At 60.5% G+C, this 55833-nt stretch carries 60 protein-coding genes (1 of these 60 running past the window's edge); 7 read left to right on the forward strand and 53 right to left on the reverse strand.

Annotated elements, in window-relative coordinates:
- Window positions 1-143 precede the first annotated feature (143 nt).
- Window positions 144-851, reverse strand: a complete 708-nt coding sequence (locus G3O01_RS27520) for a transposase (RefSeq protein WP_205809788.1) — start codon at window positions 849-851, stop codon at window positions 144-146.
- A 187-nt stretch (window positions 852-1038) separates the two neighbouring features.
- On the opposite strand from G3O01_RS27520, the gene G3O01_RS27525 reads away from it, so the two are divergent.
- Window positions 1039-1761, forward strand: a complete 723-nt coding sequence (locus G3O01_RS27525) for an OmpW family outer membrane protein (RefSeq protein WP_205809789.1) — start codon at window positions 1039-1041, stop codon at window positions 1759-1761.
- 361 nt (window positions 1762-2122) lie between these two features.
- Window positions 2123-2506, forward strand: coding sequence for a DUF883 family protein (locus G3O01_RS27530; protein ID WP_205809790.1), 384 nt, complete (start codon window positions 2123-2125; stop codon window positions 2504-2506).
- Between the two features lie 97 nt (window positions 2507-2603).
- On the opposite strand, the gene G3O01_RS27535 is transcribed toward G3O01_RS27530, so the two are convergent.
- The 7 genes from G3O01_RS27535 to pilM all read right to left on the reverse strand — a co-directional run bounded on the left by G3O01_RS27535 (window position 2604) and on the right by pilM (window position 9719).
- Window positions 2604-3818, reverse strand: coding sequence for a deoxyguanosinetriphosphate triphosphohydrolase (locus tag G3O01_RS27535; protein WP_205809791.1), 1215 nt, complete (start codon window positions 3816-3818; stop codon window positions 2604-2606).
- A gap of 54 nt (window positions 3819-3872) precedes the next feature.
- The gene (gene aroB, locus G3O01_RS27540; RefSeq protein WP_205809792.1) at window positions 3873-4964 is read right to left on the reverse strand and encodes a 3-dehydroquinate synthase; all 1092 of its coding nucleotides are present in this window, start codon (window positions 4962-4964) and stop codon (window positions 3873-3875) included.
- Between the two features lie 7 nt (window positions 4965-4971).
- The gene (gene aroK, locus G3O01_RS27545) at window positions 4972-5523 is read right to left on the reverse strand and encodes a shikimate kinase AroK (protein ID WP_205809793.1); all 552 of its coding nucleotides are present in this window, start codon (window positions 5521-5523) and stop codon (window positions 4972-4974) included.
- 137 nt (window positions 5524-5660) lie between these two features.
- Complete coding sequence (gene pilQ / locus G3O01_RS27550; protein WP_205809794.1) at window positions 5661-7244, reverse strand: type IV pilus secretin PilQ; 1584 nt, start codon at window positions 7242-7244, stop codon at window positions 5661-5663.
- The gene (gene pilO / locus G3O01_RS27555) at window positions 7241-8155 is read right to left on the reverse strand and encodes a type 4a pilus biogenesis protein PilO (RefSeq protein ID WP_205809795.1); all 915 of its coding nucleotides are present in this window, start codon (window positions 8153-8155) and stop codon (window positions 7241-7243) included. Before pilO ends, pilQ begins: the two co-directional genes overlap by 4 nt.
- Complete coding sequence (locus G3O01_RS27560) at window positions 8152-8763, reverse strand: fimbrial assembly protein (protein ID WP_205809796.1); 612 nt, start codon at window positions 8761-8763, stop codon at window positions 8152-8154. Before G3O01_RS27560 ends, pilO begins: the two co-directional genes overlap by 4 nt.
- Window positions 8760-9719: a pilus assembly protein PilM gene (gene pilM / locus G3O01_RS27565; protein ID WP_205809797.1), complete on the reverse strand. Its 960-nt coding sequence runs from the start codon at window positions 9717-9719 to the stop codon at window positions 8760-8762. The genes G3O01_RS27560 and pilM overlap by 4 nt, the downstream gene beginning before the upstream one ends.
- A gap of 254 nt (window positions 9720-9973) precedes the next feature.
- Between pilM and G3O01_RS27570 the strand changes: the two genes are divergently transcribed.
- Entirely contained in the window at window positions 9974-12364 is a 2391-nt protein-coding gene (locus G3O01_RS27570; RefSeq protein WP_205809798.1) for a penicillin-binding protein 1A, read from the forward strand.
- A 117-nt stretch (window positions 12365-12481) separates the two neighbouring features.
- Here G3O01_RS27570 and cyaY read toward each other — a convergent pair whose 3' ends face one another.
- Complete coding sequence (gene cyaY / locus G3O01_RS27575) at window positions 12482-12799, reverse strand: iron donor protein CyaY (RefSeq protein WP_205809799.1); 318 nt, start codon at window positions 12797-12799, stop codon at window positions 12482-12484.
- Window positions 12800-12834: 35 nt separating this feature from the next.
- Between cyaY and G3O01_RS27580 the strand changes: the two genes are divergently transcribed.
- Complete coding sequence (locus G3O01_RS27580; RefSeq protein ID WP_205809800.1) at window positions 12835-13149, forward strand: lipoprotein; 315 nt, start codon at window positions 12835-12837, stop codon at window positions 13147-13149.
- A gap of 9 nt (window positions 13150-13158) precedes the next feature.
- Window positions 13159-14421 (forward strand): diaminopimelate decarboxylase, encoded by a 1263-nt coding sequence (gene lysA / locus G3O01_RS27585; protein WP_205809801.1) that lies wholly within the window; start codon window positions 13159-13161, stop codon window positions 14419-14421.
- Between the two features lie 79 nt (window positions 14422-14500).
- Here the strand turns inward: lysA and msrQ are convergent, their stop codons facing one another.
- The 5 genes from msrQ to G3O01_RS27610 all read right to left on the reverse strand — a co-directional run bounded on the left by msrQ (window position 14501) and on the right by G3O01_RS27610 (window position 20644).
- Window positions 14501-15196: a protein-methionine-sulfoxide reductase heme-binding subunit MsrQ gene (msrQ, locus tag G3O01_RS27590; protein ID WP_205809802.1), complete on the reverse strand. Its 696-nt coding sequence runs from the start codon at window positions 15194-15196 to the stop codon at window positions 14501-14503.
- An 11-nt stretch (window positions 15197-15207) separates the two neighbouring features.
- The gene (gene msrP, locus G3O01_RS27595; RefSeq protein ID WP_205809803.1) at window positions 15208-16203 is read right to left on the reverse strand and encodes a protein-methionine-sulfoxide reductase catalytic subunit MsrP; all 996 of its coding nucleotides are present in this window, start codon (window positions 16201-16203) and stop codon (window positions 15208-15210) included.
- Between the two features lie 188 nt (window positions 16204-16391).
- On the reverse strand, window positions 16392-17609 hold the full coding sequence (gene ccsB / locus G3O01_RS27600; protein WP_205809804.1) for a c-type cytochrome biogenesis protein CcsB: 1218 nt from the start codon (window positions 17607-17609) through the stop codon (window positions 16392-16394).
- A gap of 4 nt (window positions 17610-17613) precedes the next feature.
- Window positions 17614-19848 (reverse strand): cytochrome c biogenesis protein ResB, encoded by a 2235-nt coding sequence (locus G3O01_RS27605; RefSeq protein WP_205809805.1) that lies wholly within the window; start codon window positions 19846-19848, stop codon window positions 17614-17616.
- Between the two features lie 142 nt (window positions 19849-19990).
- The gene (locus G3O01_RS27610; protein WP_205809806.1) at window positions 19991-20644 is read right to left on the reverse strand and encodes a c-type cytochrome; all 654 of its coding nucleotides are present in this window, start codon (window positions 20642-20644) and stop codon (window positions 19991-19993) included.
- Window positions 20645-20910: 266 nt separating this feature from the next.
- On the opposite strand from G3O01_RS27610, the gene yihA reads away from it, so the two are divergent.
- Both yihA and hemB read left to right on the forward strand, forming a co-directional pair.
- The gene (gene yihA, locus G3O01_RS27615) at window positions 20911-21561 is read left to right on the forward strand and encodes a ribosome biogenesis GTP-binding protein YihA/YsxC (RefSeq protein ID WP_205809807.1); all 651 of its coding nucleotides are present in this window, start codon (window positions 20911-20913) and stop codon (window positions 21559-21561) included.
- Between the two features lie 250 nt (window positions 21562-21811).
- The gene (hemB, locus tag G3O01_RS27620) at window positions 21812-22810 is read left to right on the forward strand and encodes a porphobilinogen synthase (protein ID WP_205809808.1); all 999 of its coding nucleotides are present in this window, start codon (window positions 21812-21814) and stop codon (window positions 22808-22810) included.
- A gap of 131 nt (window positions 22811-22941) precedes the next feature.
- Here hemB and dsbD read toward each other — a convergent pair whose 3' ends face one another.
- The 39 genes from dsbD to rplL form a co-directional block, all read right to left on the reverse strand.
- Complete coding sequence (gene dsbD, locus G3O01_RS27625) at window positions 22942-24798, reverse strand: protein-disulfide reductase DsbD (RefSeq protein ID WP_205809809.1); 1857 nt, start codon at window positions 24796-24798, stop codon at window positions 22942-22944.
- The gene (gene cutA, locus G3O01_RS27630) at window positions 24791-25123 is read right to left on the reverse strand and encodes a divalent-cation tolerance protein CutA (RefSeq protein ID WP_346779224.1); all 333 of its coding nucleotides are present in this window, start codon (window positions 25121-25123) and stop codon (window positions 24791-24793) included. The genes dsbD and cutA overlap by 8 nt, the downstream gene beginning before the upstream one ends.
- A 149-nt stretch (window positions 25124-25272) precedes the next feature.
- On the reverse strand, window positions 25273-25668 hold the full coding sequence (rplQ, locus tag G3O01_RS27635; RefSeq protein ID WP_007730705.1) for a 50S ribosomal protein L17: 396 nt from the start codon (window positions 25666-25668) through the stop codon (window positions 25273-25275).
- Window positions 25669-25807: 139 nt separating this feature from the next.
- On the reverse strand, window positions 25808-26785 hold the full coding sequence (gene rpoA / locus G3O01_RS27640; protein WP_007730697.1) for a DNA-directed RNA polymerase subunit alpha: 978 nt from the start codon (window positions 26783-26785) through the stop codon (window positions 25808-25810).
- A 124-nt stretch (window positions 26786-26909) separates the two neighbouring features.
- Complete coding sequence (rpsD, locus tag G3O01_RS27645) at window positions 26910-27533, reverse strand: 30S ribosomal protein S4 (protein WP_205809810.1); 624 nt, start codon at window positions 27531-27533, stop codon at window positions 26910-26912.
- A 146-nt stretch (window positions 27534-27679) separates the two neighbouring features.
- Window positions 27680-28084, reverse strand: coding sequence for a 30S ribosomal protein S11 (rpsK, locus tag G3O01_RS27650; protein WP_006052224.1), 405 nt, complete (start codon window positions 28082-28084; stop codon window positions 27680-27682).
- 28 nt (window positions 28085-28112) lie between these two features.
- The gene (gene rpsM / locus G3O01_RS27655) at window positions 28113-28478 is read right to left on the reverse strand and encodes a 30S ribosomal protein S13 (RefSeq protein WP_013589830.1); all 366 of its coding nucleotides are present in this window, start codon (window positions 28476-28478) and stop codon (window positions 28113-28115) included.
- Window positions 28479-28519: 41 nt separating this feature from the next.
- The gene (rpmJ, locus tag G3O01_RS27660; RefSeq protein WP_004199844.1) at window positions 28520-28636 is read right to left on the reverse strand and encodes a 50S ribosomal protein L36; all 117 of its coding nucleotides are present in this window, start codon (window positions 28634-28636) and stop codon (window positions 28520-28522) included.
- Window positions 28637-28656: 20 nt separating this feature from the next.
- On the reverse strand, window positions 28657-28875 hold the full coding sequence (infA, locus tag G3O01_RS27665; protein ID WP_004521905.1) for a translation initiation factor IF-1: 219 nt from the start codon (window positions 28873-28875) through the stop codon (window positions 28657-28659).
- 8 nt (window positions 28876-28883) lie between these two features.
- Window positions 28884-30230, reverse strand: a complete 1347-nt coding sequence (gene secY, locus G3O01_RS27670) for a preprotein translocase subunit SecY (protein WP_012402182.1) — start codon at window positions 30228-30230, stop codon at window positions 28884-28886.
- A 46-nt stretch (window positions 30231-30276) separates the two neighbouring features.
- Window positions 30277-30711: a 50S ribosomal protein L15 gene (gene rplO / locus G3O01_RS27675; RefSeq protein WP_109478341.1), complete on the reverse strand. Its 435-nt coding sequence runs from the start codon at window positions 30709-30711 to the stop codon at window positions 30277-30279.
- Between the two features lie 30 nt (window positions 30712-30741).
- On the reverse strand, window positions 30742-30924 hold the full coding sequence (gene rpmD / locus G3O01_RS27680) for a 50S ribosomal protein L30 (RefSeq protein ID WP_004202755.1): 183 nt from the start codon (window positions 30922-30924) through the stop codon (window positions 30742-30744).
- 10 nt (window positions 30925-30934) lie between these two features.
- Window positions 30935-31453 (reverse strand): 30S ribosomal protein S5, encoded by a 519-nt coding sequence (gene rpsE, locus G3O01_RS27685; RefSeq protein WP_007730604.1) that lies wholly within the window; start codon window positions 31451-31453, stop codon window positions 30935-30937.
- Window positions 31454-31467: 14 nt separating this feature from the next.
- On the reverse strand, window positions 31468-31833 hold the full coding sequence (gene rplR / locus G3O01_RS27690) for a 50S ribosomal protein L18 (RefSeq protein ID WP_008923336.1): 366 nt from the start codon (window positions 31831-31833) through the stop codon (window positions 31468-31470).
- 12 nt (window positions 31834-31845) lie between these two features.
- Window positions 31846-32376 (reverse strand): 50S ribosomal protein L6, encoded by a 531-nt coding sequence (rplF, locus tag G3O01_RS27695; protein WP_109478342.1) that lies wholly within the window; start codon window positions 32374-32376, stop codon window positions 31846-31848.
- A gap of 19 nt (window positions 32377-32395) precedes the next feature.
- Window positions 32396-32791, reverse strand: coding sequence for a 30S ribosomal protein S8 (gene rpsH, locus G3O01_RS27700; protein ID WP_007730595.1), 396 nt, complete (start codon window positions 32789-32791; stop codon window positions 32396-32398).
- Window positions 32792-32805: 14 nt separating this feature from the next.
- A complete protein-coding gene (gene rpsN, locus G3O01_RS27705; RefSeq protein ID WP_109478343.1) occupies window positions 32806-33111 on the reverse strand; it encodes a 30S ribosomal protein S14 in 306 nt (101 codons plus the stop codon).
- A gap of 7 nt (window positions 33112-33118) precedes the next feature.
- Window positions 33119-33658 (reverse strand): 50S ribosomal protein L5, encoded by a 540-nt coding sequence (gene rplE / locus G3O01_RS27710; RefSeq protein WP_006052214.1) that lies wholly within the window; start codon window positions 33656-33658, stop codon window positions 33119-33121.
- Between the two features lie 16 nt (window positions 33659-33674).
- Window positions 33675-33980, reverse strand: a complete 306-nt coding sequence (rplX, locus tag G3O01_RS27715; RefSeq protein ID WP_109478345.1) for a 50S ribosomal protein L24 — start codon at window positions 33978-33980, stop codon at window positions 33675-33677.
- 9 nt (window positions 33981-33989) lie between these two features.
- The gene (rplN, locus tag G3O01_RS27720; RefSeq protein WP_007730565.1) at window positions 33990-34358 is read right to left on the reverse strand and encodes a 50S ribosomal protein L14; all 369 of its coding nucleotides are present in this window, start codon (window positions 34356-34358) and stop codon (window positions 33990-33992) included.
- A gap of 293 nt (window positions 34359-34651) precedes the next feature.
- Window positions 34652-34924, reverse strand: a complete 273-nt coding sequence (rpsQ, locus tag G3O01_RS27725) for a 30S ribosomal protein S17 (RefSeq protein WP_007730563.1) — start codon at window positions 34922-34924, stop codon at window positions 34652-34654.
- Window positions 34921-35115, reverse strand: coding sequence for a 50S ribosomal protein L29 (rpmC, locus tag G3O01_RS27730; protein WP_007180130.1), 195 nt, complete (start codon window positions 35113-35115; stop codon window positions 34921-34923). The genes rpsQ and rpmC overlap by 4 nt, the downstream gene beginning before the upstream one ends.
- 10 nt (window positions 35116-35125) lie before the next feature.
- Complete coding sequence (gene rplP, locus G3O01_RS27735; protein WP_007730545.1) at window positions 35126-35542, reverse strand: 50S ribosomal protein L16; 417 nt, start codon at window positions 35540-35542, stop codon at window positions 35126-35128.
- A 2-nt stretch (window positions 35543-35544) separates the two neighbouring features.
- Window positions 35545-36339 (reverse strand): 30S ribosomal protein S3, encoded by a 795-nt coding sequence (gene rpsC / locus G3O01_RS27740; RefSeq protein ID WP_012402193.1) that lies wholly within the window; start codon window positions 36337-36339, stop codon window positions 35545-35547.
- Between the two features lie 11 nt (window positions 36340-36350).
- Complete coding sequence (rplV, locus tag G3O01_RS27745) at window positions 36351-36680, reverse strand: 50S ribosomal protein L22 (RefSeq protein WP_004199272.1); 330 nt, start codon at window positions 36678-36680, stop codon at window positions 36351-36353.
- A gap of 12 nt (window positions 36681-36692) precedes the next feature.
- A complete protein-coding gene (gene rpsS / locus G3O01_RS27750; protein WP_006998484.1) occupies window positions 36693-36968 on the reverse strand; it encodes a 30S ribosomal protein S19 in 276 nt (91 codons plus the stop codon).
- A gap of 10 nt (window positions 36969-36978) precedes the next feature.
- A complete protein-coding gene (gene rplB, locus G3O01_RS27755; RefSeq protein ID WP_205809811.1) occupies window positions 36979-37806 on the reverse strand; it encodes a 50S ribosomal protein L2 in 828 nt (275 codons plus the stop codon).
- Window positions 37807-37808: 2 nt separating this feature from the next.
- Window positions 37809-38123, reverse strand: a complete 315-nt coding sequence (rplW, locus tag G3O01_RS27760; RefSeq protein ID WP_007730525.1) for a 50S ribosomal protein L23 — start codon at window positions 38121-38123, stop codon at window positions 37809-37811.
- Window positions 38120-38740 carry a 50S ribosomal protein L4 gene (rplD, locus tag G3O01_RS27765; RefSeq protein ID WP_007730523.1) on the reverse strand — a complete coding sequence of 207 codons (621 nt, stop codon included), beginning with the start codon at window positions 38738-38740 and terminating at the stop codon, window positions 38120-38122. The genes rplW and rplD overlap by 4 nt, the downstream gene beginning before the upstream one ends.
- Window positions 38740-39399 (reverse strand): 50S ribosomal protein L3, encoded by a 660-nt coding sequence (gene rplC, locus G3O01_RS27770; protein ID WP_205809812.1) that lies wholly within the window; start codon window positions 39397-39399, stop codon window positions 38740-38742. The genes rplD and rplC overlap by 1 nt, the downstream gene beginning before the upstream one ends.
- Window positions 39400-39587: 188 nt before the next feature.
- Window positions 39588-39899: a 30S ribosomal protein S10 gene (gene rpsJ / locus G3O01_RS27775; protein ID WP_006998489.1), complete on the reverse strand. Its 312-nt coding sequence runs from the start codon at window positions 39897-39899 to the stop codon at window positions 39588-39590.
- 126 nt (window positions 39900-40025) lie between these two features.
- A complete protein-coding gene (gene tuf, locus G3O01_RS27780) occupies window positions 40026-41216 on the reverse strand; it encodes an elongation factor Tu (protein WP_028371383.1) in 1191 nt (396 codons plus the stop codon).
- A gap of 49 nt (window positions 41217-41265) precedes the next feature.
- Window positions 41266-43368 (reverse strand): elongation factor G, encoded by a 2103-nt coding sequence (fusA, locus tag G3O01_RS27785; RefSeq protein WP_205809813.1) that lies wholly within the window; start codon window positions 43366-43368, stop codon window positions 41266-41268.
- Window positions 43369-43496: 128 nt separating this feature from the next.
- Window positions 43497-43967: a 30S ribosomal protein S7 gene (gene rpsG / locus G3O01_RS27790; protein ID WP_006053291.1), complete on the reverse strand. Its 471-nt coding sequence runs from the start codon at window positions 43965-43967 to the stop codon at window positions 43497-43499.
- 185 nt (window positions 43968-44152) lie between these two features.
- A complete protein-coding gene (gene rpsL / locus G3O01_RS27795) occupies window positions 44153-44533 on the reverse strand; it encodes a 30S ribosomal protein S12 (RefSeq protein ID WP_006053290.1) in 381 nt (126 codons plus the stop codon).
- A 220-nt stretch (window positions 44534-44753) separates the two neighbouring features.
- Window positions 44754-46601 (reverse strand): DNA helicase RecQ, encoded by a 1848-nt coding sequence (gene recQ / locus G3O01_RS27800; protein ID WP_205809814.1) that lies wholly within the window; start codon window positions 46599-46601, stop codon window positions 44754-44756.
- A gap of 220 nt (window positions 46602-46821) precedes the next feature.
- On the reverse strand, window positions 46822-51063 hold the full coding sequence (rpoC, locus tag G3O01_RS27805) for a DNA-directed RNA polymerase subunit beta' (protein WP_205809815.1): 4242 nt from the start codon (window positions 51061-51063) through the stop codon (window positions 46822-46824).
- Between the two features lie 21 nt (window positions 51064-51084).
- Window positions 51085-55191, reverse strand: coding sequence for a DNA-directed RNA polymerase subunit beta (gene rpoB, locus G3O01_RS27810; protein WP_205809816.1), 4107 nt, complete (start codon window positions 55189-55191; stop codon window positions 51085-51087).
- A 369-nt stretch (window positions 55192-55560) separates the two neighbouring features.
- A protein-coding gene (gene rplL / locus G3O01_RS27815; protein ID WP_035988792.1) for a 50S ribosomal protein L7/L12 crosses the window boundary here: on the reverse strand, window positions 55561-55833 show its 3' portion. It continues 105 nt past the right edge of the window; 273 of the gene's 378 nt are visible here — the last part of the coding sequence; its start codon lies beyond the right edge, outside the window; it ends in the stop codon at window positions 55561-55563.

A 55833-nucleotide genomic window follows, 5' to 3' on the forward strand; every position in this document is an offset into this window, starting at 1 on the left:
ATGGTCGAGCCCCAATTATCAATATGGTGCATTTTCCTTATTATTAATTGGTGCCACATCAAAACAGGGCAAAAGAAAACGGCATGCGCAGATGCCGTTCGCTTTAATCCGCCACCGATAAGCCATTGACCGAAAAAGGCTTTTTATTGGGTTTGTGGTGTCTCGCGGACCTTCCGGGGACGGCCTCTCGGCAGCGGAGAAACACGCCGGTTCGCGGCCCGCGCGGCCCATTCCCGATACGAATCGCTGCCCAAAACCCAGCCTTTCAGCGTGGCCTGTTGCAACTGATTGGTCTCACGTTCGTCGAGCGGCTGTTCGCACAACTCCCGGTACGCGCGCTGCCGTTCGAACGGCGTATTCCCGAGCGACCAGTACAAACGATGATCGGTGATCAAACTGTCTAAGGTAAGGCCGATGTGATGCCGATAACTGGACCATCGGTAGTCTTCGGGTGCGCTCACCAGCTGGTTGCGCACCGGTGACATTTCGACCACGCGGCTAGCGAGCAAAAAGTACTTCTCGCCTTCGATCACCGTCGCGCGGTAGCGGCCTTCCCACAACGTGCCGCGCCGCGAGTAACGGCGATTGAAGTGCGCGACGTAGCGCCTGCCGACTGCCTGCATCGCTTTCGGCAGACTCGATTCGTCGGTAGGCGTGACGAGCAGCTGCACCGCGCCAGGCATCAGCGCGTAGGCGTGGACGGACAGATGGTGATCGCGTGAAGCCGCCTTCAGGCAATCGATGAACAGCTCGTAATCCTGGTCGTCGACGAATGCGGGTTGCTGGTCGAGTCCGCGCAGGATCACATGCTGCGGCTGGTCGGGGACATAAAGACGTGCAAGCCGTGCCATGCTGGATTATCCAAAGTCGCGTTGGTACATACCCGAAGGTCCGAAAAGCAGCGCCGGCGCGGCCTCACGCGCCAAGCGGGTCTGCCGGAAAACGGCATAAAGCCTAGGCAGAACGCTCTAGCCGGCGCGTATGGTTTGTTTGAAACGTTGTGGTCATAATTGGCGGGCCTTTTTTGGAGGAGCACAAATGAAATTAAAACAGGCCTTGGGGGTCGCGGCACTCGCTTGCATAACAACCACAGCGCACGCGCAATCGGCCGGCAGTTTTTTCATAACGACAGGGTGGTTCCATCTCGCGCCTCAGTCCAGTAGTCAGCCGTTGAGAGAGACAAACGTCAACGGTACGCCTGTCAACATCACCGTGCCCAATACGGGCGCCGAACTCGGCAGCGCCGATACCATCGGTTTCACCGGCGGCTACTTCGTCACCGACCATATCGCCACGGAATTCGTGATTGGCGTGCCACCGCAATTCGACCTGAAGGGCACGGGCTCATTCCAGCAGTACGGCAAGCTCGGCTCGGCGAAACAGTGGAGCCCGACGCTGCTGTTCAAGTACTACTTCAACCAGCCGCAAGCGAAGTTCCGTCCGTACCTGGGCCTCGGCGTGAGTCGCATCTCGTTCACCGACGAGCACATCACGAACGGCGCCTTCGAAGCCAACGTACTTCATGGTCCGACCACCGTCACGACGGATAGTTCGTGGGAGCCCGTGTTTAATGCCGGCTTCACTTACGCGTTCACCGACCACTGGTTCGCGGGCTTCTCGATCTCGTATCTGCCGCTCTCGACGACTGCCAAGCTGAACACCCAGGCGCAGACGCCGATCGGTACCGTCAACGTGCAATCGGAGACGAAGATCAAGCTGAATCCGATCGTCACCTACGTGAACATCGGTTACCGGTTCTAACACAACAGGGTAGTCGAGATTTTCGGGCTTGAACAACGCCGATGCGCAAAACCGCGTCGGCGTTTTTCCATGCGTCAACGATACCGGTATGTGCACCCTGTCGTCTCTGGCGGATCGCGACATCATCCCCGTTGCACGCGCCCTTATGTGACTGCGATTGTGGCCTCCATCGCCCCAGCCGTTGTAAATTTGACTGAGACGCGCGAGCCGCCGGTGCAATTTATGCCGGATGCAGCGCGCATCGGACGTTGCGGAACGGCTGTGCGGCGCACTTCACCTGGCGGGCACCGAAGTTGCGTCAGAGGAAACTTCCCGCGCTGTGTTGCGGGGATGTTCAACCACCCTCATCGACGGAGCGACCATGACTGCACTACCTAACACGCGAGATGCACTCGGCGAATCCTGGACCACGGCGGGCCGACGCGCGCGCCGCATTGCGCGCCACAGCCGGCATGCCGCAGAAGATATTGCCACCGAGCTGCGCACGCTGATGAACGAGCTCGAGAACACGCTAGGCGACGGCACACAGGCCGACGCAGCCGTGTTGCGCACGCAGGTGCGCAAGCGCCTCGACGAAGCGCGCACGCGCCTGAACGACACGCGCGATGCGATGCGCGAACGCGCGGAAGCTGCGCTGCACGATGCCGATGAATACGTTCATGAAAATCCGTGGCGAACGATTGCTGTTGTCGGCGGTTTGGCGCTGATTGCGGGCGCACTGATCGCTCGCGGCGGTGCGCGTTGACGCGCGATATCTGACAGGGCGGCCGGCGCGCCGAACGGCTGTATCGGGATCGCTGCGAAGGACGGGCGCGGCGCGAGATGCGCCGCGCATCGACGGATCAATCGCCGTCGACAACGAACAGCCGCTGATATTCCTTCGATGCGTACCGGTCCGTCATGCCCGCGATGTAATGCGCGATCAGACGCGGCTGCTTCGACGCGTCCGCCGTCTGATAGGCGGGCGGCAGAAGACGAGGATCGTCGATGAACGCGTCGAACAGACCGGCGATCACTCGCTGGGCTTTGTTCGCCATGCGCATCACGCGGTAGTGGCGATACAGGTTCTTGAAGAGAAACCGCTTGAGGGCAGTCGCCTGCGCGGCGATCGCGTCGCTGTGCGCGACGAGCGGCGGAGCGCGCCGCACGTCATCCAGCGACGCGGGCGCATGTCGCGCGATGTTGCGCGTGGTCGTGTCGATCAGATCCACGATCAGCGTGTTGATGATCCGCCGTACCGTCTCGTGAATCAGCCTGCGCCCTTCGATCTGCGGATAGTCGCGCCGCGCGGCTTCGTAATGCGTCAGCCATAGCTCGACTTTGGCGAGCTGATCGATCGTGAGCAGGCCGGAGCGCAAACCGTCGTCGACATCGTGGTTGTTGTACGCGATTTCGTCGGCGAGATTAGCGATCTGCGCTTCAATGGACGGTTGCCGCCCTTGCAAAAAACGCTCGCCCAGTTCGCCGAGGCGCCGCGCATTCTCACGCGAGCAATGCTTGAGAATGCCTTCGCGCGTTTCGAAGCACAGATTCAGGCCATCAAATGCGCCGTAATGCTCTTCGAGATCGTCGACGACAGCGAGACTCTGCAGGTTGTGCTCGAAGCCGCCGTAATCGCGCATGCATTCGTTGAGCGCGTCCTGGCCCGCATGACCGAACGGCGTATGTCCGAGATCGTGCGCCAGCGAAATAGCCTCGACGAGATCTTCGTTCACGCGCAGATTGCGCGCGACGGACCGCGCAATCTGCGCAACTTCCAGACTATGCGTAAGACGCGTGCGAAACAGATCGCCTTCGTGATTCACGAAGACCTGCGTCTTGTATTCGAGCCTGCGAAAAGCGGTCGAATGGACGATGCGGTCGCGATCGCGCTGAAACTCGGTGCGCGCGCTAGGCGGCCGTTCATGATGGCGCCGGCCGCGCGATTGCGAAGAATGCGCGGCGTACGGCGCGAGATGCGCTTCGAGCGCGGCGATGGTGGGCAGCGACGCGATGCTTGCAGCACACGACGGGGCATCAACTGATTCGCTCAGATTGTCGCTGCGTATTTCACTCACCGATATCTCCGAATCAGATGCGCCGGCCACTATGCAAGGCCGCTGCGCGTCGCGTCAGGTGCCGACGCTGGCGTCGAGCGTCTCGAGCACTGCGCCGTCGGGCGCTGGGGTGATCAGTGTGTCGCCGAAACGCTTCAGCAGGATGAACTTGATTTCGCCCGCTTCCGCCTTCTTGTCGACGCGCATCAGGTCGACATAGCGCGACGCGCCAAGCGTGGGCGCCCGCGTGGGCAGATGCGCGGCTGCGATGACGGCGACGAGCCGCTTGCGCGCGGCTTCTTCGAGATGACCGAGACGCACGGAGAGATCCGCAGCCATCACCATCCCGCAACCGACTGCTTCGCCGTGCAGCCATTCGCCGTAGCCGAGACCGGCTTCGATCGCGTGGCCGAAGGTATGGCCGAAATTGAGGATTGCGCGCAGACCGCCTTCGCGCTCGTCCGCGGCCACCACCGATGCCTTGATCTCGCACGAACGCTTGACCGCTTCGGTGAGCGCTTCGGGCTCGCAGCGGTTCAGCGCTTCGATGTTCGCTTCGATCCATTCGAAGAACGTTGCGTCGGCAATCGCGCCCGTCTTGATGACTTCGGCGACGCCCGCCGCCAGTTCACGCGGCGGCAGCGTGCGCAGCGCGCCGATATCGGCGATCACCGCTTGCGGCTGGTAAAACGCGCCGATCATGTTCTTGCCGAGCGGATGGTTGATGCCCGTCTTGCCGCCCACCGACGAATCGACCTGCGACAACAGCGTGGTCGGCACCTGGATGAACGGCACGCCGCGCATGTAGCAGGCAGCCGCGAAACCGGTCATGTCGCCGATCACGCCGCCGCCGAGCGCGATCAGCGTGGTCTTGCGATCGGCCCGCGCACCAAGCAGCGCGTCGAAAATCAGATTCAGCGTTTCCCAGTTCTTGTGCGCCTCGCCGTCGGGCAGCACGACCGTCGTCACTTCCTTGCCGAGCGGCGCGAGCGCCTTGCGCAGCTTGTCGCCGTAGAGCGGATCGACCGTCGTGTTGGTGACGATGGTCACCGACGCACCGCGAATGTGCGGCGCGAACAACTCGCTCTGGCCGATCAGATCGGCGCCGATATGGATGGGATAGGCGCGTTCGCCCAGTTCGACGTTGACGGTAATCATGGGATTCATCTCGTCATTATGACGCAGGAGACTTGGCCACGCCCGCCATCTCGAGCTGCATCAGCACCATGTTGACCAGCCCGTTGACGGACGGACGGCCCGTTTCGATCACGAAATCGGCGCATTCGCGGTAGAGCGGATCGCGCACCTCATAGAGCGCTTCGAGACGCCCTTTCGGATCTTCGGTCTGCAGCAACGGGCGGTTTTTGTCGCGCCGGGTGCGCAGCCAGAGGTCGTGCGGATTGGCGCGCAGATAGACGACGACGCCGTGCGCACGCAGCGCCTCGCGGTTTTCCGGACGCAGCACCGCGCCGCCGCCCGTGGCGAGGACGATATTTTCCCGCCCGGTGAGTTCGGCGATCACCTGCGATTCGCGGTCGCGAAAGCCCGCTTCACCTTCCATTTCGAAGATCACCGGGATGCGTGCGCCCGTGCGGGCCTCGATCTCATGATCGGAGTCGAAGAACGGGCGATCCAGCCGGCGCGCCACGGCCCGGCCCACGGTGGTCTTGCCTGCCCCCATGAGCCCTACAAAAAAAACGTTGGCGTGTGCGTCCCGCGCTTGCAACTTATCCTCTGGCTAATCCGGTGAAGTTCGTGCGGCAGCTTACTGGCAAAGCGCCTGCCTTGTCGAGCCTGACGGCCGGCGCGCCTGCCGCCCGCCGCGTCTTCGGCCCGCGCCCGTGGCGCTTTGCCGCCGATCCGTCAATTTGTCTGCACAACGCTCGGCGTGATGAAAACGACGAGTTCGCTGGTCAGATCGCGATGCGCGCGATGACGGAAAAAAGCGCCCAAAAGCGGTATTTTGCCCAGGAGCGGCACGCGCGTCACATCATCGCGGTCATCGGCCTCGTAGATTCCGCCAATCGACACCGTTCCGCCATCCTCCACTTCCACCCGTGTCTGCACGTGTTTGGTGTTGATGGCCGGCCCGGAGGCCGTCTGCTCGCCGACACTGTCTTTCGCGACGTCGAGATCCAGCACGACCCGGCCGTCGGGCGTGATTTGCGGCTCGACCTCCAGTTTGAGGGTGGCGCGGCGAAACTGCACGCCCGACACGCCTTGCCCGACCTTGGCCTGATACGGCAGCTCGGTGCCCTGCTCGACCACGGCCTTCATCCGGTCGGCCGTCACGACGCGCGGGCTCGACACGATTTTTCCGAGCCCTTCCGCCTCGAGCGCGCTCAGTTCGATGTTCAGGAGCCGGGTCGCCTGCGCGGCGAACAGCGTGAGGCCTGCCGTTGCCGCGTCGAAACCGGAAATCGGCCGTGCGGACAGATCGAAAATCGCCCCGTCCTTGCCGCCGACGACGCCTGTCGCCTTGCCGTCCTCGTTCGTGCCGACCATCGACAGCTTCACGCCGAGATTGCGCGAAAAGCCCTTCTCAGCCTCGACGATACGCGCCTCGATCAGCACCTGGCGCGTGGGCCGGTCAAGCGATGCGATCAGTTCCGCAATCTGCGCGAGACGCGCGCCGAGATCGGTGACGAACAGCAGATTGGTACGCGGATCCGCCATCGCCGCGCCGCGTTTGGACAGCACGCGCTGGTTGCCGGACGCTGTCAGTAACTTGCGCAGTTCTTCAGCGTGCGCGTAGTGCAGTTCGAACGTGCGGCTGGCGAGCGGCTCCAGATCTGCGGCGCGCGCGTGCGCCTCGAAGCGCTGGCGTTCGCGCGCCGCCAGTTCGGACAGCGGCGCGACCCAGATCACGTTGCCGCGCTGCTCCATTGCAAGGCCGTTGACGTCGAGCAAGGTATCGAACGCGGCGCGCCATGGCACGTTGTCCAGATGCAGCGTAACCGTGCCGCGCGCCTTTTCGCTGGCGACGATGTTCAGGCCGGTGAATTTCGCGAACGCGCCGAGCACGGCGCCCAGTTCGGCGCGCTGGAAGTGCAGCGTGATCGGCCGGTCGGCGGGAAGTGATGGCGAAGCGCTCGTGCTCAAACGTGCCGCGGGCAGGAGCGGCACGGGCGGGCCTTCCAGCGGCTCCGTTTGCGTTTCGACTTCCCGCGCGAGATTGGCTTCGTTACGCGCGGCGCCCGGCGGCGGCGTCGAATCTGGCGATACGCCCACGTCGCGCGTCAACGCAGCGGTGTCGTCCGTTGCATCGGGCGTGAACGGATTGGCGACGGCGGTCGCGATGGCGCGCGGCAGCGGCGGCACGCCCGATGGCGCGAGCGCGTCGTCGAGCGGCATGTCGGCGGGCAGCGGCGGCAACGATGCGCGTGCCGCCACCGCAACGAACGCAGCGCATGCGAGCAACCCGCGTGTAGCGTGGATCCACGTCATTCGATGGCCTCCGCGAGCGTCAACGCGCGCACGCTGCCATCGCGGCTGGCAAGTGTGAGGGCGCCGGCATCGACTTGCGCGACCCGCTCGCCGCCCCATTGCTGGCCGCGTTCTAGCGTTTGTGCGCCTTCGCCCGTTTCAATCAGCGCGAGTCCGCGCAGATGGTCGGCGAGAAGTCCGACGAGCCGCATCGTTATCGAAGCGTCCGCCTCGGACGATGCATACGCGGCCGGTTGAAACGGATTGTAGAAGACGATTTCTTCGTCGGAATCGAATGCGTCAGGATCGTCACGCATGGCGCTACGCATCGCATTCTGCACAGGATGAATCGCGCTGAACGAATGCAGCGTAGCAGTGACCGACAAGGTCTCGCCCTGGCGTTTTAGCGTCACTTCATCCGGCACGACGAGCACAGGCAAACTCGCAAGCGCCTCGAAAAAGTCGACGACATGGCTGAAGTCGGCTTGCGCTGTCACGCGCAGCGGACGCATGACATCGAGTCCGCTACCCGTGACGGCGCCCGGCTCGATACCGAGCAGCGTCATGTCATTGCGCGCCGCGAGTTGCGAAATCACGCGGATGTCGTCGGCCGACGTCCATTTCGCTGGCATCGGCAAAACGGTCGTGGCCTCGCGCATTGCGGGCAGTTGCGCGACAGCGGCTTGCGCTTCGCCAAGCTTGCGTTGTGCTGCAGACAGCCCTTCGCGGCTTGCCTGCACGCCGCTCATATCCGTGACCAGCCACTCGTTGGCGCCGAGCGCAAACGCGGCCACCGCGATGCATGACGCGACGATCCAGCGCCGCCTCACGCTCCATGCTTCTGGCGGCACGCGCAAGCGTTCGGCGAGGGCGAGACCAAAACGTTCGCGCGTCGTCGGCCTACCGAAACGGCCAGCAATCATAGTGTTCATTTCTTGCCCCTTGTGTTCGGTTGCGCCGCTGCCGACGCTCTGGACTTTTCAGGCGGCCCGTCCCATTTCAGATGGGCGGTGACGCCAAACGCCGTCGATGCATCCGCTGCGCCTGTTGCGCGACGCACGTCGCTCAAATCCGAATCCTTCACGCCCTTCAAACCGGCGAGACGGTTCAGCCACGCCGCCGACGCCGCGTGATCGGACGACGCGGCAAGCAGCTCCGTGTCGCGCTCGCGATGCCGCAATTGCCTGACGACAACGGCTCCGGAAGACTCCGCGCTCAACGCATCGAGCAGATCGAGCAGGTGCACGAGCGGCCCGGAAAGTGTCGCGGCCCGCTCGTTTTGCTCACGTTCGTTGCGTGCTGCGCTGACGAGCCGCGCGTGCTCGGCAAGCGGTGACGCGAGCGCAGCAAGCTTGTGCTCGACGGCCGCGCGCTCGCTTTCGATACGCGTGCGCTCGAATATCTGCCACGCCATCAGCAACGCCACGGCAGCGCAGCCGCATAACGCCGCACTCGTCCATTCGATATAGCGGCGCCGGCGGGCGAGCCGCGCATCGCGCTGTCGATGCGGCAACAGGTTGAAGCCGCGAGCGGCCGTCATTGCGCAATGCCACGCAGCGCGAGCCCGAATGCGACTGCAAATGCAGGTTCGTGCAGCAGTTCCGACTGCGGTATCACGTTGCCGTCGCTCAGTGAGGAACAGTCGAACGGCAACACGGAACAACCCAGCACGTCGCCGATATCGGCAAGCGAAAAGCACACGCCTTCGAGCAGGTCGATTTCACCGCCGACGAGCGCGCAGGCGTTCAGATTGTTTTCAGCGAGATCGCGCAACGCATCGGCAACGCACGAATACTCGGGCGACGGGTAACGGATTTCCCCGGCAATCGTTTCGCCCTCGATACGCCAGCCGTACACGCCATCGCTGCCGATCCAGATCGCGGCATATGGCTCGTGCAGTTCGAGTTCGAAGGTCGCCGCGTGGCGCAGTGCACGCAGCGCGGCGTGTGGTTCGACATCGACCGTGGTCAGCGTGATGCCCGCCATCGCCGCGCATTCGATACGCGCTTCGAGATGCTCGCGCGCCGTCGCGGCAATCGACACCGTGCCGGGACGCTTCGGCGAATCGTCGACATACCAGTCAACGGCAAGCGCATGTCGTTCGATACCCGCCACACGCTCGGCCTCCATCATGACGGCCGGTTCGAGCGAAGTGGCCGGCCGCTGCGCTTCGTCCGCGTGATGGATGGGCAGATGCGAGGTGAACGTCGCGGAACCCGGAATCGCCATCGCGCAACGCAGTGCGGCGGAGATGCATTGCTGCGGCACGTTGCCGAACGCCTCCGACAACGCGCGCGCCACCGCCTGCCGGTCGATGATCTCCGCGCCCGCCATCGCGCCCGGCGGAAGCGGCTGCAACGCCACGCATTCGATGCGCAGGGGTCCCATCTTGCGCGCGCTGCAACTGAGCACGACGATCCGGGCCGCCTGCGAGCCCACATCGATGCCGACGGCCTGACGCCGCATGGTCATACGTAACGAGTCTTTCAAAGCCATTCCCTCCTCCCTCAGACACCAACGGAAACTGAAGGCCCGCGGCACTCGGTGGCACGCGGGCAACGGAAGGCATTCTGCTCAGCGCTAAGGTCTGGCGGAATTCAGCCGAATGGCTAATGGCCGGGTAAGTGATATCCGGCGACAATCAAAGGAACTACAGTGTTCTCATCGCTGTGCGATTGCAGCGGCCGTAAGCGCGCCGAAAGCTGACAGATCGGGCGGCTATAATCGCGGGACCGTTTTCTGGTGTTCATATGCAATCCACGACTCCTACGTCTCCGCCTCCGGCACCGCAGAAGCGCAAGCGTCCTCTCTGGCTGAAGATCATTTTTGGCTTCATCGGGCTGATCTTCGCCGGGATCGTCTGCGCCGTGCTCGTGCTCGGCTACGCGCTGGTCGTCGCCACGCCCAATCTGCCGTCGCTCGACGCCCTCACCGACTATCGGCCGAAGGTGCCGCTGCGCATCTACACGGCCGATCACGTGCTGATCGGCGAGTTCGGCGAAGAACGGCGCGACATCGTGCACATGCGCGAAGTGCCGGACAATCTCAAAAAGGCAGTGCTTGCGATCGAGGACGCGCGCTTCTACGACCATGGCGGCGTCGATCTGACCGGCATCGTGCGCGCCGGTGTGGTCGCGCTGACCAATGGCCACGCGACGCAAGGCGCGAGCACGATCACGATGCAGGTCGCGCGCAACTTCTTCCTGTCCAGCGAAAAGACCTACACGCGCAAGATCTACGAGATGCTGCTCGCGTACAAGATCGAGTCGAAGCTGACCAAAGATCAGATTCTCGAGGTGTACATGAATCAGATCTATCTCGGCCAGCGCGCTTACGGTTTTGCGAGCGCGGCGCGTGTGTACTTCGGCAAGGACCTGAAAGACCTGTCGCTGGCCGAATGCGCGATGCTTGCCGGTCTGCCGAAAGCGCCGTCCGCGTATAACCCGGTCGTGAATCCGAAGCGCGCAAAAGTGCGTCAGGAATACATCCTCCAGCGCATGCTCGAACTGGGCTACATCTCGCAGGATCAGTACGAAAGCGCGAGCCGTCAGCCGCTCATCGTGAAGGGCGCGGGCAAGGAATTCAGCGTGCACGCCGAATACGTCGCGGAAATGGTGCGTCAGATGATGTACGCGCAATACCGCGAAGAGGCCTACACGCGCGGCCTGAACGTCGTGACGACCATCGATTCCGCCGATCAGGACGCCGCTTACCGCGCGCTGCGCAAGGGCCTGATGGATTACGAGCGGCGTCACGGCTATCGCGGGCCGGAAGCGTTCATCGATCTGCCCGCGGACGCCGACGAACGCGAGCAGGCCATCGACGACGCGCTGCTCGAACATCCTGATAACGGCGAGATCATCGCGGCTGTCGTGACGTCGGCGAGTCCGAAACAGGTGCAGGCGACGCTGATCGACGGCAACAACGTGACGATCACGGGCGACGGACTGCGTTACGCGACCTTCGCGTTGAGCACGCGCGCGCAGCCGAACCAGCGCGTGCGGCCAGGCGCGATCATCCGCATCGTGAAGAACGACGACGGCAACTGGTCGATCACGCAGTTGCCGCAGATCGAAGGCGCGTTCGTCTCAGTGGTGCCGCAGGATGGCGCGATCCGCGCGCTGGTCGGCGGCTTCGACTTCAACAAGAACAAGTTCAATCACGTCACGCAGGCGTGGCGCCAGCCGGGTTCGAGCTTCAAGCCGTTCATCTATTCGGCGTCACTCGAAAAGGGCCTGGGGCCGGCCACCGTCATCAACGACGCACCACTCTTCTTTAGCGCCGCCGAAACGGGCGGCCAGGCGTGGGAGCCGAAGAACTACGGCGGCGGCTTCGACGGCCCGATGTCGATGCGCACCGCACTGCAGAAGTCGAAGAACCTCGTGTCGATCCGTATCCTCAATCACATCGGCACGAAGTACGCGCAGCAGTACATCACGCGCTTCGGCTTCGATGCGGACCGCCATCCCGCGTATTTGCCAATGGCGCTCGGTGCCGGCCTCGTCACGCCGCTACAGATGGCCGCGGGCTACTCGGTGTTTGCGAACGGCGGTTATCGCGTGAATCCGTATCTGATCGCCGAAGTCACCGATCAGCGCGGCATGGTGGTCGCGCACGCGGACCCGCTCGTCGCGGCGAGCAATGCGCCGCACGCGATCGAACCGCGCAACGCGTACGTGATGAACAGCCTGCTGATGAGCGTCGCGCAGCGCGGCACGGGCGCGAAATCGAACGTGCTGAAGCGCACCGACCTCGCGGGCAAGACAGGCACGACCAACGATTCGCGCGACGCATGGTTCGCCGGCTATCAGCACACGCTCTGCGCGATCGCGTGGATGGGTTACGACAATCCGCGCAGTCTCGGTGACAAGGAAACCGGCGGCGGGCTCGCGCTGCCCGTGTGGATCGACTACATGGGCCGCGCGCTCAAGGGCGTGCCCGAGTACAAGATGCCGATGCCGGAAGATGTCGTGTCGATTGGCGACGAACTGTACTTTGACGACTTCACGCCGGGCAATGGCTTCATATCGACAGTCGGCGTGACACTGCCACCGCCGGGAGCCAGCGATGCAAGCGCGGCGCCGGCTGCCGTCGGCGCGCAGGAGAAAGAGGACATCATGAACCTGTTCAAGGGTCACTGAGTCCTGGCCACTCAGTCCTGATTGCCCGGCCACAAAAAAGCCGCCGCGTGAAAAACGCGGCGGCTTTTTCATTTGCGGCGACCGTGCATTGCGATGATGCACGCCGCGGCGAAACGTTCAAGGCTCGATCTGCACCGGCTCGCCCGCCTGCTGCGTCGCGTACTCGGACAGTGCCGAGTAGAACTCCGTGTCGTTGCGCGTGTCTTTCCACGCGCCATCGACGTAACGGAAGTGATATCCGCCTGACTTCGCGGCGATCCAGATTTCCTGCATGGGCGGTTGCAGGTTCACGATGATCTTCGTGCCGTTCTCGAATTCCAGCGTGAGCACGTTGCCGCTGCGCTCGAATTCGATGTCGGCGTCGGTATCGTCGAGCGAGCGTTCGATGGCTGCCAGCACAGCCTCGGCGCGGGTCAGGTATTCACTGTCGGACATGCTAAACTCCAGCGATTAATTATTCAGGGACAGTCATGCGAGTCGTTTTCCGGACGAGCGCCAAGGCCACGATTCTAGCGACTCTCACTATTGTCGCAGGTGTCGCGCTCAGCGGCTGCGGACAACGTGGTTCGCTTTATCTGCCCACCGTTCCGCCGCTTCCGGCTAAACCGACCGCACAGACCCAGCCGTCATCGTCCGATGAAGTGAAACCCGGCGCCAATGCTGAAGGTTCCATTCCGGATACGTCCGGCACGCCGCTGTCCCTGTCGCCCGATTCCGAACTGCGCACTGCGCCGAAGTCGGATGCGCCCGCCCAACCGGCGTCCGCTGCGTCCGAAGCTCAATAAGACTGTCGTATGACTCAATCCGCTTTTGCCTACGTCGACGGCGTGCTGCACGCAGAAGGCGTCTCCGCCGTGTCGCTTGCCGAGCAGTTCGGCACGCCGCTCTATGTCTACTCGCGCGCCGCCCTTACCAAAGCGTGGCACGCCTACGCCGACGCATGCGCCGGCCGTCGCGCCACCGTGCACGTCGCCGTCAAGGCGAACAGCAATCTCGGCGTGCTCAACCTGTTCGCGCGTATGGGCGCAGGCTTCGACATCGTGTCGGGCGGCGAACTCGCGCGCGTGCTCGCCGCGGGCGGCAAAGCGGAAAACACCGTGTTTTCGGGTGTCGGCAAGAGCGTCGCGGAAATGCGCGAAGCGCTCGCGGCTGGCGTGAAGTGCTTCAACGTCGAATCGATTCCCGAACTCGACCGCCTCAACGCGGTTGCGGGCGAAATGGGCAAGAAAGCGCCCGTGTCGCTGCGCGTGAATCCCGATGTCGACGCGAAGACGCATCCGTATATCTCAACGGGTCTCAAGTCGAACAAGTTTGGTGTCGCGTTCGATGAAGCGCGCGCCACGTATCGCGCCGCCGCTGCGATGAACCACCTCGACGTGGTCGGTATCGACTGCCATATCGGTTCGCAGATCACGGAAGTCGCACCGTATCTCGACGCCGTCGACAAGCTGCTCGAACTGGTCGAACAGATCGAAGCGGACGGCGTGAACATCAAGCATATCGACGTCGGTGGCGGTCTCGGCATTACATACGACGACGAAACGCCGCCGGATATCGGCGACTTCGTGCGCACGCTGCTCGACCGGATCGAAGCACGCGGCCATGGCCATCGCGAAGTGTATTTCGAGCCGGGCCGCTCGCTGGTCGGCAATGCGGGCATGTTGCTGACGCGCGTCGAATTCCTGAAGCCGGGCGTCGAGAAGAATTTCGCCATCGTCGATGCCGCGATGAACGATCTCGCGCGCCCCGCGATGTACGAGGCGTATCACGCGATCGAAGCCGTCGTGCAGCGCGCAGGCGACAAGCATGTGTACGACGTCGTCGGCCCCGTGTGCGAAAGCGGCGACTGGCTCGGACGTGAGCGCGAACTCGCTGTCGAAGCGGGCGATCTGCTCGCGATTCAATCGGCAGGCGCCTACGGCTTCGCAATGAGCTCGAACTACAACACACGTACGCGCGCCGCCGAAGTGATGGTGGACGGCGACAAGGCGTACGTCGTGCGCAAGCGTGAGGAAGTGAAGGATCTGTTTGCAGGCGAGACGGTTCTTCCGCAATAACGCTGACACTCAGTGAATGCGAAAAAGGCGATGCGCTAACAACGCATCGCCTTTTTTATCGGCTGTGGAATCGGCCTCGTCAGGTCTTCACTCGCTGCCGGATCCTTTCGCGCGCCCACAAAAGCACGCGCCAGCCCAGCAACGCAATCACGATCGCGCCGTAAATCTTCGGCAAGATCAGATCGTGCTTGCCTGCCTTCATCCACCAGAAATGCAGGATCGCGAGTGCGGCAATCGCGTAGATCGCGCGGTGCAGCGTCTGCCAGCGTCGGCCGAGCTTGCGCACCATCGCTTTCGGCGACGTGACGGCCAACGGTATCAACAGCACGAACGCCGCGAAACCTACCGTGATGAACGGCCGCTTGCCGATGTCCTTCACGATCTCGGCGACGTCGAACCACTTGTCGAACCAGAAGTACGTGGTGAAATGCAACGCGCCGTAGAAGAACGCGTAGAGACCGAGCATCCGGCGAAAGCGCAGCAACGCGTTCCAGCCGGTCAGCTTGCGCAGCGGCGTCACGGCGAGCGTGATGCAGATGAACACCAGCGTCCACAAGCCCGTCGAGCGCGTGATGAACTCGATGGGATTCGCGCCGAGCCCGCCCGTGAAGCCGAGCAGCACGATGCGCGCAAGCGGATAGAGCGCGGCGGCGAATACCGCGATTTTCGCGGGCACGATCCAGCGGTTCGTGGTGGCGCCGGCACTGCGTCTGGAACGCGCGGCGCTTGCAGGACTGCCCGTTGCAGGCGCGGTTCGGGTCGTATCGGTTGCCATGCGCGCCGCCCTCAGAAGTTCTTCTTCAGGTCCATGCCCTGATACATCGACGCGACCAGATCGCCGTAGCCGTTGTACATCAGCGTCTTGCGCTTCGGCGTGAAAAAGCCGTCCTCACCGATGCGCCGCTCGGTCGCCTGACTCCAGCGCGGATGATCGACATTAGGATTCACGTTCGAATAGAAGCCGTATTCTGTCGGCGCGTACGTGTTCCAGCTGGTCGGCGGCTGCTTGTCGGTGAAGCGGATCTTCACCAGCGACTTCGCGCTCTTGAAACCGTACTTCCACGGCACGACGATACGCACAGGCGCGCCGTTCTGGTTCGGCAGCACCTGGCCGTAGACGCCCATCGTCAGTAGCGTCAGCGGGTTCATCGCTTCGTCCATGCGCAGCCCTTCGGAATAGGGCCATTCGAGAATCGGCTCGGACAAACCCGGCATTTGCGACGGATCGGCGAGCGTGATGAACTGCACGTATTTCGCGCTGGCCGTCGGCTGCGCGCGCTTGATGACTTCCGACAACGGAATGCCGATCCACGGAATCACCATCGACCAACCCTCGACACAACGCATCCGGTACACGCGCTCCTCGAGCGGCGCGAGCTTCAGCAGTTCGTCGAGGTCATAAACCTTCGCGTTCTTCACCTCGCCTTCCACACTGACCTTCCACGGACGCGGCCGCAGCGTGCCGGCGTTGTGCGCCGGGTCGCTCTTGTCGGTGCCGAACTCGTAGTAGTTGTTGTAGGTGGTGATGTCCTTGTACGGCGTGACCTTGTCGGTGACGACAAACTTCGGGTTGGTCTTCGCGCCGAGTTTCAGCGCCTTCGGGTCAGGCGACGAAAACTCCGCGAACGCCTCGCCGTGCACGCCCATCAGGCCGCCGAGCGCCACAGCGCCCGCTGCCTGCAAGATGCGCCGGCGATTCTCGAACACGCGCTGCGGCGTGATTTCGCTGCGCGCGATGTCCTCGCCATACAGTTGGCTTCGGTCGCTTCGCTTGATCCACATGCTGAAAACTCCTTGCCGGACGCGTTCGCCCGATCAGTATCCGTTCGACCGGCGTATGGCTGCCGCCGTTCTTCGTTCTCGTTGTTCGTTCTGTTAACACAAGCCGCGCGTAAACCTTCCACATCGGCATAAAAAAACCGCCGGTGCAGTGCACGCGGCGGTTTCTGATCATTCGAAGCCGGCAGGACTTACAGCTTGCCGTAGCTATGCAGCCCCGACAGGAACATGTTGACGCCGAGGAACGCGAAGGTCGTCACCAGCAGGCCGGTCAGCGCCCACCACGCAGCGACGTGGCCGCGCAGACCTTTCATCAGACGCATATGCAGCCACGCCGCATAGTTCAGCCAGACGATCAACGCCCACGTTTCCTTCGGGTCCCAGCTCCAGTAGCCGCCCCACGCTTCCGCGGCCCACAACGCTCCGAGAATCGTCGCGATCGTGAAGAACGCGAAACCGACGGCGATCGACTTGTACATCACGTCGTCGAGGACGTCGAGCGTCGGCAGGCGGTCGGCGAGCACGCCGCGTTCCTTCATCAGATACGCCACGCCAACCATCGCCGACAGCGCGAAGCTGCCGTAACCGATGAAGTTGGCCGGCACGTGAATCTTCATCCACCAGCTTTGCAGCGCGGGCACGAGCGGCTGGATCTGCTGCGCGTCGCGCGCGATCGAGTACCACATCAGGAAACCGACGGCCGCGCTGATCACCAGCAGCACGAACGCGCCGAGCGAGCGCGTGTTGTAGTGCTGCTCGTAGTACAGGTAGAACAGCGCCGTAATCAGGCTGAACAGCACGAATACTTCATACAGATTCGAGATGGGAATATGACCGACGTCCGCGCCGATCAGGTACGACTCGTACCAGCGCACCATCAGGCCGACGAAGCCCATCAGCACGGCAACCCACGTCATCTTCGAGCCGATCGCGGCACCCGTCGGCGAGCGCGACAGCGTCCCGATCCAGTAGAACAGCGTGGCGAGCACGAACAGCGCGCTCATCCACAAGATGGCCGACTGGCTCGACAGGAAATACTTGAGGAAGAACGCGTGATCGGCGCGAGCCAGATCGCCGCCATAAATCTGGATCGCCGACAGCGACAGCACAGCGATGCTCGCCATCAGCAGGCGCACCGGCTTCCAGCGCCAGCCGAGCACGACAAAAGCGGGCACCGTGCACACCAGCACCAGCTTGTCGTAGTAATTCATGTACTCGTGATAGCGCGACAGCGCGAAACCGGCGCCCGCCACCATCGCCAGCGCGAACAGCCAGTCGAACAGGCCAAGGCGCTTGAGAAATGGACGATCGTCCAGCAGCGCCTCGCCGCTCAGATGCGGGGTCGAATGAGCCACCGTATCGGCGCGCGGCTTGGCGCGCGAGGATGAGGAAACTTGAGTCAGGTCCATGATCTTACCGGGTCGAATCGGATGAATCTGCGGACGCTTCGCTCGTTGCACGGGCGGCGCCCTTTGCCTCGTGGGCCGGGTCGGTGTCGACAGGCTTGCCGCCCAGCGCGTTGCCGACGGCATCGCGGGTCTGGGCGAATTCCTTCTCGAAATCGAACGTCTTGCGGGCCGTCGACATCGCCATCACGACGCTCACGCCGTTCGAGCCGCGGTCCGTATCCTTGAGCCAGAACCACAGCCGGCGTTCGCGCACGTAGAACATCGAAAAGATGCCCAACACGAGTAGCAGGCTGCCAAGATACACGACTTTTTTGCCCGGCGCGCGCGTCAACTGAAATACCGAAGCTTGCACCTGCTTGAAGGAGTCAAGCTGCAAATAGACGGGCGAACCATACAAAAAGCTGTCCGAAATCGCGTTGATCGAGCTCTGGATGAACCGGTTGGTGGTCGGGTCAGCCGTCGCCGGGCCTTCTCCCGCCTGCTTGCGCGCCAGTTGCCAGACATCCCACATCGAGCCTTCGAGCATCCGAAGCAAGAGTCCTGCCGCCTTCTCCTGCTCAGGCTTGGGGACAGAACGATCGATGAACGCAGCGACTGCCTGGAATCCGCCAACCTTCTGACCATTGGCTGCTTTGCCGAGCGTCGGATCGTCGCCGGCGAACAGCGTCAGCACGCGCGCCGCGCTTTCTTCCAGATGCTGCTGCAGTTCCGCGTTCGACTGCACCGAGCGCTGCGCGAAGTCGCGCGCCGCCTGCGCACGAATGGCGGGATCTTCCAGCGCCGCGCGCATGTGCATCCATTCGTTGACGGTGCCGCCTGCGTCGGCGGGAATGCGCAGATAGCGGAACGGATCGTCCGGGTTCGAGCGCATGCCGGCGAGGAACACGCGCTCGCCGCTTACATCGACGGGCAGCATGTAGTTGTTGTACTCGCGCGCCTGGCCGTCCTTGTCGCGAACCTTGTATTGCACCGACGGGCCGACGTTGCGCAGATCGACCGGTTTCGACGTCTTCGCGCCGGAACCGAGGCGCTCATCAAACGCCTGTTTCAGCGACTCGTGCGCGGCGACGCCACGCGCGTCGTTCTGGCCATTGCCGTTCGAGATGTTCTCGACGTTGATTGCGCGGAAATCGGCAAATTCGACCGTTTGTCCATCCGCGCCCGGCGTCGACGCGCTCAGCACTTTCGAGCCGCCAATTTCACCGTTGAACGGCTCGGTTTTGATGTTGCTGCCTGTCATAGGCCAGGCGGTCATCTGCATCTGCGAGCCGCCGTCCTGGAAGCTCGACTGGTAGATCGACACGCCGTCGTACTCGAACGGCTTGTTGACCTCGACGCGCGCCGGAACGCGCGCGCCCGTCTTGTGGTCGATCACGACGATATCGCTGGCAAACAGCTTCGGCATGCCCGTCGAGTAGTAATCGACGATGAACTTGTTCAGTTCGATCGAAAACGGCAGATCCTGGATCAGCGAGCCGTCCTGCTGGTTCAGGATCGCCGTCGACACATGCTGGCCTTCAGGCACCCACGCGTAGCCGCGGAACGTCGGATTGCTCTGCGACAGGCGGTGTTCAGGCGGGATGTCGTTGATGACCGTGTTGCTGCGGATCGGCGTCTTGTCGAACAGCCACATCTGCAGCTTGATGGGCAGATTGCTGTCGAGCAACCCGCCGATACAGATCACCACGATCGCGATATGCGCGGAAATGTAGCCGAGCTTGGTCAGCGCGCCGCGCTTGGCGGCAATCAGCGTCGCGCCCTCGCTCTCGCGTGTCACGTATTTGTAGCCGAGTTTCTCCGACAGCTTGCCGAGCGTGATCGCGGCCTGCGCGCGCGTCGCGTTCGGCACGTCGAACTCGCCCTTGTGGTGGAACGCCCGCAGGCTGCCTTCGCGTACCTTGTCCTTCCAGCTTTTCGTGTCCGCGATCATCTTCGGCGCATTGCGGATCACGCACAGCGAGACCGACACAACCAGAAACCCGAGAATCAGCATGAACCACCACGCGCTGTACACGTTGTACAGGCTCAGTGAACGGAAGATGTCGGCCCAGAACGGACCGAACTGGTTGACGTAATTCGGATACGGATCGTCCTGCGTGAGCACCGTGCCGATGATGCTCGCGATCGACAGGATCACCAGCATAGAAATGGCAAAGCGCATCGAACTCAGCAATTCGACCGACGTGCGCACGAAGCGCTGACGCGACTTCACTTCCAGACCCGACGTGGTGACGCTCATTCAAACTCCGACTGAACAGCAAAAAAGGGTGCAGGGATATCGCTGCTTGCGATTCCCTCACCCTTTTCTTGTTTTTTCGCTGGCCACCATAAGGCTTGCCTGATGGTTCGCCCGACAGCCAGCTTCGCTTTCGTACGGGCTCTTAATGCAAGCCCGCGATGTAATCGGCAACCGCCTTGATCTCGCTATCCGACAGGCGCGATGCGATGGCGTGCATGGCTTCGTTGTTGTTGCGCGCGCCCGGCCCCTGCGTGAACGCGTTCAACTGCGCCACCGTGTATTCCGCCCATTGCCCCGACAGACGCGGATACTGCGATGGGATGCCCTGCCCCGTCGGCCCGTGACAGCTTGCGCACGCCGGCACGCCCTTGTCTGCGACGCCCGCGCGGTAAATCTTCTGCCCGAGGGCCACGGTGTCCTTGTTATGCGCGTAACCCGGCTTCGGCGCCTGCGACGCGAAGTAGGCCGCCACGTTGACCATGTCCGCATCGGTCAAAGCCGCCACCATCCCTGCCATGATCGCATTGTTGCGCGTGGGCTGCTTCGCCCCTGGCTGGGTTTTGAAATCCTTGAGCTGCTTGACGAGATATTCGGGGTGTTGGCCCGCGAGCTTAGGATACGCGCCGCCCGCGCTATTGCCATCTGCACCGTGACATGATGCGCATACCTGCGCCGCGATTGCTTGTCCCCGATTCAAATCCGGCTTTGTCTGATCCGCCGCTTTTGCCTGTATTGCCAAACCTGAAAGACCTGCTGCTGTGTGAAGTACCACCAGAAACTTGCCCAGTCGATTCATTCGCACACCCTGTTTCGTCTTGTGGGAATTAGAGGTTCTGCAAAATACGACAGCGACCGATCAGCCGCCGAGGCCCGCGTGGAGGCCTCACAGGTTTTCAGTAAACCATCGTATTGTACAATAACTCGCTAATCGATCTGGCGCCAGTCGGGCCTCTCCGGCCTTTACGGCGGGGCTGCATTGCCCTTGCACCGCAATTCATCAGGTCCGTCGATGCGCGCAGGACGTCCGCCCGACGTCCATTTACCCTCCTTCCGGTCTTCTCCATGTCGTCTTTCCTGCTCCACCAAGCCCGCTTCTTCACGACTGTCAATCACTTGCGTGATCTGCCGCCGACGCCGCAGCCCGAGGTCGCGTTCGCGGGACGCTCGAACGCGGGGAAGTCGACGGCGATCAACATTCTCTGCAACCAGAAGCGGCTCGCGTTTGCCAGTAAGACGCCGGGGCGCACACAGCACATCAACTATTTCTCGGTGGGACCGGCGGACGAACCTGTCGCGAATCTCGTCGACCTGCCCGGCTACGGCTACGCCGAAGTGCCTGCCGCCGCCAAGGCGCACTGGGAACAGTTGCTGTCGACGTATCTGCAGACGCGCTCGCAGCTGCGCGGCATGATCCTGATGATGGATTCGCGCCGGCCGCTGACGGAACTCGATCGCCGGATGATCGAGTGGTTCGCGCCGACGGGCAAACCGATTCACACACTGCTCACCAAGTGCGACAAATTGACCCGCCAGGAAAGTGTGAATGCGTTGCGTGCGACGAAGAAAGGGCTGGATGAATATCGCGCGGCGGGTTATCAGGGCGAATTGACCGCCCAGCTGTTTTCCGCGCTCAAGCGGGTCGGCCTGGACGAGGCGCACGAACTGATCGAAAGTTGGGTTGCGCCTGAATCGGCGGGCGATTCCGGCGAATAAACCGAAGCTGGACAGGGTCCTGAAGGCCGCCGTAGAACGCAGGCGGCGCTTTTCGTTCGCCCAGAAAAAAACCCGCCGCTTGTTGACGGCGGGTTAAACAGCCTAATCGAAAAACGACAGGCACCCGCTCAGGGAGGAGAAGCGGGGAGGTCAGCGCTAGGCGCCTTGCTCGATCGGTATGATATACCATTGTCTCGAAAAGTTTCTGGCGGGGTCCGCCGGCATTTTTGACTTTTGCAGATATCTCCACATGAGCTTCTATCCGCATCACCGCCCGCGCCGCATGCGCCGGGACGACTTCTCGCGCCGCCTGATGCGCGAGAACATTCTCACCACCAATGATCTGATTTACCCCGTCTTCGTGCTCGAAGGCACGAATGTGCGTCAGGCCGTTCCGTCGATGCCGGGCGTCGAGCGCGTGTCCGTCGATCTGCTGATGGGTGTCGCCGAGCAATGCATGGAACTGGGCGTGCCCGTGCTGTCGCTGTTCCCGGTGATCGAACCGTCGCTGAAGACGCCCGATGGCCGCGAGGCGACCAATGAAGCGGGCCTGATTCCGCGTGCCGTGCGCGAACTGAAGAAAAATTTCCCTGAACTCGGCGTGCTGACGGACGTTGCGCTCGATCCGTACACGAGCCACGGCCAGGATGGCGTGCTCGACGAAAATGGCTACGTGATCAACGACGAAACCGTCGAGATCCTCGTCGAACAGGCGCAGACGCAGGCTCAGGCGGGTGTCGACATCGTTGCGCCGTCCGACATGATGGACGGCCGGATCGGCGCGATTCGCGAAATGCTCGAAAGCGAAGGCCAAATCCACACGCGGATCATGGCTTATTCGGCGAAATTCGCGTCGGCGTTCTATGGCCCGTTCCGCGATGCCGTGGGATCCGCAGCGAATCTCGGCAAGGGCAACAAGATGACGTATCAGCTCGATCCCGCCAACTCGGACGAGGCGCTGCGCGAAGTGCGCGCTGACATCGAGGAAGGCGCGGACATGGTGATGGTCAAGCCGGGGATGCCGTATCTCGATATCGTGCGTCGCGTGAAAGATGAGTTCCGCTTTCCGACTTACGTCTACCAGGTGAGCGGCGAGTACGCGATGTTGAAGGCTGCCGCGCAGAACGGCTGGCTGGATCACGACAAGGTGATGATGGAATCGCTGCTGGCGTTCAAGCGCGCAGGTGCAGACGGCGTGTTGACGTACTTCGCGCTGGATGCGGCGCGCCTGCTGCGGGCACAGAAGTAAAGCCGGCGTTACCGCTGTGGGTCAGGCGGTGTCACGGTGGTGATTAAAAAAAGCGGAGGCTCCCGTGAGGCGGCCTCCGCTTTTTGCTTTTCGAGCGGGCGCATTGCTCGCGTCCGCACGATGTCTGATGCTCAGGTCTGCGGCGCGGTCGTCGCCCGATCGAGACTTTTCAGGAATTTATCCGCCGACTCGTATCCGACGACACGCAGCACTTCCTTCCCACCACGGTCGAAGAAGATGATCCCCGGCGGCCCGAACAGATTGAAACGCTTAAGCAGGGTCTGATCGTCCGCACTGTTCGCCGTTACGTCGGCACGCAGCAGGTTCATCTGCTTGAGCTTCGCCTGGACGCGCGGATCGCTGAAGGTGAACTTCTCCATTTCTTTGCAGCTGACACACCAGTCTGCATAAAAATCGAGCATAGCGGGCTGTGCGGCCGTTTTGACGGCTTCATCGAGCTGCCCTGATGACTTCACAGGGGCAAAGGCGAGATCGCTCTGTTGAGCCTGCTCGACGGGCGCATTGGATACCCGGCCAGCAAGCACGGCGAGCGGTTTGAGAGGATCCGTCGATCCCGCGGCCAGACCGACCAGCAATGTTGCAGCCCAGATCGCCAGTGCCGCGCCAATTCCTCGACCAAGCCCACGCCAGATGGAGCTCCCACCAGCGTGCGGCGAAAACAGTCCCAGTCCCGCAGCCGCGACCAGCAGCCACAGGGCGGCCAGCAGCATCTGCGCCGTCGCCCCCAAAACCGGCCACACGATCCACAATGCCGCCGCGAGCAGCACGGTCCCGAAGAAGACCTTCACGCTGTCCATCCAGGCCCCGGCCCGCGGCAGCAGCGTGCCCGCGCCAAGCCCGATGATGAGGAGAGGCACGCCCAAGCCGATGCCCATCGAAAACAGGGCTGCACCACCGAGCACGGCGTTGCCCGTATGCGCGACGAACGCGAGCACAGCGAATAGCGGCGCGGTCATGCACGCACCGACTACCAGCGCCGACAGCGCACCCATTACGGCAACAGCCGCGAATTTCCCGCCCGACCGGCCCTCGGATACCTTGGAAACACCACTTTGCAAGCGGTGCGGCAAAACGATATCGACGCCAGCGATCAACGTGAGCGCAAAGCCCGTCAGCAGGACTGCAAACGCCCCAAGCACCCACGGGTTCTGCAACCAGGCGCCAAGGCTTTGCCCAACGAGCGCAGCCGCGATGCCCAGTACCGTGTACACAAGCGCCATCCCGATCACATACGCCAGCGACAGCGCGAAACCACGGCCCCGCGTCACGCGCGGGCCCTCGCCGATGATGATCGCCGACAGGATCGGGATCATCGGATACGAACACGGAAGGAGGCTCAGCACGACGCCGGCGACGAAATACAGGCCGACGATCGCAAAGAATCCACCGCCTTGTAGCAACGATTGGGCGTAATCCGCGCTGGTTGCGCGCTCGTACCAGGAGGCGCCGTTTTGAGTGTCCTGTGCGGACTGAGTGCTCGTGCTGCCTGCGGCTGCTGGCTGCAGCGCCGCGCCTGCCACGTGGTAGACGCGCTCCATCGGCGGATAGCAGATGCCTGCGTCCGCACAGCCTTGCGATGTAACGGCGAGATCGAATGGCCCATTCGCCTGTTTGACGGGTACGCGGATAGTCAGCTCGCCGCGATAGGTCTCGACATTCTTCCCGAAGGTCTGGTCGAATTTCACATGACCCGCGGGCAATTGCGCGTCGCCGATCGTCACCGTCCCGTTGCGGGTCGTGAAAGCAAACCGCTCCCGATACATGTAGTAGCCGTCGGCAATCTTGTAGTGAACAAGCACTTCGCCTGGCTGCTCGGACGCGCTGAATCGGAACGCAACAGCGGGGTCGAGGAAGTCATCTGCCGCACGTACGATGCTCGTAGTCGTCAGCGATAGCAGCAGTACGCTTGCGATAAAGGTGAGAAAGCGCGCGAGACTCCGCCAGCGCCGGGACATACGGTTAAACATGGATCGGGCGTTGCGTTTCGGCATTCACCCATTGGCCATACGCGGCCGATGCGGTGACTTGCCAGGAAAGGATTTCGGGCGTGTCGTACGGATGCTCAGCCTGGATGAACTGTTCGAGCTCGAAAGCGCGTGCGACGCTCGTCTTGAACAGCACCTGGATTTCTTCCGCCGATTCGATCTTGCCCTGCCAGTGGTAGCTCGACTGGACGCTCCCAAGCTGCGTCACGCAGGCGGCGAGACGTGCCGAAAGTGCGTCCTGAGCCAGTTTTTGCGCCGTTGCAAGGTCGGGCACGGTCGTCAGCATCAAACATACATTAACGTTCACCGACCGCTCCAGCGCTTTCCAAAACAGGGTGACGCTATCGTATCACCTTGTCCTGCTAACCCGCTGACGCTCCAATGGCATAAGCCAAACGCATGCTGGAAACAAAAAAGCCAGGCTCGCGCCTGGCTTTTTAGCGGTTGTCAGAAAGCTTATTCAGCTTCTGCAACGTTTTCGACTTCTTCAACTTCCGGACGGTCGAGCAGTTCGACCAGAGCCATCGGTGCATTGTCGCCAACGCGGAAACCGAACTTCAGGATGCGCAGGTAGCCACCCGGACGGTTCGCGAAGCGCGGGCCCAGCACGTCGAACAGCTTCGTGACCGAGTCACGATCGCGCAGGCGATTGAACGCCAGACGACGGTTTGCCAGCGACGGCTTCTTGCCGAGCGTGATCAGCGGCTCGACAACTTTACGGAGTTCCTTCGCCTTCGGCAGCGTCGTCTTGATGACTTCGTGCTCGATCAGCGAGTTGGACATGTTACGGAGCATTGCCAGACGGTGGCTGCTCGTGCGGTTCAGTTTCCGCAGGCCATGACGGTGACGCATTTCAATTTCCTTGAATCAAAGTTTTGGTCCAGCTCTTCTATCGCTTTCTGTGACGCCGAAAGCACGGGCCGGTACTGAAAAAGGCAAGACGCGGATTTTAAAGGAAAATCCGCGTCTTCGCCAGACGATACTACGTGTCTTACTTGTCGAGACCAGCCGGCGGCCAGTTTTCGAGCTTCATGCCGAGCGTAAGGCCACGCGAAGCGAGTACTTCCTTGATCTCGTTCAGTGACTTGCGGCCCAGGTTCGGCGTCTTCAGCAGCTCGTTTTCCGTGCGCTGGATCAGGTCGCCGATGTAGTAGATGTTCTCGGCCTTCAGGCAGTTCGCGGAACGAACCGTGAGTTCGAGATCATCGACCGGGCGCAGCAGGATCGGATCGATCTGCGGAGCGCGCGACGGTGCTTCTGCCGCTGCTTCCGTGCCTTCAAGCGCTGCGAACACCGACAGTTGATCGACCAGAATACGCGCCGATTGACGGATCGCTTCTTCCGGGGAAATCACACCGTTGGTTTCGATGTTCATCACGAGCTTGTCGAGGTCGGTACGCTGTTCGACACGCGCGCTTTCCACGGCATAGCTCACGCGGCGAACCGGCGAGAACGACGCGTCCAGCACGATACGGCCGATGATCTTGGCCGACTCTTCGCCGTAACGACGCACGTTGCCCGGCACATAGCCGCGGCCCTTTTCGACCTTGATCTGCACGTCAAGCTTGCCGCCCTTCGACAGATGCGCGATCACGTGATCAGGGTTGATCACTTCGCAGTCGTGCGCGAGCTCGATATCGCCAGCCGTCACGACGCCTTCGCCTTCCTTGCGCAGCGTAACCGTCACTTCGTCACGGTTGTGCAGCTTGAACACCACGCCCTTCAGGTTCAACAACAGGTTGACCACGTCCTCTTGCACACCATCGAGCGTCGAGTACTCGTGCACGACGCCTGCGATCGTCACTTCGGTCGGCGCGTAGCCGACCATCGACGACAGCAGCACGCGCCGAAGCGCGTTACCCAAGGTGTGGCCATAACCGCGTTCAAACGGTTCCATGACCACTTTCGCGTGGCTCTCGCCAAGCGATTCAACAGCGATGATCTTGGGCTTCAACAAACTGGTTTGCATAGGTTTTCCTTTTCAATACCCTCGGCTCGTTACACCGATAAGGCTGACCGGTAACAACCTGAAAATAAACAGCCGAGGTATCCCCTTGCCTAACGCAATCGGGGAACCTCGGCCGTTAATCCGATTAGCGCGAATACAATTCGACGATCAGGCTTTCGTTGATGTCGCCAGCGATGTCGCTGCGTTCCGGCATTGCCTTGAACGTGCCTTCGAACTTCTTCGAATCGACAGCAACCCACTGCGGCATACCGCCTTGTTCGGCGAGCGACAGCGCTTCGAGAATACGAGCCTGCTTCTTCGACTGTTCGCGCACGGCAATCACGTCGCCAGCCTTGACTTGCAGCGACGGGATGTTCGCAACGACGCCGTTCACCGTAATTGCCTTGTGGCTCACGAGCTGACGCGCTTCAGCGCGCGTCGAGCCGAAGCCCATGCGATACACGACGTTGTCGAGACGCGACTCCAGCAGCTTCAGCAGGTTTTCACCCGTGTTGCCCTTGCGACGGTCGGCTTCAGCGAAGTAACGGCGGAACTGACGCTCCAGCACGCCGTAGATGCGCTTCACTTTTTGCTTTTCGCGCAGCTGCGTGCCGTAGTCGGACGTACGTGCGCCCGAGGTGCGGCCATGTTGACCCGGCTTGCTGTCAAGCTTGCACTTGTCAGCGAGCGAACGACGTGCGCTCTTCAGGAAGAGATCGGTGCCTTCACGGCGAGACAGCTTGGCTTTAGGGCCGATATAGCGTGCCACTTTGCATTCCTTCTATGATTGATCACGTGAATTTGCATTCACGCTAGTCCGAACCCTTTGGGTCGAACGGTGGGCTTAGTCAATTCAATAACGCAAGCAGCCTGCTACCGCCGTTAGCGGCAACAGGCGCAAGCGGAGCAAGCGTCTTAGATACGACGACGCTTCGGCGGACGGCAGCCGTTGTGCGGAACCGGCGTCACGTCGGAGATCGCGGTGATCTTGATACCAAGACCATGCAGCGCGCGCACCGCGGACTCACGGCCAGGACCGGGGCCCTTGATCCGCACTTCGAGGTTCTTCACGCCGTATTCCATCGCCACGCGGCCAGCCGATTCAGCTGCGACCTGAGCTGCAAACGGGGTCGATTTACGCGAACCCTTGAAGCCCTGACCACCCGACGTTGCCCAGGCCAGTGCATTGCCTTGACGATCGGTGATCGTGATGATGGTGTTGTTGAACGACGCGTGAACGTGAACCACGCCCTCGGCGACGTTCTTCTTGACCTTCTTGCGAACGCGTTGCGCCGCGGAGTTGTTCGAAGCCTTAGCCATTACGTTTTCCTGTAACTGTCAGTTCCGCTTACTTCTTCAGCGATTGCGCTGCACGACGCGGACCCTTGCGCGTACGGGCATTCGTACGCGTACGTTGACCACGCAGGGGCAGGCCCTTGCGATGGCGAACGCCACGGTAGCAACCCAGATCCATCAGGCGCTTGATATTCATCGTCGTTTCACGGCGCAGATCGCCTTCAACGATGAACTTGCCGACTTCTTCACGCAGCTTTTCGAGGTCTGCGTCGGTCAGGTCCTTAACCTTCTTCGAAAATGCCACACCAGCAGCGACGCAAATGTCGCGCGAGCGCGTGCGGCCAACACCGTAAATTGCCGTCAGGCCGATTTCAGTGTGCTGGTGGTTCGGGATATTAACCCCTGCGATACGAGCCATTGTTTTTCCTCAAACAAAAAGCGCAAACAAAAGCGCGGCGTTCAGCCTTGACGCTGCTTGTGGCGCGGATCGGAACTGCAAATCACGCGAACGACGCCCTTGCGCTTGATGATCTTGCAATTGCGGCAAATGCGCTTAACCGATGCCATCACTTTCATGATATTACCCTTTTTTCAAATCACTTCGCCCGGAACACGATCCGCGCACGCGACAGATCGTAAGGCGTCAATTCAACCGTCACCTTGTCGCCCGGAAGGATACGGATGTAGTGCATCCGCATCTTGCCGGATATGTGTCCCAATACGACATGGCCGTTTTCCAGCTTCACCCGGAAGGTAGCATTGGGAAGGTTTTCAATAACCTCGCCTTGCATCTGGATTACATCGTCTTTGGCCATAAGTCCTTTCAACGCATCGGGACGCCGCCGCCCTTGAAGTTTGCCTTCTTCAGCAGCGACTCATACTGTTGCGACATAACGTACGACTGCACCTGCGCCATGAAGTCCATTGTGACGACGACAATGATCAGCAGCGACGTTCCACCAAAATAAAACGGCACATTCCAGCGCAGCACCAGAAACTCGGGCAGCAAGCAAACGAACACGATGTAGATCGCACCGGCCAACGTCAAACGCGTCAGGATGCGGTCGATATAGCGTGCCGTCTGGTCACCCGGACGAATACCCGGGACGAATGCACCACTCTTCTTCAGGTTGTCGGCCGTCTCCCTGCTGTTGAACACCAACGCGGTGTAGAAGAAGCAGAAGAACACGATCGCCAACGCGTACAGCAACACGTACACGGGCTGACCGGGCTTGAGCGCTTCGGCCACGTTGTGCAGCGTGTCCGCGAACCAACCAGTCCGCGACCCCGAACTGAACCAGTTCAGGATAGTTGCCGGGAACAGGATGATCGACGATGCGAAGATCGGCGGAATCACGCCCGACATGTTCAGCTTCAACGGCAGATGCGACGACTGTCCACCGTAAATCTTGTTGCCGACCTGCCGCTTCGCGTAGTTCACAAGAATCTTGCGCTGGCCGCGTTCGATGAACACCACCAGATACGTTACCGCAGCAATCAACGCGACCACGATAATCGCGGAAATGATGCTCATCGAGCCGGTGCGAACCAGTTCAAAGAGACCACCAATCGCATTCGGGAAACCCGCTGCGATACCGCCGAAAATAATGATCGAAATGCCGTTACCCAGACCGCGTTCCGTAATCTGCTCACCAAGCCACATCAGGAACATCGTGCCGGTCACGAGCGTCACAACCGTCGTCAGCCGGAAGACCATGCCAGGATCGATCACCAGCGCCGGCTGATTTTCCAGCGCGACAGCAATACCGAATGCCTGGAACGTTGCCAGAACCACCGTAAAGACACGCGTGTACTGCGTAATCTTCCGTTGACCTGCCTGCCCTTCCTTCTTCAGCGCTTCGAGCTGCGGCGAGACGATCGCCAGCAACTGCATGATGATCGACGCCGAGATATACGGCATGATCCCAAGCGCGAAAATCGTGAACCGCGAAAGTGCGCCACCCGAGAACATGTTGAACATGCCAAGGATGCCGCCCGACTGGCTTTGGAATAACTTCGCCAGTTGGTCCGGGTCGATACCCGGCACCGGAATATGCGCGCCAATTCGGTAGACGACCAGCGCCAGCAGCAGGAATACTGCACGCCGACGCAGATCGCCAAACTTCGCCGCGCTTCGACCGGGTTTTGCGAGACTCGGGCTGTTAGCCAAGTACCTTCTCCGATGCAAATGCTAGTGACGGCAAACGACTTGCACGTTACTCGGCGAAAGAACCGCCAGCTGCTTCGATCGCAGCGCGCGCGCCCTTCGTCGCACCCAGACCCTTCACAACGATCTTGCGCTTGAGCTCGCCCGTCGCAATGATCTTCGCGCTGGTCATCAACTCACCGATCAGACCGGCTTGCTTCAGTGCCAACAGATCGATTTCGTCGACCGGCAGCTTTTCCAGATCACCGAGTCGCACTTCACCAACGAATTCCTTCGTCAGCGACGTGAAACCACGCTTCGGCAGGCGACGTTGCAGCGGCATTTGACCGCCTTCGAAGCCAACCTTGTGAAAGCCACCCGAACGCGATTTCTGACCCTTGTGACCACGGCCAGCGGTCTTGCCGAGGCCGGAGCCGATGCCGCGACCAACGCGACGCTTTGCGTGCTTCGCGCCTTCAGCCGGCTTCAGGTTATTCAATTCCATTATCAACTCCTTGAGTGCCCGAACGGCCGCTTAGCCGATGACCTTAACGAGGTACGAGACCTTGTTGATCATGCCGCGCACAGCCGGCGTGTCCTGCAGCTCGCTAACCGAGTTCAGACGGCGCAGGCCGAGACCGCGCACCGTAGCGCGGTGCGATTCGCGGGTCCCAATCAGGCTCTTGACGAGCTGAACCTTGACAGTTTTTTCAGACATGGTGACCACCTTAGCCCAGAATGTCTTCGACGGACTTACCACGCTTCGCCGCGATGTCAGCCGGCGTCGACTGCTTGCGCAGACCGTCCAGCGTCGCACGAACGAGGTTGTACGGGTTCGTCGAACCGTGGCTCTTGGCCACAACGTTTTGCACGCCCATCACGTCGAACACAGCGCGCATCGGACCGCCAGCGATCACGCCGGTACCGTCCTTCGCCGGAGCGAGGAGAACCGTCGATGCGCCGTGCTTGCCGTGCACTTCGTGTTGCAGCGTACCGTTCTTGAGCGGCACCTTGAACATGTTGCGGCGGGCTTGTTCCATTGCCTTTTGAACAGCAACCGGAACTTCCTTAGCCTTGCCCTTGCCCATGCCGACGCGGCCATCACCGTCGCCAACCACGGTCAGTGCGGCGAAGCCGAGAATACGGCCACCCTTCACGACCTTGGTCACGCGATTGACCGAAATCATCTTTTCGCGAAGGCCGTCGTCGCGTTCGTCAGCCTGAACTTTCGCTTGCATCTTTGCCATGACGAATTCCTTCCTTAGAACTTGAGCCCGGCTTCGCGCGCCGCATCAGCCAGCGCCTTCACGCGGCCGTGGTAGCGGAAACCCGAGCGGTCAAAGGCGACGGATTCGATGCCGGCAGCCTTAGCCTTTTCTGCAATGCGCTTGCCGATCAGGGTCGCAGCAGCAACGTTGCCGCCCTTGCCCGACTGGTCGGCCAGTTGCGCACGCACTTCGGCTTCGAGCGTCGATGCGCTTGCGAGCACCTTGGTGCCGCACGGCGAGAACACTTGCGCATAGATGTGCGTGTTCGTGCGATGCACGGCCAGACGCGCGACTTGCAGCTCAGCGATCTTGATCCGCGTCTGACGAGCGCGGCGCAGGCGAGATTGAGTCTTATCCATGATTGCGCACCCTTACTTCTTCTTCGTTTCTTTGAGGATCACAACCTCGTTGGCATAGCGCACGCCCTTGCCCTTATAGGGCTCCGGCGGACGGTAGCCGCGCACTTCTGCAGCGACCTGGCCAACTTTCTGTTTGTCGATCCCCTTGATCACGATTTCGGTTTGCGACGGGGTTTCAGCCTTGACGCCTTCCGGCATCTGGTGCACCACGGGGTGCGAGAAACCCAGCGACAGATTCAGCTTGTCGCCTTGCGCTTGCGCACGATAACCAACGCCAACCAGCGTCAGCTTGCGCTCGAAACCCTTGGTCACGCCTTGCACCATGTTCGCGACCAGCGCGCGCATCGTGCCCGACATCGCATTTGCTTCGCGGCTTTCGTCAACCGGCTCGAACTTCAGCGTGCCGTTGTCGTTCACCACTTTCACCAGGCGATTCGCATTTTGCGAAATCGAACCCAGCGGGCCCTTGACGGTAATGCGTTCGTCGCTCAGGGCCACTTCTGCGCCTTGCAGCGCGATCGGGCTTTTACCTACTCGAGACATGTTTCTTCTCCCTTCGGCTTTAAGCGACGTAGCAGATGACTTCGCCGCCGACGCCCGTAGCGCGCGCCTTGCGGTCAGTCATCACACCCTTCGGCGTCGAAACGATCGCAACGCCCAGGCCATTCATCACCTGCGGAATGTCGTTGCGGCCGCGGTACACGCGCAGACCAGGCTTCGAAACGCGCTCGAGGCGCTCGATAACCGGACGGCCAGCGTAGTACTTCAACGCGATGTTCAATTCCGACTTCGCACCTTCAGCCTTCACTGCGAAATCGTCGATATAGCCTTCATCCTTCAGGACTTGCGCGATCGCAACCTTCACTTTCGACGAGGGCATCGTCACCGAAACCTTCTCAACCATCTGCGCGTTGCGGATGCGAGTCAGCATATCGGCGATAGGATCACTCATGCTCATTTATGTTTCTCCTATTACCAGCTCGCCTTGGTCAGGCCAGGGATCTCGCCGCGGAACGCGATTTCACGAATCTTGTTACGCGCCAGCCCGAATTTACGGAACGTGCCACGCGGACGACCTGTGATCGCGCAACGATTGCGCTTACGGGTCGGGTTCGAATTACGCGGCAGTTGCTGCAGCTCCAGACGAGCCGCATAGCGCTCTTCTTCCGACTTGCTTTGGTCGTCGATGACCGCCTTCAGCTCAGCACGCTTCGGTGCGAACTTGGCAGCCAGGCGCGCACGCTTCTTTTCACGTTCGATCAGTGCCAGTTTAGCCACGGTAACCTCAGTTTCTGAACGGGAACTTGAAGCTGGCGAGCAGTGCCTTTGCTTCGTCGTCAGTCTTCGCAGTTGTCGTGATGCTGATATTCAGCCCACGCAGCGCGTCGATTTTGTCGTAGTCAATTTCGGGGAAAATGATCTGCTCTTTCACACCGATGTTGTAGTTGCCACGACCGTCGAATGCACGGCCAGACACGCCACGGAAGTCACGCACACGCGGGAGCGCAACCGTCACGAAACGGTCCAGGAATTCGTACATTGCCTGGCCACGAAGCGTGACCATTGCACCGATCGGATAACCCTGACGGATCTTGAAGCCCGCGATTGCCTTGCGTGCCTTCGTGATCACCGGCTTCTGGCCCGCGATCTTCGTCAGATCGCCAACGGCGTTCTCGATGATCTTCTTGTCAGCGACGGCTTCGCCAAGACCCATGTTCAGGGTGATCTTGGTGATGCGCGGCACTTCCATCACGGACTTGTAACCGAACTTCTCGATCAGGCCGGGAACAACCTTCTCTTTATAAAATTCTTGCAAACGTGCCATTTTTTACTCCGCAGCGTCAGGCCAGCACAGCACCGGTCGTCTTCAGGAAACGGACCTTCTTGTCCCCTTCGACCTTGATGCCGACACGCGACGGCTTGCCATTCGCGTCGACGAGAGCGACGTTCGAAATCTGCAACGGCATTGCCTTCGCTTCCACGCCGCCCGTCGTACCCTTCATCGGGTTCGGCTTCACATGCTTCTTGGCGATATTGAGGCCTTCGACAGTCACGCGGTCTTCAGCAACAGCCAGCACGACACCGCGCTTGCCCTTGTCCTTGCCGGTGATGACGATGACTTCGTCACCCTTGCGAATCTTGTTCATCTCGGCTCCTTACAGCACTTCCGGCGCGAGCGAAACGATCTTCATGAAACGTTCGCTGCGCAGCTCACGCGTAACCGGCCCGAAAATACGGGTGCCGATAGGCTCAAGCTTGGTATTCAAAAGCACGGCTGCGTTGCCATCGAACTTGATCAGCGAGCCGTCTTGACGACGAACACCCTTGGCGGTACGAACCACCACGGCGTTATAGATTTCGCCTTTCTTCACGCGCCCGCGCGGCGTTGCCTCTTTGACGGTCACCTTGATGATGTCGCCGATGTTGGCATAACGACGCTTCGAGCCGCCGAGCACCTTGATGCACATGACTTCACGCGCACCCGTGTTGTCGGCCACTTCTAGCCGAGTTTCGGTCTGGATCATGGTTTATCTTTCCCAACTTAATCCGAACACACCACCATGATGCATTCGGTCAGTCTTGGTCCCGTCAGCCAATCGGCTGCTTGGGTATGAACAGCAGCGACGGCAAACGAAACCCGCCATCGCAATCCGGTGAATCTGTCGACAAGGACTGGCGCCCTAGTCGCTTCCCCCACCTACGACTTCGCCCGCGATGGGGCTCCCACAAAGAGGGAAGACCGAGATTATAACAAATAATCTCGGTCTTGCAAGCGAAATCTACTGCGATTTCAACTACTTCTTACAGCTCAGCCGCTTTAGATGATGCGAGCAGCTTCGATCAGACGCGACACGGCCCAAGCCTTCGTCTTCGACACCGGACGAGTTTCCTGGATTTCAACGAGGTCGCCCTCGTTATACGTGTTCGCTTCGTCGTGAGCGTGGTACTTCTTCGAACGTACGACGTACTTGCCGTAGATCGGGTGCTTCACGCGGTGCTCGACCAGCACGGTAACCGTCTTGTCCATCTTGTTGCTGACGACCTTGCCGACCAGCGTCCGCTTGAGCGAGGTTTTTACGCTATCGTTCATTTCTGGTTCGCCTTCTCAGTCAGGACGGTCCGCACACGTGCGATGTCGCGACGAACCTTCTTCAGCTGGCTCGTGTTCGTGAGCTGCTGGGTCGCGAGTTGCATGCGCAGGCCGAATTGCGCCTTCAACAGGTCCGACAGCTCCTTGTTGAGCGCGGCCTGATCTTTCTGGTGAAGTTCGGATGCCTTCATCATTCACTCCTTAGGCGCCGAGCTGGCGAACCATGAACGTCGTCTTCAGCGGCAGCTTCGCTGCAGCCAGACGGAACGCTTCACGTGCCAGTTCTTCGGTCACACCGTCCATTTCGTACAGCATCTTGCCCGGTTGAATCTCAGCGACGTAGTACTCAGGGTTACCCTTACCGTTACCCATCCGCACTTCAGCCGGCTTTTGCGAGATCGGCTTGTCCGGGAAAATGCGAATCCAGATACGGCCGCCACGCTTGATGTGACGCGTCATTGCACGACGCGCTGCTTCAATCTGACGCGCGGTCAGGCGGCCGCGACCGATAGCCTTCAGGCCGTATTCGCCGAACGACACCGCGTTACCACGCGTTGCGACGCCCGTGTTACGACCCTTCTGCTCTTTGCGATACTTCCTGCGTTTCGGTTGCAGCATCGTTATTCTCCAGTCTTACCGTCGCCGGCACCACCGCGGCGCGGAGCACCACGGCGAGCACCTGCCGGTGCACCTTCACCATCGCGACGCGGGCGGCGGTCGCCCGGGCGTGCGTTGCGGCGCGGACGCTTTTCTTCGGCGACTTCTTCAACCACCGGAGCGTCGTTGCGGCCGAGCGTGTCGCCCTTGTAGACCCACACCTTCACGCCGATGATGCCGTACGTCGTCTTCGCTTCCGAAGTTGCGTAGTCGATGTCGGCGCGCAGCGTATGAAGGGGCACGCGACCTTCGCGATACCATTCCGTACGAGCGATTTCGATGCCGTTCAGACGGCCAGCGCTCATGATCTTGATGCCTTGAGCACCCAGACGCATCGCGTTTTGCATTGCACGCTTCATCGCGCGACGGAACATGATCCGGCGCTCGAGCTGTTGCGTGATCGAATCAGCGATCAGCTGCGCATCCGTTTCCGGCTTGCGAATTTCTTCGATGTTGACGTGAACCGGAACGCCCATGCGCTTTTGCAGCTCGGACTTCAGCAGTTCGATGTCTTCACCCTTCTTGCCGATCACGACACCCGGACGCGAGCTGAAAATCGTGATACGTGCGTTCTTTGCAGGACGCTCGATCACAACGCGGCCGACGGACGCGTTCTTCAGCTTCTTCTTCAGGTATTCACGAACACCGATGTCTTCCTGCAACATCGCCGCGAAATTGTTGTTGTTCGCGTACCAACGCGAAGCCCAATTGCGGCTGACGGCCAAACGGAAGCCAGTCGGATGAATTTTCTGTCCCATCGTATGGCTCCTTAATTCCCGACCGTCACAGTGATGTGACAGGATTGCTTCTCGATGCGGTTACCGCGACCCTTTGCGCGCGCGGTAAAACGCTTCAGCGAAGCAGCCTTGTCGACGTAGATGCTCTTGATCTTGAGCTCGTCGATATCGGCGCCTTCGTTGTGCTCCGCATTCGCGATCGCAGACAGCACGACCTTCTTAACGATACCCGCCGCCTTCTTCGGCGAGAACGTCAGAACGTTCAGCGCCTTGTCGACCGGCAAACCACGAATCTGGTCAGCCACAAGGCGCGTCTTCTGCGCCGAGATGCGGGCACCGCGATGAATTGCTTTCACTTCCATCTTGATTGCCCCTTATTTCTTGGCCTTCTTGTCGGCCGCGTGACCCTTGAACGTACGGGTCAGTGCGAACTCGCCAAGCTTATGGCCGACCATGTTTTCCGTGACGTACACCGGAACGTGTTGACGGCCGTTGTGAACAGCGATCGTCAGACCGATGAAGTCCGGCAGGATCGTCGAGCGACGCGACCAGGTCTTGATTGGCTTCTTGTCGCGCGATGCTGCAGCCGCCTCAACTTTCTTCAGCAAATGGGCGTCGCAGAACGGACCTTTTTTAATAGAACGTGCCATTGCCTACTCCTTAACGCTTGTGACGGCGCTGGACGATCATGCTCGTCGTGCGCTTGTTGCTACGGGTGCGATAACCCTTCGTCGGCGTGCCCCACGGGCTCACCGGATCGCGACCTGCAGCCGTCTTGCCTTCACCACCACCGTGCGGGTGATCGACCGGGTTCATAACAACGCCACGCACCGTCGGGCGGATACCGCGCCAGCGGTTCGCGCCAGCCTTACCGATTTGACGGAGGCTATGCTCTTCGTTGCCCACTTCACCGATCGTCGCGCGGCACTCGACGTGAACGCGGCGGATTTCGCCCGAACGCAGACGAACCTGTGCGTACACGCCTTCACGAGCCAGCAGCATTGCCGACGTACCAGCCGAACGCGCCATTTGCGCGCCCTTGCCCGGCAGCATCTCGATGCAGTGAATCGTCGTACCGACCGGGATGTTACGGATCGGCAGCGTGTTACCTGCGCGGATCGGAGCTTCCGAACCCGACATCAGTTGCGTACCAACCGTCACGCCCTTCGGAGCGATGATGTAACGGCGCTCGCCGTCTGCGTACACGACCAGCGCGATGTTTGCGCTACGGTTCGGATCGTATTCGAGGCGTTCAACCTTTGCCGGAATACCATCCTTCGTGCGACGGAAGTCGACGATACGATAGTGATGCTTGTGACCACCACCCTTGTGACGCGTGGTGATGTGGCCGTTGTTGTTACGGCCGGCGGTCGAGCTCTGCGTGTCGAGCAGCGCTGCGAACGGCTTGCCCTTGTGCAGATCCTTGTTGACCACCTTGACCATCGCGCGGCGACCCGGCGAAGTCGGCTTAACTTTCACGATTGCCATGATTACTTGGCCTCCGCTTCAAAGTTGATTTCCTGGCCGGGCTTCAGGCAAACGTACGCCTTCTTCACGTCCTTGCGCTTACCCATGAAACGGCCAAAGCGCTTGGCTTTGCCCTTCTGGACCAGCACGTTGACGGAATTGACTTCCACCTTGAACAGCAGCTCGACAGCAGCCTTCACTTCCTGCTTCGTAGCGTCCGGCGCAACTTCGAACACGACTTGCTCGTTCTTGTCAGCCACCAGGGTCGCCTTTTCGGAGATCACCGGCGCGAGCAGAACTTGCATCAAACGATGATCGTTTTTGCGAACTTCGCTCATGACAGCAACTCCTCGATCTGGGCGACCGCAGCCTTCGTGATCAGTACTTTCTTGAAGTAGATCAGCGAGAGGGGGTCGGCGTAACGCGGCTCGACAACGGCCACGTGGGCCAGATTGCGCGACGCGAGGTACAGGTTTTCGTCAACCGTGTCAGTGATGACCAGCACGGAATCGAGACCCATTGCCTTGAACTTTTCGGCCAGCAGCTTCGTCTTCGGCGCTTCGAGCGTCAGCTCGTCGACAACCGCGATGCGGCCTTCGCGGGCCAGCTGCGAGAAGATCGAGCAGAGACCTGCGCGATGCATCTTCTTGTTGACCTTGTGCGAGAAATTTTCTTCCGGCGAATTCGGGAAGATACGACCACCGCCACGCCACAACGGGCTCGACGACATACCGGCACGAGCACGGCCCGTACCTTTCTGGCGCCACGGCTTCTTCGTGGTGTGCTTGACCTGCTCACGATCCTTCTGAGCGCGGTTGCCGCTACGTGCGTTCGCTTGATAAGCGACGACGATCTGGTGGATCAGGGCTTCGTTGTAGTCACGGCCGAACACGACGTCCGACGCGTTAACTGCTGCGCCTTCCTGACCGTTGGCGTTCAGGAGCTTAAGTTCCATTATTTCGCTCCTTTCACGGCACGCGTCTTGACAGCCGGCGTCACGAACACCTTGCCGCCCTTCGCACCCGGAACAGCACCCTTGACCAGCAGCAACTTGCGGTCTGCGTCGATACGTGCGATTTCGAGGTTTTGCACGGTCACGGTCTCATCACCCATGTGACCCGTCATGCGCTTACCCGGGAAAACACGACCCGGATCCTGCGCCATACCGATCGAACCCGGCACGTTGTGCGAACGCGAGTTACCGTGCGATGCACGACCCGAAGCGAAGTTATAACGCTTGATGGTACCGGCGTAGCCCTTACCGATCGAGGTGCCTTGCACGTCGACCTTCTGGCCCACTTCGAAGAGATCCACACCAACTACGGCGCCATTCGACAGTTCGGCGGCCTTAGCGGCGTCGATCTGGAATTCCTTGAGGATTTCACCGGCTTGAACGCCAGCTTTGGCGAGATGACCTGCCAGCGGCTTCGTCACACGCGATGCACGGCGCGTACCGAAGGCAACCTGAACGGCCGTGTAGCCGTCGGTTTCAACAGTCTTGATCTGCGTCACGCGGTTGTCGGACACGTCCAACACGGTAACAGGGATCGAATCCCCATCAGCCGTGAAGATACGGGTCATGCCAACCTTGCGACCTACGAGTCCAAGGCTCATCGTTTTCTCCATTCCCGACTGCGATTGGTCGGGGCTAATTTACAAAATGCCGCGCGCTTCAGAGGCGAAACGCAGCGGCTTTTTTACGCAAATGCGCGAAAAGCCTTGCATTATAGCGAGGCTTTTCGTTTTCTGCAAGCAATCAAAGACTTAGCGACATCCGAAAGTTTGGATGTCGCCTGAAGGCCTTACTGCAGCTTGATTTCGACGTCCACGCCAGCCGGCAGATCCAGCTTCATCAGCGCGTCGACGGTCTTGTCCGTCGGATCGACGATGTCCATCAGGCGTTGGTGCGTACGGATTTCGAGCTGATCGCGCGACGTCTTGTTGACGTGCGGCGAACGCAGGATGTCGAAACGCTGGATACGCGTCGGGAGGGGCACCGGACCACGGACGATTGCGCCAGTCCGCTTCGCCGTGTCGACGATTTCGGCTGCCGATTGGTCGATCAGACGGTAGTCGAAAGCTTTCAGGCGAATGCGGATTTTCTGGTTTTGCATGACGAATTCCTTGGAAAGAGCGAGGCGATATTGCACCGCCGATTAGAAAAGAACGTAGGTCCGGACACTCACTGAGAGCGAGCGCCCGGACCCGGGCACTGCGTGTTTCTACAGCAATCCTCGATTTTACTCGATGATCTTGGCAACGACACCTGCGCCGACGGTACGGCCACCTTCGCGGATTGCGAAGCGCAGACCTTCTTCCATGGCGATCGGCGCGATCAGCTTGACCGTGATCGACACGTTGTCGCCCGGCATCACCATTTCCTTGTCCTTCGGCAGCTCGATCGAGCCCGTCACGTCCGTCGTACGGAAGTAGAACTGCGGACGGTAGTTGTTGAAGAACGGCGTGTGACGGCCGCCTTCGTCCTTGCTCAGCACGTACACTTCAGCCGTGAAGTGCGTGTGCGGCGTGATCGAACCCGGCTTCGCCAGAACCTGGCCACGCTCCACGTCTTCACGCTTCGTGCCGCGCAGCAGGATACCAACGTTGTCGCCTGCCTGACCCTGGTCGAGCAGCTTGCGAAACATTTCCACGCCCGTGCACGTCGTCTTCACCGTCGGCTTGATACCGACGATTTCGATTTCTTCGCCGACCTTGACGATGCCGCGCTCAACGCGACCCGTCACCACCGTGCCACGACCCGAGATCGAGAACACGTCTTCCACCGGCATCAGGAACGCGCCGTCAACTGCGCGCTCCGGCGTCGGGATGTACGTGTCCAGCGCGTCGGCCAGGTTCATGATCGCCACTTCGCCCAGCTCGCCCTTGTCGCCTTCCAGAGCCAGCTTCGCCGAACCCTTGATGATCGGCGTGTCGTCGCCCGGGAAGTCGTACTTCGACAGAAGTTCGCGCACTTCCATTTCGACGAGTTCCAGCAGCTCAGCGTCGTCCACCATGTCGCACTTGTTCAGGAACACGATGATGTACGGAACGCCAACCTGACGCGCCAGCAGGATGTGCTCACGCGTTTGCGGCATCGGGCCGTCTGCAGCCGAGCACACCAGGATCGCGCCGTCCATCTGCGCTGCGCCCGTGATCATGTTCTTCACATAGTCAGCGTGGCCCGGGCAGTCGACGTGGGCGTAGTGGCGGTTAGCCGTTTCGTACTCGACGTGTGCCGTATTGATCGTGATGCCGCGCGCCTTTTCTTCCGGCGCTGCGTCGATCTGGTCATAAGCCTTTGCTTCGCCGCCGAACTTGGCGGTCAGCACCGTCGTGATCGCTGCCGTCAGCGTGGTCTTGCCGTGGTCAACGTGACCGATCGTGCCGACGTTCACGTGCGGCTTGGTCCGTTCGAATTTACCTTTAGCCATGTTTCTCTTCTTTCAAAAAAGTTTGTTCGATGAATGACTATGCGAGGTCTTACTTCGACTTCGCGTTGATGATCGCTTCCGACACGTTACGCGGTGCTTCTGCGTAGTGCTTGAATTCCATCGTGTACGTTGCGCGGCCTTGCGTCAGCGAGCGCAGCGACGTCGAGTAGCCAAACATCTCCGACAGCGGCACTTCGGCGCGGACGATCTTGCCACCACCGACCATATCGTCCATACCCTGAACGATACCGCGACGGCCCGACAGGTCGCCCATCACGTTGCCCATGTAGTCTTCAGGCGTTTCGACTTCCACGGCCATCATCGGCTCGAGGATAACCGGGCTCGCCTTGCGCATTGCTTCCTTGAACGCCATCGAACCAGCCATGCGGAACGCATTTTCGTTCGAGTCAACGTCGTGGTACGAACCGAACGTCAGGTGAACCTTGACGTCGACGACCGGGAAGCCTGCCAGCACGCCGGCCTTCAGCGTTTCCTGGATACCCTTGTCGACCGCGGGGATGTATTCACGCGGAATCACGCCACCCTTGATCTCGTCGAGGAACTCGTAGCCCTTGCCTTGCTCATTCGGCTCGAGCGTGATGACCGCGTGGCCGTACTGGCCGCGACCACCCGACTGCTTGACGAACTTGCCGTCAACGTCTTCCGCCTTGCCGCGAATCGTTTCGCGATAAGCAACTTGCGGCTTGCCGACCGTTGCTTCCACGCCGAATTCGCGCTTCATACGGTCAACCAGAATTTCGAGGTGGAGTTCGCCCATGCCCGAAATAATGGTTTGGCCCGATTCTTCGTCCGTTTGAACGCGGAACGACGGATCTTCCTGAGCCAGACGGTTGAGCGCCAGACCCATCTTTTCCTGGTCGGGCTTCGTCTTCGGCTCAACAGCCTGCGAAATCACCGGCTCCGGGAAAATCATGCGCTCGAGCACGATCGGGTGTTGCGGATCGCACAGCGTGTCGCCGGTCGTGGCTTCTTTCAGACCAACCGCTGCAGCGATGTCACCAGCGCGCACTTCCTTGATTTCTTCGCGCTGATTCGCGTGCATCTGCAGAATACGACCCAGACGTTCCTTCTTGTCCTTCGTCGCGTTCAGCACCGTGTCGCCCGAATTCACCACGCCCGAATAAACGCGGAAGAAGATCAGCTGACCAACGAACGGGTCGGTCATGATCTTGAATGCCAGCGACGAGAACTTCTCGTCGTCGGATGCGCGGCGCTCACCCTTCTCACCGTTTTCCAGTTCGCCCGTAACCGGCGGAATGTCGATCGGCGACGGCAGGAAGTCCAGAACAGCGTCCAGCATGCGTTGCACGCCCTTGTTCTTGAACGCGGTGCCGCACAGCATCGGCTGGATTTCGCAAGCGATCGTACGGTCGCGCAGACCCTTGATGATTTCCGCTTCCGTCAGCTCGCCTTCTTCGAGGTACTTGTTCATCAAGTCTTCGCTCGATTCAGCCGCGGCTTCGATCATCTTTTCGCGCCATTCGTTGCACGAATCAACCAGCTCAGCCGGGATGTCTTCGTACGAGAACTTGGTGCCTTGCGACGCGTCGTCCCAAATGATCGCCTTCATCTTCATCAGATCGACGACGCCCGTGAAGTTCTCTTCCGCGCCGATCGGCACGACGACGGGAACCGGGTTCGCCTTCAGACGCAGCTTGAGCTGGTCGTAGACCTTGAAGAAGTTCGCGCCGGTACGGTCCATCTTGTTGATGAACGCGAGTCGGGGAACCTTGTACTTGTTCGCCTGGCGCCACACCGTTTCCGACTGCGGCTGCACGCCGCCCACGGCGCAGTAGACCATGCACGCACCGTCGAGCACGCGCATCGAGCGCTCAACTTCAATCGTGAAGTCGACGTGGCCCGGGGTGTCGATGATGTTGATGCGGTGTTCAGCGCGGTCGCCCGCCATGCCCTTCCAGAACGCCGTCGTAGCAGCGGACGTGATGGTAATACCACGTTCCTGTTCCTGCTCCATCCAGTCCATGGTTGCAGCGCCGTCGTGCACTTCACCGATCTTGTGGTTCACGCCGGTATAGAACAGGATGCGCTCGGTCGTCGTCGTCTTGCCGGCGTCGATGTGAGCGCTAATACCGATGTTGCGGTAGCGCTCGATAGGAGTCTTGCGAGCCACTTTGATCCTCTATTGGGATGACACGATGGAAACCAGTCCATCGCGCCCTAACACAAACGGGCGAGGCGCTTTAAAAGCGCACCCGCCCGGAATTTCTTTCCGCTTTACTGCTGACCCGGGGAGGGCGCTTAGAAACGGAAATGCGAGAACGCCTTGTTGGCTTCTGCCATCCGGTGAACTTCGTCGCGCTTCTTCATCGCGCCGCCACGGCCTTCAGCCGCTTCGGAGAGTTCACCAGCCAGACGCAGAGCCATCGACTTCTCGCTGCGCTTCTTCGCGGCTTCACGCAGCCAACGCATCGCCAATGCCATACGACGCGACGGACGCACTTCGACCGGAACCTGATAGTTCGCACCACCAACGCGACGGCTCTTCACTTCGACCACCGGCTTCACGTTGTTGAGCGCTACCGTGAACACTTCCAGCGGGTCCTTGCCACCCTTGGTCTGGATCTGTTCGAAAGCGCCGTACACGATGCGCTCGGCAACCGACTTCTTGCCAGAGAGCATCAGCACGTTCATGAATTTTGCAACATCAACGTTACCGAACTTCGGATCCGGCAACACTTCCCGCTTGGGGACTTCGCGACGACGCGGCATGTTTCTTCCTTTAACTTTTCAGTTGGAGCGGTGCTTCCTGCACTCACCCCGCGGCCACCAACTAACCCGATTCATCCATTACGACTTACCAGCCTGGTCGGGTGACCACTTACTCGACAGCACCGGCTATCCGGCACCACCGCTAAACCGCTCTTGCGAGCGACCTGTTACTGCTCGACCGGCTATTACTTGCCAGCCTTGGCACGCTTCGCACCGTACTTCGAGCGAGCTTGCTTACGATCCTTGACGCCCTGGGTATCCAGCGAGCCGCGAACCATGTGGTAACGCACACCCGGCAAGTCCTTCACACGGCCGCCGCGAATCAGCACGACCGAGTGCTCCTGCAGGTTGTGGCCTTCACCACCGATGTACGAAATGACTTCGAAGCCGTTCGTCAGACGAACCTTGGCAACCTTACGCAGTGCCGAGTTCGGCTTCTTCGGCGTCGTGGTGTACACACGGGTGCACACGCCGCGACGCTGGGGGCAGTCCTGCAGGGCCGGCGACTTGCTCTTCGTCGTTTCCGACGTGCGGCCTTTGCGAACCAGTTGATTGATGGTTGGCATTGTTTATTCCTGAAATTGAACAAAATCGACGTATTCGTTTCTGGGCAAAGCAAAAACGAACGCGTTTCTGACTACTGCTGACTTCCAGCCCGGGCGAATTGATTCCGCGCTTACGCCGCGCACAACCCTGCCAAGAACCGGAACCTAGCATCATATTCCGAAAATCCCAAACGAGTCAACAGGTTGCGTCGATTCGAAAGGGATATGGACGAGTTTGGGGTCAATCGGCAGCGACCACTTCGAGCAGTTCGTCACCGAATCGGTCGAGTTTGCGCGTGCCCATGCCCGGAATGTGGCGCAGGTCTTCGAGCGATTCCGGGCAATTGCGCGCGATTTCCGCGAGCGTTGCGTCATGGAAAATGACGTACGCTGGCACGCCATCGCTCTTTGCGGTTTCGGTGCGCCACGTGCGCAGGCGGTCCCAGCGTGCACGTTCACGTGCATTCATGCCCGCGGTCGGATCGGCGCGCTCGCTGGTGCGGCCGGACGACTGTCGCGTGCGTACCGGCTTCACGTAGCGGCGCATGGTCACTTGCTGCTCGCCTTTCAGCACGGCCTTGCTTGCTTCCGTCAGGACGAGCGCGCCGTAGCCCTCGTGATCGACGGTGAGAAATCCGAAAGCCACGAGTTGGCGAAATACGCCACGCCACTCGTGCTCAGACAACGCCGCGCCGATTCCGAATGTGCTGATCTTCTCGTGTCCGCGTTGCAGAATCTTCTCGCTGCGATTGCCGCGAAGAATGTCGATCAGATGGCCGGCGCCGAAGCTAAATCCGCTCGCGCGCTGTGCGCGGAACACACACGACAGTGCCATCTGCGATTCGCGCGTCGCATCCCACGATGCGGGCGGTTCCAGACACGTATCGCAGTTACCGCACGGTTTGCCTTCTTCGCCGAAGTAGGCAAGCAGACGAACGCGCCGGCAGGTCGCCGTTTCGCACAAACCGAGCAGTGCATCGAGCTTGCCGGTTTGCACACGCTTATGGGCATCGTCGGCTTCGGATTCGTCGATCATCTTGCGCTGCTGCACGACGTCGCCGAGCCCGTAGGTCATCCAGGCGTTCGCCGGCAAACCATCGCGGCCCGCGCGACCCGTTTCCTGGTAATAGCCTTCGACGCTCTTCGGCAAATCCAGGTGCGCGACAAACCGCACGTCGGGCTTGTCGATACCCATGCCGAACGCAATGGTCGCGCACATCACGATGCCTTCGTCGCGCTGGAAGATTTCCTGATGCCGCTGACGGACTTCGAATTCCATCCCCGCGTGATACGGAAGCGCCCGCACGCCCTGTCCCTTCAGCCATTCGGCCGTCTCTTCGACCTTACGCCGCGACAGGCAATAGACGACGCCGGCGTCGGTGGTACCGTCCGCACGCGTGTGTTCTGCGCGGATGAAGTCGAGCAGTTGCGAGCGCGCATTGTCTTTCTCGACGATCCGGTAACGAATGTTCGGCCGATCGAAACTCGATACGAACACGCGCGCGTCGTCGAGCGCGAGACGATGGATGATTTCGTCGCGCGTAATCGCGTCGGCGGTCGCGGTGAGCGCGATGCGTGGCACCGAAGGAAACCGCTCGTGCAGCACCGAGAGCTGGATGTACTCGGGCCGGAAATCGTGGCCCCATTGCGACACGCAGTGCGCTTCGTCAATTGCAAACAGCCCGATGCGAGCGCGCTCGAGCAGGTCGAGAAAACGCGGCGTCATCAGGCGTTCGGGCGCGACATACAGCAGATCGATTTCTCCGTCGCGCAATGCACGCTCAGTTGCCGCGGCATCGGCGCCCGACAACGTGGAGTTCAGATACGCCGCACGCACGCCCACTTCCGTCAGCGCCGCCACCTGATCCTGCATCAACGCGATCAATGGCGACACGACGATGCCCGCGCCCAGACCGGCCTCACGTCGCACCAGCGACGGAATCTGATAGCACAGCGATTTGCCGCCGCCCGTTGGCATCAACACGAGGCAATCGCCGCCTGAAGCAACGTGTTCGACGATTTCGCCCTGCTGCCCTCGAAACGCGGGATAGCCGAAAACTTCGTTGAGGATCTGGAGCGGACGGGACATGAAGGAGAGAGAAAAGTGCGCAGGGCGGGTGACACGAATTTTACCAACGCAATCGCGCTTCGCCTGGGGTTTGTCGCATAACAGTCCAATCGGCAGAGTCCACAAGGCATAGGACGTAACGTCGATCTGAGAGACGAAAAAAAACCGCCCGGTCAAAACCGGGCGGTTCAGGCAACTTCGGCCAACTTCACAGGCGAGGCGGCTTGCGCCGCCAGCCAGCTTACTCGTTGGTATGCGGCGTTTGCTCGGCTGCCGGGGTTTCCGGCGTACCGAACTCGAAGGCCTCTTCGGCAGCGATCTGGTCGAAACGCTCGCGATCCGCCATTTCCTTGGTCTTGCGCGCCTTGTGGAACGCGAGACCCGTACCAGCCGGAATCAGACGGCCGACGATCACGTTTTCCTTCAGGCCACGCAGATCGTCGCGCTTGCCCATGATCGCGGCTTCCGTCAGCACGCGGGTCGTTTCCTGGAACGATGCCGCCGAGATGAACGAATCCGTCGACAGCGACGCCTTCGTAATACCCAGCAGGATGTTCTCGTACGTTGCTGGACGCTTGTCGTCCGCGTTCATACGGTCGTTCTCGTCGAGCATGTCCGACCGCTCGACCTGTTCGCCCGGAATGAAGCGCGTATCGCCGTTGTCGGTGATCTGAACACGACGCAGCATCTGACGCACGATCACTTCAATGTGCTTGTCGTTGATCTTCACGCCCTGCAGACGGTACACGTCCTGCACTTCGTCCACGATGTAACGCGACAGCGCTTCGATACCCTGCAGACGCAGGATGTCGTGCGGATCGGCCGGACCGTCCACGATCATTTCGCCCTTGTTGACGACCTGACCATCGTGAACCAGAACCTGCTTTTCCTTCGCGATCAGGAACTCGTGCTGATTGCCTTCGAGGTCCGTGATAACGAGACGCTGCTTGCCCTTCGTGTCCTTACCGAACGACGTCGTACCCGTGACTTCCGCCAGGATACCTGCGTCCTTCGGCGAACGTGCTTCGAACAGTTCCGCCACACGCGGCAGACCACCCGTAATGTCACGCGTCTTCTGCGCTTCAGTCGGGATACGTGCGAGCACTTCACCCACCTGAACCTGCTGACCGTCCTTCACGGTGATCAGAGCGCCGACCTGGAAGCCGATCTGAACCGAGTGCTCCGAGTTCGGGATCTTGACTTCTTCGCCGTTCGCGTCGAGCAGCTTGACCTGCGGACGCACGCTCTTCGAAGCCTGCGAACCGCGGCGCTTCACGTCGATCACGACCAGCGTAGAAAGACCCGTCACGTCGTCGATCTGCTTCGCGACCGTCACGCCTTCCTCGACGTTTTCGAACTTCACCGTACCGCCCCACTCGGTGATGATCGGACGCGTCAGCGGATCCCACGTGGCCAGCTGCGTGCCTGCCTTGATCTGCGCACCATCGAGTTGCAGCAGCGTCGCGCCGTACGGCACCTTGTGACGCTCGCGCTCGCGGCCGTGATCGTCGGTGATCAGCGCTTCGCCCGAACGCGAGATGACGATCTGCTCGCCCTTCGCATTGGTGACGTAACGCATCGTCGCCGTGAAACGCACCGTACCGTTCGACTTCGCTTCGACCGACGACGCCACTGCCGCACGCGATGCCGCACCACCGATGTGGAACGTACGCATGGTCAGCTGCGTGCCCGGCTCACCGATCGACTGCGCAGCGATCACGCCGACAGCTTCACCGACGTTCACCAGCGAGCCGCGGCCCAGGTCACGGCCATAACATGCCGCGCACAGACCGTAACGCGTTTCGCAAGTGAGCGGCGTACGCACGCGCACTTCGTCGATGCCCAGACGCTCGATCTCTTCGACCGAATCTTCGTCGAGCAGCGAGCCCGATTCGTAGAGCGTTTCCTGCGTTTCCGGATTGACGACGTCCGCCACTGCAACACGGCCGAGAATACGGTCACGCAGCGCTTCGACGACTTCACCACCTTCCACGAGGGCCTTCATCGCCACGCCGTTCGACGTGCCGCAATCGTCCTCGACCACCACGAGATCCTGCGTGACGTCGACGAGACGACGCGTCAGGTAACCCGAGTTGGCGGTCTTCAGTGCCGTATCAGCCAGACCCTTACGTGCACCGTGGGTCGAGATGAAGTACTGCAACACGTTCAGACCTTCGCGGAAGTTCGCGGTAATCGGCGTTTCGATAATCGAGCCGTCCGGCTTCGCCATCAGGCCGCGCATCCCCGCCAACTGACGGATCTGGACCGCGGAACCGCGCGCGCCCGAGTCGGCCATCATGTAGATCGAGTTGAACGATTCCTGACGCGTTTGATTACCGTCGCGATCGACCACCGGTTCCGTGGCGAGCTGCTCCATCATCGCCTTGCCGACCGCTTCCGACGTTGCCGACCAGATGTCGACCACGTTGTTGTAGCGTTCCTGCGCGGTGACGAGACCCGACATGTACTGACGGTCGTATTCCTTCACCTTCTTCGCGGCGTCGCCGACGATCGTTTCCTTCTGCGGCGGCACGAGCATGTCGTCGACGCAGATGGAGATACCGGCGCGCGTTGCCAGGCGGAAGCCCGACTGCATCAGCTGGTCAGCGAAGATCACCGTTTCGCGCAGACCGCACTTGCGGAATGCCGTGTTGATCAGACGCGAAATTTCCTTCTTCTTCAGCGGCTTGTTCAGCACCGTGAACGGCAGACCCGGCGGCAGAATTTCCGACAGGATCGCGCGGCCAACGGTCGTCGCGTACAGCGAGATCTTCGGCACGAACTTCGGCGCGCCTTCCGACGTGTCTTCGTTGTGGACCATTTCCGTGATCCGCACGTTGACGCGCGAGGCCAGCTCGACTTCCTTGTTCTCGTAGGCGCGCAGTGCTTCCGACACGCCCGTGAAGGTCATGCCTTCGCCCTTGCCGTTGATCGCTTCACGCGTCGCGTAGTACAGGCCGAGCACGATATCCTGCGACGGCACGATCGACGGATCGCCGTTGGCCGGGAACAGGACATTGTTCGACGCCAGCATCAGCGTGCGCGCTTCCATCTGCGCTTCGAGCGACAGCGGAACGTGAACAGCCATCTGGTCACCGTCGAAGTCGGCGTTGAACGCCGCGCAAACGAGCGGGTGCAGCTGGATTGCCTTACCTTCGATCAGCACCGGCTCGAAAGCCTGAATGCCAAGACGGTGCAGCGTCGGCGCACGGTTCAGCATGACCGGATGTTCGCGAATAACTTCTTCGAGAATGTCCCACACCACCGGCGTCTGGTTCTCGACTTCCTTCTTCGCAGCCTTGATGGTCGTCGCGACGCCCATCACTTCCAGCTTGTTGAAGATGAAAGGCTTGAACAGTTCGAGCGCCATCAGCTTCGGCAGACCGCACTGATGCAGCTTCAGCGTCGGGCCGACCACGATGACCGAACGGCCCGAGTAGTCGACGCGCTTACCCAGCAGGTTCTGACGGAAACGACCGCCCTTACCCTTGATCATGTCGGCGAGCGACTTCAGCGGACGCTTGTTCGCGCCCGTCATCGCCTTACCGCGACGACCGTTGTCGAGCAGCGAATCGACAGCTTCCTGCAGCATCCGCTTTTCGTTGCGGACGATGATTTCAGGCGCCTTCAGTTCGAGCAGACGCTTCAACCGGTTGTTACGGTTGATCACGCGGCGATACAGATCGTTCAGGTCCGAGGTCGCAAAGCGGCCGCCGTCCAGCGGAACCAGCGGACGCAGTTCCGGCGGCAGCACGGGCAGCACTTCGAGAATCATCCACTCGGGCTTGATGCCCGAACGCTGGAAGGCCTCGAGCACTTTCAGACGCTTCGCGTACTTCTTGATCTTCGCTTCCGAACCCGTGTTCTTGAGTTCGGTACGGAGCATTTCGACCTGTTCGTCGATGTTGATCGCGCGCAGCAGTTCGCGCACGCCTTCCGCGCCCATTTCAGCGCGGAATTCGTCACCGTACTCTTCGACCTTATTGTAGTAATCCTCTTCCGTCATGATCTGACGCGCCTTCAGCGGCGTCATGCCCGGATCGATCACCACATATGCTTCGAAGTACAGCACGCGCTCGATGTCGCGCAGCGTCATGTCGAGCACCATGCCCAGACGCGACGGCAGCGACTTCAGGAACCAGATGTGCGCGACAGGCGAGGCCAGTTCGATGTGGCCCATGCGTTCGCGACGCACCTTCGCGAGCGTCACTTCGACGCCGCACTTCTCGCAGATCACGCCACGGTGCTTCAGGCGCTTGTACTTGCCGCAAAGGCATTCGTAGTCCTTGATCGGACCAAAAATCTTCGCGCAGAACAGACCATCCCGCTCCGGCTTGAACGTGCGGTAGTTGATGGTTTCCGGCTTCTTGACTTCGCCGAACGACCACGAACGGATCTTGTCCGGCGAGGCCAGACCGATCTTGATCGCGTCGAAAACTTCTTCCTGTTGGACTTGCTTGAATAGATCGAGCAGAGCTTTCATTGCTTTCTCTCCGTAGTCCGATTAGTTGCGGTCGAGGTCGATGTCGATACCGAGCGAGCGGATTTCCTTCACCAGCACGTTGAAGGATTCCGGCATACCCGCGTCGATCACGTGATCGCCCTTCACCAGGTTCTCGTAAACCTTGGTCCGGCCTGTCACGTCGTCCGACTTGACCGTCAACATTTCCTGCAGCACATACGATGCGCCGTAGGCTTCGAGCGCCCACACTTCCATTTCACCGAAGCGCTGACCACCGAACTGCGCCTTACCACCCAGCGGCTGCTGCGTGACCAGCGAGTACGGACCCGTCGAACGCGCGTGCATCTTGTCGTCGACCAGGTGGTGCAGCTTCAGGTAGTGCATGTAGCCAACCGTCACCGTACGTTCGAAGGCTTCACCCGTGCGGCCGTCGTACAGACGCACCTGGTTCTTCGACTTCGTCATGCCGAGGTTCTGTGCGATGTCGTCCGGGTAAGCGAGATCGAGCATTGCCGACATCTCGTCTTCCGTCGCACCGTCGAACACCGGCGTTGCGAACGGCACGCCTTCGCGCAGGTTCTTCGCCAGTTCGAGGATCTCGTCGTCGGAGAAGCTGTCCAGCTCTTCCGCGCGACCCGACTCGTTGTAGATCTTGGTCAGGAACTTGCGAACTTCCTCGATCTTCGCCTGACGCTGCAGCATTTCGCCGATACGCCAGCCCAGACCCTTCGCGGCCCAACCCAGATGCACTTCCAGAACCTGACCCACGTTCATCCGCGACGGAACGCCCAGCGGGTTCAGCACGACGTCTGCGGGACGGCCATCGGCCATGTACGGCATGTCTTCGATCGGAACGATCTTCGACACCACACCCTTGTTACCGTGACGGCCTGCCATCTTGTCGCCAGGCTGCAGACGGCGCTTGACTGCCAGATACACCTTGACCATCTTCAGCACGCCCGGCGGCAGTTCGTCGCCTTGCGTGAGCTTCTTGCGCTTCTCTTCGAACGCGAGGTCGAACTGGTGACGCTTCTGTTCGATCGAATCCTTGATCGCTTCGAGTTGCGCCGCTGCTTCTTCGTCCGCGAGGCGGATGTCGAACCAGTGGTAGTGATCCAGATCTTCCAGGTAAGCCTGGTCGATCTTCGTGCCCTTCGCGAGCTTCTTCGGACCGCCGTTCGCGACCTTGCCATCGAGCATACGTGCGAGACGCTGGAACGCGTCGCCTTCCACGATACGCAGCTGGTCGTTCAGGTCGAGGCGATAGCGCTTCAGTTCATCGTCGATGATCTGTTGTGCACGCTTGTCGCGCTGGATACCTTCACGCGTGAACACTTGCACGTCGATAACCGTGCCGCTCATGCCCGACGGCACGCGCAGCGACGTGTCCTTCACGTCCGAAGCCTTCTCACCGAAGATCGCGCGCAGCAGCTTTTCTTCCGGCGTCAGCTGGGTTTCGCCCTTCGGCGTGACCTTGCCGACCAGCACGTCGCCTGCTTCGACTTCCGCGCCGATGTACACGATGCCCGACTCGTCGAGACGGCCAAGCTGCACTTCAGCGAGATTCGAAATATCGCGCGTGATTTCTTCCGGTCCGAGCTTCGTGTCGCGAGCAACGACGTTCAGTTCTTCGATGTGGATCGACGTGTAGCGATCGTCCGCAACGACCTTCTCCGAGATCAGGATCGAGTCTTCGAAGTTGTAGCCGTTCCACGGCATGAACGCGACCAGCATGTTCTGGCCAAGCGCCAGTTCACCGAGGTCCGTCGAAGCGCCGTCAGCCAGCACGTCGCCGCGAGCAACCTTGTCGCCGACCTTCGCGATCGGACGCTGGTTGATGTTCGTGTTCTGGTTCGAACGCGTGTACTTGATCAGGTTGTAGATGTCGACACCGACGTCACCAGCAACCGCTTCATCGTCGTTCACGCGAATCACGATACGGCCCGCATCGACGTAGTCGACCACACCGCCACGCAATGCCTGAACGGTCGTACCCGAGTCAACCGCCACCGTACGCTCGATACCCGTACCGACGACCGGCTTTTCCGGACGCAGACACGGCACAGCCTGACGCTGCATGTTCGAACCCATCAATGCACGGTTCGCGTCATCGTGCTCGAGGAACGGAATCAGCGATGCTGCCACCGACACGATCTGCGACGGCGCCACGTCCATGTACTGGATGCGGTCCGGCGTGACCATCAGCGTTTCGCCCGCTTCACGCGACGAAACGAGTTCGTCGGTCAGCGTGCCGTCTTCAGCCACAGCCGCGTTCGCCTGAGCGATCACGTACCGGCCTTCTTCGATGGCCGACAGATAGTCGATCTGGTCCGTGACCTTGCTGTCCGTCACCTTGCGATACGGCGTTTCGAGGAAGCCGTATTCGTTCAGGTGCGCGTACAGAGCCAGCGAGTTGATCAGGCCGATGTTCGGACCTTCCGGCGTTTCAATCGGGCACACACGGCCATAGTGGGTCGGGTGCACGTCGCGGACTTCAAAGCCAGCGCGCTCACGCGTCAGACCGCCCGGGCCAAGTGCCGAAACACGGCGCTTGTGGGTGATTTCCGACAGCGGGTTGGTCTGGTCCATGAACTGCGACAGCTGCGACGAACCGAAGAACTCGCGAATCGCCGACGAAATCGGCTTCGAGTTGATCAGGTCGTGCGGCATCAGGTTTTCGCTTTCGGCCTGGCCGAGGCGTTCCTTCACGGCACGTTCGACACGCACGAGACCTGCGCGGAACTGGTTTTCCGCCAGTTCGCCGACGCAACGCACGCGACGATTGCCCAAGTGGTCGATGTCGTCCACTTCGCCCTTGCCGTTACGCAGTTCGACCAGGATCTTGATCGTCGCGAGGATGTCGTCGTCCTGCAGCGTCATCGGGCCGACGATTTCGTCACGGCCCACGCGGCGGTTGAACTTCATACGACCCACCTTCGACAGGTCGTACGCTTCTTCGCTGTAGAACAGACGGTTGAACAGCGCCTCGACGGCTTCTTCCGTCGGCGGTTCGCCCGGACGCATCATGCGGTAGATTGCGATGCGAGCGGCCATCTTGTCAGCCGTTTCGTCGATACGCAGCGTCGACGAGATGTACGGACCTTGATCCAGATCGTTCGTGTAGAGCGTCTGGATGTCCTTGATCTTCGCTTCGCGCAGCTTCTCGAGCACGCTTTCCGTGATTTCGTCGTTCGCGTTTGCGATCACTTCGCCCGTGTCACCATCGACAACGTTCTTCGCAAGCACGCGGCCAAGCAGATAATCTTCGGGAACCGAAATGTATTTCGTCTTCGCGTTTTCGAGATCGCGAATGTGCTTCGCGTTGATACGCTTGTCCTTCTGGACAATGACCTTGCCATCACGATCCGTGATGTCAAAGCGCGCGACTTCGCCACGCAGACGCTCCGGCACGAACTCCATCTGTGCGCCTTCCGGCATCAGCGTGAAGTTGTCGAACACGAAGAAGTTCGCGAGGATCTGTTCCGGCGTCAGGCCGATGGCCTTCAGCAGGATCGTGACGGGCATCTTGCGACGACGGTCGACGCGGAAGTACAGAACGTCCTTCGGGTCGAATTCGAAGTCGAGCCACGAGCCGCGGTAAGGAATGATACGTGCCGAGAACAGCAGCTTGCCGGAGCTGTGCGTCTTGCCCTTGTCGTGTTCGAAGAACACGCCAGGCGAACGGTGCAGCTGCGACACGATCACGCGTTCCGTGCCGTTGATGACGAACGAGCCAGTCGGCGTCATGAGCGGAATTTCGCCCATGTACACTTCCTGCTCCTTCACTTCCTTGACGACGGGCTTGCTCGGCGATTCCTTGTCGAGCAGCACCAGACGCACTTTGGCACGCAGTGCCGAGCAGTAAGTCAGACCGCGCTGCTGACATTCCTTGATGTTGAATGCCGGCGGCGACAGCATGTAGCTGACGAACTCTAGACGAGCGAAGCCGTTATGCGAAACAATGGGAAAAACCGAGGTAAATGCAGCCTGCAGACCTTCCGGTTTGCGCTGCACCGTGGGCACTTCTGCTTGCAGAAACGTGCTGAATGATTCAAGCTGGGTAGCCAGCAGGAAAGGTACTTGGTGAACGATGGGGCGCTTCGCGAAACTCTTGCGAATACGCTTCTTCTCGGTGAAGGAATATTGCATACGATCTCCGAATCACGGCGGGCATTGTTGTCGAGGCGGGATACCTTGATGTGACAACCCGAGTGTTCACCGACTGAGACCCGTTGGCCGTCCGATGGCTTGAACGAGCCTTGAAGCTTGGTGGTTGGCCGCTACCAACCGCTGGCTGACGGCAGCGGATGCCTGTGTTGCCCGCTACCCGACCAAACTTGCCTTCTGCAGTCGCTTCAGAAGACAAAGAGAAGCGCCAGTCGATGTTGCCGAACGGCGATTTTCTTTGGCTTCTAGGAAGGCGTTTTTGCCGAAAAACGCGGACAAAAACGTTGTTTCCACAAAGCACAAAAAGGCCGGCGGTAGAAAACCGCCAGCCTTCGCACAGCGCGCTGAAACTTACTTGATTTCAGCCTTCGCGCCGGCTTCTTCCAACTTCTTCTTGGCTTCTTCAGCAGCAGCCTTGGGCACCGCTTCCTTAACGGGCTTCGGTGCACCGTCGACCAGGTCCTTCGCTTCCTTCAGGCCCAGGCCCGTCAGTTCACGAACTGCCTTAATGACGGAAACCTTGTTTGCGCCCGTTTCGGTCAGGATAACCGTGAACTCGGTTTGCTCTTCAGCAGCAGCTGCGCCGCCGCCTGCGCCTGCCGGGCCAGCAACTGCAACTGCAGC

The sequence above is a fragment of the Burkholderia sp. Ac-20365 genome, assembly GCF_017104715.1.
In the GTDB taxonomy this organism is placed as follows: domain Bacteria; phylum Pseudomonadota; class Gammaproteobacteria; order Burkholderiales; family Burkholderiaceae; genus Paraburkholderia.

What these genes read in the sequence shown, in the direction of transcription:
- rplR (WP_008923336.1), bottom strand. Translation starts at nt 31,833, where the DNA reads ATGGATAAGACTCAATCTCGCCTGCGCCGCGCTCGTCAGACGCGGATC.
- rpsM (WP_013589830.1), bottom strand. Translation starts at nt 28,478, where the DNA reads ATGGCTCGTATCGCAGGGGTTAATATCCCGAACCACCAGCACACTGAA.
- tuf (WP_028371383.1), bottom strand. Translation starts at nt 41,216, where the DNA reads ATGGCTAAAGGTAAATTCGAACGGACCAAGCCGCACGTGAACGTCGGC.
- G3O01_RS27605 (WP_205809805.1), bottom strand. Translation starts at nt 19,848, where the DNA reads ATGAGCGTCACCACGTCGGGTCTGGAAGTGAAGTCGCGTCAGCGCTTC.
- ccsB (WP_205809804.1), bottom strand. Translation starts at nt 17,609, where the DNA reads ATGGACCTGACTCAAGTTTCCTCATCCTCGCGCGCCAAGCCGCGCGCC.
- pilO (WP_205809795.1), bottom strand. Translation starts at nt 8,155, where the DNA reads ATGAACACTATGATTGCTGGCCGTTTCGGTAGGCCGACGACGCGCGAA.
- rpmJ (WP_004199844.1), bottom strand. Translation starts at nt 28,636, where the DNA reads ATGAAAGTGATGGCATCGGTTAAGCGCATTTGCCGCAATTGCAAGATC.
- G3O01_RS27570 (WP_205809798.1), top strand. Translation starts at nt 9,974, where the DNA reads ATGCAATCCACGACTCCTACGTCTCCGCCTCCGGCACCGCAGAAGCGC.
- G3O01_RS27560 (WP_205809796.1), bottom strand. Translation starts at nt 8,763, where the DNA reads ATGACGGCCGCTCGCGGCTTCAACCTGTTGCCGCATCGACAGCGCGAT.
- lysA (WP_205809801.1), top strand. Translation starts at nt 13,159, where the DNA reads ATGACTCAATCCGCTTTTGCCTACGTCGACGGCGTGCTGCACGCAGAA.
- rpmC (WP_007180130.1), bottom strand. Translation starts at nt 35,115, where the DNA reads ATGAAGGCATCCGAACTTCACCAGAAAGATCAGGCCGCGCTCAACAAG.
- rpsG (WP_006053291.1), bottom strand. Translation starts at nt 43,967, where the DNA reads ATGCCGCGTCGTCGCGAAGTCCCCAAGCGGGAAGTGTTGCCGGATCCG.
- G3O01_RS27530 (WP_205809790.1), top strand. Translation starts at nt 2,123, where the DNA reads ATGACTGCACTACCTAACACGCGAGATGCACTCGGCGAATCCTGGACC.
- rplQ (WP_007730705.1), bottom strand. Translation starts at nt 25,668, where the DNA reads ATGCGTCACCGTCATGGCCTGCGGAAACTGAACCGCACGAGCAGCCAC.
- rplV (WP_004199272.1), bottom strand. Translation starts at nt 36,680, where the DNA reads ATGGAAGTGAAAGCAATTCATCGCGGTGCCCGCATCTCGGCGCAGAAG.
- rpsQ (WP_007730563.1), bottom strand. Translation starts at nt 34,924, where the DNA reads ATGAACGATAGCGTAAAAACCTCGCTCAAGCGGACGCTGGTCGGCAAG.
- rplC (WP_205809812.1), bottom strand. Translation starts at nt 39,399, where the DNA reads ATGAGCCTTGGACTCGTAGGTCGCAAGGTTGGCATGACCCGTATCTTC.
- recQ (WP_205809814.1), bottom strand. Translation starts at nt 46,601, where the DNA reads ATGTCCCGTCCGCTCCAGATCCTCAACGAAGTTTTCGGCTATCCCGCG.
- pilQ (WP_205809794.1), bottom strand. Translation starts at nt 7,244, where the DNA reads ATGACGTGGATCCACGCTACACGCGGGTTGCTCGCATGCGCTGCGTTC.
- rpsL (WP_006053290.1), bottom strand. Translation starts at nt 44,533, where the DNA reads ATGCCAACCATCAATCAACTGGTTCGCAAAGGCCGCACGTCGGAAACG.
- G3O01_RS27520 (WP_205809788.1), bottom strand. Translation starts at nt 851, where the DNA reads ATGGCACGGCTTGCACGTCTTTATGTCCCCGACCAGCCGCAGCATGTG.
- rpmD (WP_004202755.1), bottom strand. Translation starts at nt 30,924, where the DNA reads ATGTCTGAAAAAACTGTCAAGGTTCAGCTCGTCAAGAGCCTGATTGGG.
- aroB (WP_205809792.1), bottom strand. Translation starts at nt 4,964, where the DNA reads ATGAATCCCATGATTACCGTCAACGTCGAACTGGGCGAACGCGCCTAT.
- cyaY (WP_205809799.1), bottom strand. Translation starts at nt 12,799, where the DNA reads ATGTCCGACAGTGAATACCTGACCCGCGCCGAGGCTGTGCTGGCAGCC.
- G3O01_RS27610 (WP_205809806.1), bottom strand. Translation starts at nt 20,644, where the DNA reads ATGAATCGACTGGGCAAGTTTCTGGTGGTACTTCACACAGCAGCAGGT.
- yihA (WP_205809807.1), top strand. Translation starts at nt 20,911, where the DNA reads ATGTCGTCTTTCCTGCTCCACCAAGCCCGCTTCTTCACGACTGTCAAT.
- msrP (WP_205809803.1), bottom strand. Translation starts at nt 16,203, where the DNA reads ATGTGGATCAAGCGAAGCGACCGAAGCCAACTGTATGGCGAGGACATC.
- rpoC (WP_205809815.1), bottom strand. Translation starts at nt 51,063, where the DNA reads ATGAAAGCTCTGCTCGATCTATTCAAGCAAGTCCAACAGGAAGAAGTT.
- rpsE (WP_007730604.1), bottom strand. Translation starts at nt 31,453, where the DNA reads ATGGCAAAGATGCAAGCGAAAGTTCAGGCTGACGAACGCGACGACGGC.
- rplW (WP_007730525.1), bottom strand. Translation starts at nt 38,123, where the DNA reads ATGAGCGAAGTTCGCAAAAACGATCATCGTTTGATGCAAGTTCTGCTC.
- rplF (WP_109478342.1), bottom strand. Translation starts at nt 32,376, where the DNA reads ATGTCTCGAGTAGGTAAAAGCCCGATCGCGCTGCAAGGCGCAGAAGTG.
- rplN (WP_007730565.1), bottom strand. Translation starts at nt 34,358, where the DNA reads ATGATCCAGACCGAAACTCGGCTAGAAGTGGCCGACAACACGGGTGCG.
- rpsC (WP_012402193.1), bottom strand. Translation starts at nt 36,339, where the DNA reads ATGGGACAGAAAATTCATCCGACTGGCTTCCGTTTGGCCGTCAGCCGC.
- msrQ (WP_205809802.1), bottom strand. Translation starts at nt 15,196, where the DNA reads ATGGCAACCGATACGACCCGAACCGCGCCTGCAACGGGCAGTCCTGCA.
- rpsH (WP_007730595.1), bottom strand. Translation starts at nt 32,791, where the DNA reads ATGAGCATGAGTGATCCTATCGCCGATATGCTGACTCGCATCCGCAAC.
- G3O01_RS27525 (WP_205809789.1), top strand. Translation starts at nt 1,039, where the DNA reads ATGAAATTAAAACAGGCCTTGGGGGTCGCGGCACTCGCTTGCATAACA.
- rplE (WP_006052214.1), bottom strand. Translation starts at nt 33,658, where the DNA reads ATGGCACGTTTGCAAGAATTTTATAAAGAGAAGGTTGTTCCCGGCCTG.
- G3O01_RS27580 (WP_205809800.1), top strand. Translation starts at nt 12,835, where the DNA reads ATGCGAGTCGTTTTCCGGACGAGCGCCAAGGCCACGATTCTAGCGACT.
- rplP (WP_007730545.1), bottom strand. Translation starts at nt 35,542, where the DNA reads ATGCTGCAACCGAAACGCAGGAAGTATCGCAAAGAGCAGAAGGGTCGT.
- rpsK (WP_006052224.1), bottom strand. Translation starts at nt 28,084, where the DNA reads ATGGCTAAGGCTTCGAACAACTCCGCGGCGCAACGCGTTCGCAAGAAG.
- hemB (WP_205809808.1), top strand. Translation starts at nt 21,812, where the DNA reads ATGAGCTTCTATCCGCATCACCGCCCGCGCCGCATGCGCCGGGACGAC.
- dsbD (WP_205809809.1), bottom strand. Translation starts at nt 24,798, where the DNA reads ATGTTTAACCGTATGTCCCGGCGCTGGCGGAGTCTCGCGCGCTTTCTC.
- rpsJ (WP_006998489.1), bottom strand. Translation starts at nt 39,899, where the DNA reads ATGCAAAACCAGAAAATCCGCATTCGCCTGAAAGCTTTCGACTACCGT.
- rpoA (WP_007730697.1), bottom strand. Translation starts at nt 26,785, where the DNA reads ATGCAAACCAGTTTGTTGAAGCCCAAGATCATCGCTGTTGAATCGCTT.
- rplD (WP_007730523.1), bottom strand. Translation starts at nt 38,740, where the DNA reads ATGGAACTTAAGCTCCTGAACGCCAACGGTCAGGAAGGCGCAGCAGTT.
- rplB (WP_205809811.1), bottom strand. Translation starts at nt 37,806, where the DNA reads ATGGCAATCGTGAAAGTTAAGCCGACTTCGCCGGGTCGCCGCGCGATG.
- rpoB (WP_205809816.1), bottom strand. Translation starts at nt 55,191, where the DNA reads ATGCAATATTCCTTCACCGAGAAGAAGCGTATTCGCAAGAGTTTCGCG.
- pilM (WP_205809797.1), bottom strand. Translation starts at nt 9,719, where the DNA reads ATGGCTTTGAAAGACTCGTTACGTATGACCATGCGGCGTCAGGCCGTC.
- rplO (WP_109478341.1), bottom strand. Translation starts at nt 30,711, where the DNA reads ATGGAATTGAATAACCTGAAGCCGGCTGAAGGCGCGAAGCACGCAAAG.
- rplX (WP_109478345.1), bottom strand. Translation starts at nt 33,980, where the DNA reads ATGAACAAGATTCGCAAGGGTGACGAAGTCATCGTCATCACCGGCAAG.
- rpsS (WP_006998484.1), bottom strand. Translation starts at nt 36,968, where the DNA reads ATGGCACGTTCTATTAAAAAAGGTCCGTTCTGCGACGCCCATTTGCTG.
- infA (WP_004521905.1), bottom strand. Translation starts at nt 28,875, where the DNA reads ATGGCCAAAGACGATGTAATCCAGATGCAAGGCGAGGTTATTGAAAAC.